Here is a 56,573-nt window from a genome sequence, read left to right on the forward strand (position 1 = left end):
GAGTACTCCGACAGGCAGAGGGTGAAGTCGCTGCCGCCACCGGTCTCGGTGTACTCGGCGTACTTGGTGCGGTCGCAGCCCGAGTCGTCGCTCTTCTTGTCCTCGACCTTGTACGCGGCTTTGGAGTTGCTGCAGTCCACGACCTCGAGCTCCGGGTCCGTGGCGCTGTCCGGGTTGCCGATGCTCATGCAGTCGCCGACCTTGGCGGCCTGGGCGTCGTCCCGGCTCGCCAGGTAGCCGGCGCCGGCGACTATGAGGGCGATGACGACGATCCCGACGCGCAGGTACTTCTTGAAGCCACGCTTCGGCTGCTGGGGCGGGACCGGGGTGTACGGCGCGGCCGGCTGCTGCGGGTGGCCCTGCGGCGGCTGCTGACCGTACGGGTTCCCCTGGGGCGGCTGCCCTTGAGCGAACGGGTTCTGGCCCTGGGGCGGCGGAGTGGTCACTTGGGGGTCCCCCTTGAACGTAGGAGCGCGTGGCGCGAAATAAGACGCACGTAAGCTACCGGCCGCCACTGACAACTCTGTAGTCCAAAGGGGCTCTGTGGCATTGATGTGACACTTACTGCAGTTCAAAGCGGACCATAGCCGCAGCAACTGCCCCGTAGATAACGGCGACCGTGACCACCAGCGGGACTGAGCGGCCGTCAGGAGGCAGCATCAGGGCGGCCACCGCGGCGGCGCCGACGAAGGCGACGTTGAACAGGACGTCGTACACGGCGAAGATCCGGCCACGGAAGCCGTCGTCGACGGACGACTGGACCACGGTGTCCGTGGCGATCTTCGCGCCCTGGGTGGTCAGGCCCAGGACGAAGGCCGCGATCAGTATGGGGACTTCGGCGAACGGCAGGCCGAGCGCCGGCTCCAGAACCGCCGCGGATGCGGCACAGGCGGTGATCCAGCCGATGGGCCCGAGTCGGCCGGCCACCGCCGGGGTCAGCACGGCCGCGGCGAAGAAACCCGCTCCGGAGATCCCCACGGCCAGGCCGAGTAGGGCGAGCCCGTCGTCGTCCGGGCCGGACGACCAGGCGTACCGGCAGAGCATCAGCACCATGACCGTCAGGGCGCCGTAGCAGAACCGCATCAGCGTCATCGCGGTCAGCGCCCAGACGGCCTCCCGTCGTGCGGGCTCGGCGAGATGCCGTACGCCCGCCGTCAGGCCGCGCGCCGTGCCGACCAGTGCCGCCTTCAGCCGTGGCTGTACCAACTCCTGGTCGGGGCCGAGCAGTTCAGGTGCCAGGCGCAGCGAGGCGAGCGCGGAGCACACGTAGAGCGCCGCTCCGACGAGGATGACCACCGCATCGGAGTCCGAGGCGACGAGGCGTACGACGAAGGCGAGACCGCCGCCGACGGTCGCGGCCAGCGTTCCGGCCGTGGGCGACAGGGAGTTGGCCATCACCAGGCGGTCGGGGTCGACGACGCGGGGCAGCGCGGCGGACAGGCCCGCCAGGACGAAACGGTTGACCGCGGTGACACAGAGCGCGGACGCGTAGAAGAGCCAGTCCGGCACACCGCTCAGCATCAGGACGGCCGTCAGGGAGGCCAGCAGCGCCCGCAGGAGGTTCCCGTACAGAAAGACCTGCCGGCGTCGCCAGCGGTCCAGCAGGACGCCCGCGAACGGGCCGACGAGGGAGTACGGGAGCAGCAGGACCGCCATCGCGGAGGCGATCGCGGCCGCCGATGTCTGCCTCTCCGGCGAGAAGACGACGTACGTGGCGAGTGCGACCTGATAGACCCCGTCAGCGCCCTGCGACAGCAGCCGTACGGCGAGCAGGCGCCGGAAGTTCCGGAAGCGCAGGAGTACGCGCAGGTCACGTACGACAGCCATGGGACACAGCCTCACATACGGGGAGGGTCCCCGGGCGCACGACCCGGGGACCCTCAACAGAGCTCAGCGCAAGGACGCTCGGCGCGCGGCGCTGTGTCTCGCCGGCGCACCGAGCTGTGTCGCGCTAGCGCTCGACCTCGCCCTTGATGAACCTCTCGACGTTGTCGTAGGCCTCGTCGTCGAAGTACTGGACCGGCGGGGACTTCATGAAGTAGCTCGACGCGGAGAGGATCGGACCGCCGATACCGCGGTCCTTGGCGATCTTCGCGGCGCGCAGGGCGTCGATGATGACACCCGCCGAGTTCGGGGAGTCCCAGACCTCGAGCTTGTACTCCAGGTTCAGCGGGACGTCGCCGAAGGCACGGCCCTCGAGGCGGACGTACGCCCACTTGCGGTCGTCGAGCCAGGCGACGTAGTCGGACGGGCCGATGTGGACGTTGTCGGCGCCCATGTCGCGGTCGCGGATCTGCGAGGTGACGGACTGCGTCTTCGAGATCTTCTTGGACTCGAGGCGGTCGCGCTCCAGCATGTTCTTGAAGTCCATGTTGCCGCCGACGTTGAGCTGCATGGTGCGCTCGAGACGGACACCGCGGTCCTCGAACAGCTTCGCCATCACACGGTGCGTGATGGTGGCGCCGACCTGCGACTTGATGTCGTCGCCGACGATCGGGACGCCCGCCTCGGTGAACTTGTCCGCCCACTCCTTGGTACCGGCGATGAAGACCGGCAGGGCGTTGACGAAGGCGACCTTGGCGTCGATGGCGCACTGGGCGTAGAACTTCGCCGCGTCCTCGGAACCGACGGGCAGGTAGCAGACGAGGACGTCGACCTGCTTGTCCTTGAGGATCTGGACCACGTCGACCGGGGTCTCGGCGGACTCCTCGATGGTCTCGCGGTAGTACTTCCCGAGGCCGTCGAGGGTGTGGCCGCGCTGGACCGTGACGCCCTTGTTCGGGACGTCGCAGATCTTGATGGTGTTGTTCTCGCTGGCCCCGATGGCGTCCGAGAGGTCGAGGCCGACCTTCTTCGCGTCGACGTCGAAGGCGGCGACGAACTCGACGTCACCCACGTGGTAGTCGCCGAACTGGACGTGCATCAGACCCGGCACCTTGGACGCCGGGTCGGCGTCCTTGTAGTACTCGACGCCCTGCACCAGCGAGGCGGCGCAGTTGCCCACGCCGACGATGGCTACGCGAACCGAACCCATTCCGGTTGCTCCCTGTGTGTACTCGGTGAAGTCCTGAGCGGACTTCACATGGCAGTGTCATCGGACGGATCCGGCCCGGGAGTGTCCCCGGGCCGGGGCAGGCCGCCCGACTCCCCAGATGTGCTGTCCTGCTGAGCGGCGCCGTCGGATCCGGGACGCCGCTGGTCCCGTCCGGCCCGCTCGCTCTCGATGAGCTCGTTCAGCCAGCGCACTTCGCGCTCCACGGACTCCATTCCGTGGCGCTGGAGCTCAAGGGTGTAGTCGTCGAGGCGCTCCCGGGTGCGCGCCAGAGAGGCACGCATCTTCTCCAGGCGCTCCTCGAGACGGCTGCGGCGGCCTTCGAGGACCCGCATCCGTACGTCCCGCGACGTCTGGCCGAAGAAGGCGAAGCGAGCAGCGAAGTGCTCGTCCTCGTACGCGTCGGGACCCGTCTGTGAGAGCAGGTCCTCGAAGTGCTCCTTACCTTCCGCCGTCAACCGATAGACGATCTTGGCGCGGCGCCCTGAGAGTGGCGCCGCGAGGGCGTCCTCGGGGGTGTTCCCCGATTCCTCGATCAACCAGCCGTTGGCGACCAGCGTCTTGAGGCAGGGGTAGAGCGTTCCGTAGCTGAACGCACGGAACACACCCAGTGACGTATTGAGGCGTTTGCGCAGCTCATAGCCGTGCATCGGGGACTCGCGGAGCAGGCCGAGAACAGCGAACTCGAGGATCCCGGAACGCCGGCTCATCGTCGCCTCCTCTCTGCCGCGGTCTTGCCGTGACGGTCTTTATGCCGAGCTGATGTATCGACTCGATACATCAGCACGATAGATCGGTCCTCTGTCTGCGACAAGAGGGGGCACGGTGAACGGCGTCACATCACAGATTCTCAGGAAGCAAGTTGCCTGTTTTGGGGTGAACTTCGGCCTAGGCGGGTTTTGACGGTGCGTAGTCTGTGCGCCATGCAAACCACCGGGAACCGAGTGACGCCTGGGGACGTCCTCGTCCTCGGTGCAGTACGGGTGAATGCAAGAACGACCGCATCCGTACTTCGGGGGGACCGGAAACCAGCCGCCGTTTCCAGGCGCGCTCAGGTGCGCCTGCCCGAGGAGTAATCGTTCGATGAGCGAGCACCGTCGCAAATCGCCGCAGCCGCAGGGCGGCGGACGTGCCGCGGCCCGACGCGGCCAGACAGGGTCGTCCTCTGGCCGCCGTGCGGCACCGCGTGGCGCCACCGGGTCTCCTTCCGCCTCGTACGACTCGGGGGGTGAGGAGCGCCCGTTCGGTAGCCGTGCCGAGGCCCGGCGGGCGGCGCAGAGAAGCAGCAGCGGCGGAGGCAGGCGCAGAGCCGCCGACGGCGCGGGACACGGCGGCCACGGTGGTGGCGGCCGCCGCGGTGGTCCCGGCGGGCCGAACGGGCCTGGGCGGGGCCGAGGGCGTGGGTCCATGCCCGAGAGGAACCGGATCATCGACTATCCGCGCGCGGGCAAGTACGGCTGGGCGCGTTGGGTGCCCTCGTGGAAGCTTGTGACGGGTACGTTCATCGCCTTCTGCGGCAGCATGATGGCCGTGGCCGGTATCGCGTACGCCATGGTGGGCGTGCCGGACATCGCGGCGGCCGCGAAGGCGCAGAACAACGTCTACTACTGGTCCAACGGCAAGCCGATGGTGTCCACCGGCGGTGAGACCAACCGCCAGAACATCAAGTACGAGCAGATTCCCAAGTCGATGCGGTACGCCGTCATGTCGGCCGAGAACAAGACGTTCGAGACCGACAAGGGCATCGACCCCATGGGCATCGGCCGAGCCCTCTTCAACATGGCCAGGGGTGGCGACACGCAGGGCGGCTCGACCATCACGCAGCAGTACGTGAAGAACGCGATGCTCAACGACCAGTCGCAGACGCTCTCCCGGAAGTTCAAGGAACTGCTCGTCTCCATCAAGGTGGGCCGCAGCGAGCCCAAGGAGAAGGTCATGGCGGGGTATCTGAACACCGCCTACTACGGCCGCTCGTCCTACGGCCTCCAGGCGGCCGCGCGTTCATACTTCGGCAAGGACGCGACCAGCCTGAACGCGAGCGAGTGCGCCCTCCTCGCAACCGTGCTGAAGGGCGCCACGTACTACGACCCCGCGGGGCAGACGGAGATCGACCCGGCCGCCACGCGCGAGGCCAACACGGAGAGGGCCACGAAGCGCTGGAGCTGGATCCTCACCGAGATGGTCAAGGACGGGCATCTGTCGGCCACGGAACGGTCCAAGTACACAAAGCTGCCCAAGCTCCAGAACCCGCGGTCCAGCGATGAGCTGGGCGGTCAGATCGGCTACCTCGTCGACCTGGCCAAGGGCTACGTCATCAACAACACCGAGATCACCGAAGAGCAGCTCCGGCAGGGCGGCTACGAGATCCACACGACCTTCGACAAGAAGAAGGTCGAGGACCTCGAGAAGGCCGTGAAGAAGGTCCGCGAGGAGAACATCAACGAGAAGAAGCGTCCGAAGACGGACAAGTACGTCCAGTTCGGCGGGGCCTCCGTGAACCCGGAGAACGGCGCCATCGAGGCCATCTACGGCGGTGAGGACGCCACCAAGCACTTCACCAACAACGCCGACGAGACCGGTGCCGCGGTCGGTTCGACGTTCAAGCCGTTCGTCTTGGCGGCCGCGATGCAGGACGGCAAGCGCAACCCCGATCTCGGGGAGTCCCAGGCGCAGGACGAGCGCACCAAGGTGTCGCCAGACAGCTTCTACAGCGGCAAGAACAGGCTCAAGATCCGGGAATACGACGGTGACGTCTGGAAGAACGACAAGGGCAAGGAGTGGCTCCAGGCCAATGACGACGACGAGTCGTACGGCAGTCCGCCGAACTACCGGATTGATCTACGTGAGGCCATGAAGGTCTCGGCGAACTCCGCCTTCGTGCAGCTCGGCATGGACGTCGGTCTGGACAAGGTGAAGCAGGCAGCCGAAAACGCCGGCCTCAGGGAGAGCAGTCTGACGGGTACCACCTTCCCGTCCTTCTCCATCGGTATTTCCGACCCCAGCACGATCCGGATGGCCGGCTCGTACGCGACGTTCGCGGCCAGCGGTGAACAGAACGACCCGTTCTCGGTCAAGGAGGTCAAATACGAAGGGGACATGGTGTTCAAGCACAAGTCCCAGCCCAAGTCGGCCTTCACGGAGAAGGTTGCCGACAACGTCACCGACGTCCTGAAGACCGTCGTCGAGGAGGGAACTGGTACCTCGGCGCAGCTGGACGATCGTGAGGTGGCCGGCAAGACCGGTACGACGGACGGTAACAAGTCCGCCTGGTTCGTCGGGTACACGCCGCAGCTCTCGACCGCGATCAGCATGTACCGCATGGACGACGACGAGACCAAGAAGCGCGAGTTCCTGGAGATGTACGGCACGGGTGGCCAGAAGACGATTCACGGCGCCTCGTTCCCGGCCGAGATCTGGCACGACTACATGGAGCAGGCGCTCAAGGGCGAGAAGCCCATCGACTTCCCCGAGGCCACGCCCATCGGTGAAGTGGTCAATGACGTTCCGAGCCCGAGCGTGATCCCCACGCCCACCGAGTCCGAAGAGGAACCGGTTGAGCCCACGCCGACGCCCAGTGAGCCCCAGGCCTCTCCCTCGCCCTCGGTGAGTGAGACCTGCAACAACCCGTTCGACCCCAACTGCGTCGACACGGGCGGTACTGACACGGGCGGAACGGACAACGGCGGTACAGACGGAGGGGTGACCGCCTCGCCAACGGAATCCGACGACAGCGGAAATTCCAGAGGCAACGGCAACGGCGGCCTCTTCGGAGGATCGACCGGGTAGCCGCCTCCGCGGGTGTTTCACGTGAAACATCCACAGTGGATGTTTCACGTGAAACGAGGGCCGTCGCACCGACTCGGTGCGACGGCCCTCGGCGTATTCCTAGACGCGTACGGCAGGATGTGCGGCATGCCCAGTGCAGAAACGACGCGAACGAGCGTGCACGAGCCAGATCTGGTGCGGCCGACCAAGGAGGACCCGGTCGCCACGACCGGCAGTGAACTGTTCGGCGGTCCTCTCGGACGCCGCGCGCTGCTCGGGACGTCCTGGTGGACCCCCGTACGCGTCATCGCGCTCGTCGCGATCGGCATGTTCGCCCTCGGCATGGTGCAGAAGCTGCCCTGCTACGACGGAGCCTGGTTCTTCGGGGCCAGCTCGCAGTACACGCATGCCTGCTACTCGGACATCCCGCACCTCTACCAGGGGCGGGGCTTCGCCGACGGGCTCGTGCCGTACTTCGACAAGCTCGAGGGCGACATGGAGTACCTCGAGTACCCGGTCCTGACCGGCGTGTTCATGGAGGTCGCTGCCTGGCTGACACCGGGGAGCGGCAGCATCCAGGACCAGGAGCAGGTCTACTGGATGGTCAACGCCGGGATGCTGATGGTGTGCGCTGCCGTCATCGCGGTCTGCGTGACCCGCACCCACCGGCGGCGGCCCTGGGACGGCCTGCTGATCGCTCTGGCGCCCGCCGTCGCGCTGACCGCCACCATCAACTGGGACCTGCTGGCCGTCGCTCTGACGGCCGCCGCGATGCTGATGTGGTCGCGGGGCCGCACCCTCGCTTTCGGCGTCCTGCTGGGGCTCGCAACGGCCGCCAAGCTCTATCCCGTCCTGCTGCTCGGGCCGCTGTTCGTGCTGTGCTGGCGTGCCGGCAAGTGGCGGGAGTTCGGCACCGCCCTGCTCGGTGCCGCGGGCTCCTGGCTGATCGTGAACCTTCCGGTCATGCTGCTCGCGCCCGAGGGCTGGTCGAAGTTCTACACGTTCAGCCAGGAGCGCGGCGTCGACTTCGGCTCCTTCTGGCTGATCCTGTCCCAGCGCATGGAGAGCCCGCTCGCCACCGACACCGTCAATGCGTTCGCCACGGTGCTCATGCTGATCTCCTGTGTGGGCGTCGCGGCACTCGCGCTGACCGCTCCGCGCAGGCCGCGCTTCGCCCAGCTGGCGTTTCTGATCGTCGCGGCCTTCATCCTCACCAACAAGGTCTACTCACCGCAGTACGTGTTGTGGCTGGTCCCCCTCGCCGCGCTGGCCCGCCCGAAATGGCGGGACTTCCTGATCTGGCAGGCCTGCGAGGTCGCGTACTTCCTCGGGATCTGGATGTACCTCGCGTACACGACCAGCGGCGACGCCCACAAGGGACTGCCCGAAGAGGGGTATCAACTGGCCATCGCCGTCCACCTGTTGGGGACGCTGTACCTGTGCGCCGTGATCGTGCGCGACATCTTCATGCCGGAGCGGGACGTGGTGCGCCGCTCCGGTGACGACGATCCGTCGGGCGGTGTCCTGGACGGCGCGGAGGACGTCTTCGTCCTGGGCGCCGCGGCCCATCCGCCCCGGCACGCGGCGCACTTCGACGGGCCGTACGTGGAGTGGGGCAGCGGCGGCGAATCGCAGCGGAGGAGTTCGCCCTGAGCGAACAGGGCATGGGCGAGTCATGCAGAAGGCCGTACCCGGATTCGCGGGTACGGCCTTCTGCATGACTGCGGGGACTTGGTGTCCCCTTGGTCAGCGCTCCACGATGCGGTCGAACTGTGTGGTGGTGTGCCGCAGATGGGCCACCAGCTCCTCGCCGACCTTCGGCTCCGGGGCGTCCGACGGCACGAAGAGGATCGAGACCTGCATGTGCGGGGGCTCCGCGAACCAGCGCTGCTTGCCGCCCCAGACGAACGGCGAGAGGTTCCGGTTGACCGTGGCGAGGCCGGCCCGGGCGACGCCCTTGGCGCGCGGCATGACGCCGTGCAGGGCCTTCGGAGCCTCAAGGCCCACCCCGTGCGACGTCCCGCCCGCCACGACCACCAGCCAGCCGTCCGATGCGACCTTCTGCTGGCGGTAGCCGAAGCGGTCGCCCTTGGAGACGGGCGTGACGTCCAGGACGGCTCCGCGGTACTCCGTCGCCTCGTGGTCGCCCAGCCACAGCCGGGTGCCGATGCGGGCGCGGAAGTGTGTCTGCGGGAACTGCTGCTGCAGCCGGGCGAGCTCCTCGGCCTTGAGGTGGCTGACGAACATGGTGTGCAGCGGCAGCCGGGCCGCGCGCAGCCGGTCCATCCAGCCGATGACCTCCTCGACGGCGTCCGAGCCGTCGGTGCGGTCCAGCGGCAGGTGGATCGCGAAGCCCTCGAGCCGCACGTTCTCTATGGCGGCGTGGAGCTGGGGCAGATCGCGCTCGCTCACACCGTGCCGCTTCATGGAGGACATGACCTCGATGACGACGCGGGCGCCCACGAGGCCGTAGACCCCGTCGACCGACGACACGGAGCGGATGACCCGGTCGGGCAGCGGCACGGGCTCCTCGCCCCGTCTGAACGGCGTCAGCACCAACAGGTCGCCGCCGAACCAGTCCTTGATCCGCGCGGCCTCGTACGTCGTGCCGACGGCCAGGACGTCGGAGCCCATGCGGGTGGCCTCGTCCGCGAGCCGCTCGTGGCCGAAGCCGTAGCCGTTGCCCTTGCAGACGGGGACGAGCCCTGGGAACCGCTCGGACACGTGCTTGTGGTGCGCCCGCCAGCGCGCGGTGTCGACGTAGAGGGTGAGCGCCATGGCCGGACCTGGAACCTTTCTCGTGGCTGCGGTGTATCAGAGGTATGAAGGCGAATTCTGGTGCGTCAGCGGCGCGACATGTAGATGTCGAGCGCCTTGTGGAGCAGCTTGTTGAGTGGGAAGTCCCACTCGCCGAGGTATTCGGCGGCCTGCCCGCCGGTGCCCACCTTGAACTGGATGAGGCCGAAGAGGTGGTCGGTCTCATCCAGCGAGTCGGAGATGCCGCGCAGGTCGTAGACGGTGGCGCCGAGCGCGTAGGCATCGCGCAGCATCCGCCACTGCATCGCGTTCGAGGGCCGGACCTCACGCCCGATGTTGTCGGAGGCGCCGTAGGAGTACCAGACGTGCCCACCGACGACCAGCATCGTCGCGGCGGACAGGTTCACCCCGTCGTGCCGGGCGAAGTACAGCCGCATGCGGTTGGGGTCCTCGGTGTTGAGGGCCGTCCACATACGCTGGAAATACGAGAGCGGGCGGGGCCGGAAGTGGTCGCGCACAGCGGTGATCTCGTAGAGGCGCTGCCACTCCTCCAAGTCGTGGTAGCCGCCCTGGACGACCTCGACGCCGGCCTTCTCGGCCTTCTTGATGTTGCGCCGCCACAGCTGGTTGAAGCCCTTGTGGACGTCCTCCAACGACCGGTTGGCAAGCGGCACCTGGTAGACGTAGCGGGGCTGTACGTCGCCGAAGCCGGCTCCGCCGTCCTCGCCCTGCTGCCAGCCCATGCGGCGCAGCCGGTCGGCGACCTCGAAGGCGCGCGGCTCGATGAAGTCGGCCTCGATGTCGCGCAGGCGCTTCACGTCCGGGTCCTGGATGCCCTTCTTGATCGAAGCGGCCTCCCAGCGCCGGATGATCACCGGAGGACCCATCTTCACGGAGAAGGCGCCCTGCTGCTTGAGGTGCGCGAGCATCGGATCCAGCCATTCGGTCAGATTCGGCGCGAACCAGTTGATGACCGGGCCCTCGGGCAAATAGGCGAGGTAGCGCTTGATCTTGGGCAACTGCCGGTACAGCACAAGACCCGCGCCGACCATCTCGCCGGTCCTGTCGTCGAACCATCCGAGGTTCTCGGAGCGCCACTCCGCCTTGACGTCGGCCCATGCCGGGACCTGCATGTGACTAGCCGCGGGCAGACTCTGGATGTACGCCAGATGCTGCTCTCGGCTGATGGTCCTCAGGGTCAGACTCATTCGGGGCGCTCCTCGGGCTGGTGTGTCCCCATGGGTACAGGGGCTCCGGCTCTCGCGCCGAAGCCTACTGCGCCCTGCGAGCGCCCCGTCTGGCCGTATGGAACCTTGGCCCCGGCCGATACGCGGCCGGGGCGCCTGGAGGTGTTGTCCGGCCATGGGGCCGGGAGTTGGGAAAGCCGCGGGCCGACGGCTCCCGTGGACCCAAGCGGCGGTCAGCCGATGACGCCGCCGAAGAGCCCGCCGTGCGCCATGCCGAGGAGGAAGCCGACGCCCGCGGCACCGAGACCCAGGATCAGCCCGAAGCGTTCCCTGGTCGTCACGGAGACGAACTGCCCGGCGGCCCCGGTGAGGATGCCCACCAGCCCCGTCCATGAGCTGAGCAGATGGAGGTGGTGGAACATCGCCGTGGTGAAGGAGACCGCTCCGAGCACCAGCGTCACGGCGAGCAGGGTGTCCTGGAGCGGATGGGGCTTGTGGTCGGTGGCGAGCAGGGAACCGACGGTGTTGGGTCGCAATGCCTGTGCCATGGGGCACCTCCTGCGGAAGGCGGCGCATCGTAGCGCCATACACACCCGATGTGTACAGATTGACGGTCCCCGGCCCCCGATTTCAACCGGAAGCCGGTGTGCGGGTAGTCTGTACCGTCTGCACCGGTGTCTGCCCAGGCCACGACACGATCCCCCGCTCAGTTCGCTGATCGGCGGGCCCGATTGTCAGTGGCGGCCGATACCGTTGCGTACGCATCACAACCCTCCTGCCACGGAACGACCGTGGCCGTTGAGTCCAAAGGAGGTGGGTTCCACATGCGTCACTACGAGGTGATGGTCATCCTCGACCCCGATCTCGAGGAGCGCGCTGTCTCTCCGCTGATCGAGAACTTCCTCTCCGTCGTCCGCGAGGGCAACGGAAAGGTCGAGAAGGTCGACACCTGGGGCCGTCGTCGTCTCGCGTACGAGATCAAGAAGAAGCCCGAGGGCATCTACTCGGTCATCGACCTGCAGGCCGAGCCTGCGGTCGTCAAGGAGCTCGACCGCCAGATGAACCTGAACGAGTCGGTCCTCCGGACCAAGGTCCTCCGTCCCGAGACCCACTGAGCTTTCCGCTCAGCTGATCTCGGACAACGAGTAGCAGCACAAGCAGCCAGCAGCAAACCCGCCGAGAGGTTCCCCCAATGGCAGGCGAGACCGTCATCACGGTCGTCGGCAATCTTGTCGACGACCCCGAGCTGCGCTTCACCCCTTCCGGTGCGGCGGTCGCGAAGTTCCGCGTCGCGTCCACTCCCCGCACCTTCGACCGTCAGACCAATGAGTGGAAGGACGGCGAGAGCCTGTTCCTGACCTGCTCGGTCTGGCGTCAGGCGGCGGAGAACGTCGCCGAGTCGCTCCAGCGAGGCATGCGCGTCATCGTGCAGGGCCGGCTGAAGCAGCGGTCCTACGAGGACCGTGAGGGCGTCAAGCGCACGGTCTACGAGCTGGACGTCGAGGAAGTCGGCGCCAGCCTGAAGAACGCCACGGCCAAGGTCACCAAGACCACCGGTCGAGGCGGCCAGGGCGGTTACGGCGGCGGTGGCGGCGGCCAGCAGGGCGGCGGCTGGGGCGGAGGCCCCGGCGGCGGTCAGCAGCAGGGCGGCGGCGCTCCCGCCGACGACCCCTGGGCGACCAGCGCTCCTGCCGGCGGCGGCCAGCAGGGCGGCGGCGGTGGCTGGGGCGGAAGCTCCGGCGGCTCCGGCGGCTCTGGTGGTTCTGGCGGCGGCTACTCGGACGAGCCCCCCTTCTAGCCCCAGGGCTGAGGGTGGGCCGTACCCACACTTCTTGATCACACAGGAGAAACACCCATGGCGAAGCCGCCTGTGCGCAAGCCGAAGAAGAAGGTCTGCGCTTTCTGCAAGGACAAGGTCACGTACGTGGACTACAAGGACACGAACATGCTGCGGAAGTTCATTTCCGACCGCGGCAAGATCCGTGCCCGCCGCGTGACCGGCAACTGCACGCAGCACCAGCGTGACGTCGCCACGGCCGTGAAGAACAGCCGTGAGATGGCGCTGCTGCCCTACACCTCCACCGCGCGATAAGGGAAGGGTGACCGACACATGAAGATCATCCTCACCCACGAGGTCTCCGGCCTCGGTGCCGCGGGCGACGTCGTCGACGTCAAGGACGGTTACGCTCGCAACTACCTGATCCCGCGGAACTTCGCGATCCGCTGGACCAAGGGCGGCGAGAAGGACGTCGAGCAGATCCGTCGTGCTCGCAAGATCCACGAGATCGCGACCATCGAGCAGGCCAACGAGATCAAGGCCCGCCTCGAAGGCGTCAAGGTCCGCCTGGCCGTCCGCTCCGGCGACGCCGGTCGTCTCTTCGGTTCCGTCACCCCGGCCGACATCGCCTCGGCGATCAAGGCTTCCGGTGGCCCCGAGGTCGACAAGCGCCGCATCGAGCTGGGCTCGCCCATCAAGACGCTGGGCGCCCACGAGACGTCCGTGCGTCTGCACCCCGAGGTTGCCGCCAAGGTCAACATCGAGGTCGTCGCGGCCTGACCGCTGCGCTCGGCATAGCTGAGAGAAGGGCCGCACCCGCTGGGGTGCGGCCCTTCTTCGTTTCACGTGAAACGGGCAGCACACGGTGTTTCACGTGAAACAGTCAGCGCGTGGCGCCCGTGACGATCCAGCGGCCCGAGCGGGAGCGGATCCACAGGGTCAGCATCCGCATGGTCATCATCAGGGTCATCGCTCCCCAGAGCGCGGTCAGCCCGCCGCCGAACACAGGCACAAGCAGCGCCACCGGAGCGAAGACCGCAAGAGTGAGCAGCATGGCCCACGCGAGATACGGGCCGTCCCCCGCGCCCATCAGTACGCCGTCCAGGACGAAGACGATGCCGCAGATCGGCTGGGAGAGCGCCACGATGAGCAGGGCGGGCAGCGCAGTGTCCTGGACAACCGAGTCGCTGGTGAAGAGCGGGAGAAACAGGGTGCGGCTGACGATCACCAGCCCGCCGAGCACAACGCCGACGGCGATGCCCCACTCCACCATGCGGCGGCAGGCCTCACGGGCTCCCTGGGCGTCGCCCGCGCCGAGATAACGGCCGATGATGGCTTGTCCCGCGATGGCGATGGCGTCGAGGGCGAAGGCGAGCAGGCTCCACAGGGACAGGATGATCTGATGCGCGGCGACGTCTGTGTCTCCGAGGCGGGCGGCGACGGCGGTGGCGGTCATCAGGATCGCGCGCAACGAGAGGGTGCGAACCAGCAGTGGTGCGCCGGCCTGAGCGCTCGCGCGTATGCCTGCCTTGTCGGGCCGCAAGGACGCCCCGTGCTTCCGTGCTCCGCGGACGACCACGAAGAGGTACACCGCGGCCATGCCGCACTGGGCGATGACGGTGCCCCAGGCGGAGCCGGCGATGCCGAGGTCCGCGCCGTAGACGAGACCCACGTTGAGTGCGCCGTTGGCGACGAAGCCCGCGATGGCGACGTAGAGCGGTGTCTTCGTGTCCTGCAGGCCACGCAGGACACCGGTGGCGGCGAGGACGACGAGCATCGCGGGGATGCCGAGCGCCGAGATGCGCAGATAGGTGATGGCGTAGGGAGCGGCGGTGTCCGATGCGCCGAAGAGCTCCACCAGACCGGGTGCGGTGGGCAGGACGATGGCGATGACGGCGGCGCCGAGCAGCAGGGCGAGCCAGATGCCGTCCATGCCCTGCCGGATCGCGGCCTGGAGGTCGCCCGCGCCGACCCGCCGGGCGACGGCGGCCGTGGTGGCGTACGCGAGGAAGACGAAGATGCTGACGGCTGTGGCGAGGAGGGCCGAGGCGACACCGAGACCGGCGAGTTGCGCGGTGCCGAGATGGCCGACGATGGCGGTGTCGGCCATCAGGAAGAGAGGCTCGGCGATGAGTGCGCCGAAAGCCGGAACGGCCAGCGCGACGATCTCTCGGTCGTGCCGACGCCGGGCGGCCTTGGGTGCCGCGGGAGCCTGTGTCATGGGCATCAATCTAATCTTCCACAGGTAAGAGATGCAACCTAGTAGAGACCCTTACTGGCAATCTTGTGTGGTGTGTTGCCCCGCGCCATTCGCGGCGATCTTGACCCGGCTGGGAAAGTTTTTCTTCTGCACAGCCGGTGGACGGGATATAAGCAGGTCAGAGCGGGTGTGGAAAAGGGGCTGAGTGCTTGTTCACAGGCCTGTCCACCGGGTCGTGCACAGGTTTTGCCGGGTTCTCCACAGCATCGGGGCCGTCGTCCACATGGCCTGTGGATAACCAGATTGGCTGACGGTGCCCGCGGGCCTACCGTGGTGCGGCGCCCGCTCCCTCCTCCGTCCTCGGAAACCTCGCAAAACCGACGCGTCAGAACCGGAGTTGGGCATCTCATTTGTCAGTGTCGTGCCGTAGGAATTGAGGGGCACGGCGAGATCCGCGCTGCGGACGGGAGGAGGTGGCCCGGTGAGTATTTCCGAGCCCTTGGACGATCCGTGGGCCGACAGCGGTCCCAGTGATCGTCTGCCCGCCTCCCGCCAGCGCCGCGACGGTGGCCGGGGCCGAGACGACCAGCACGACCGCGGTCCGGACGGCGGTGCCTGGGACGGCGGAGGTTCGTCCTTCGAGCGCGTGCCGCCGCAGGACCTGGACGCCGAACAGTCCGTCCTCGGCGGCATGCTGCTCTCGAAGGACGCCATCGCCGACGTCGTCGAGGTGCTCAAGGGTCACGACTTCTACCGGCCTGCCCACGAGACCATCTACAGCGCGATCCTCGACCTCTACGCGAAGGGCGAGCCGGCCGACCCGATCACGATCGCCGCCGAGCTCACCAAGCGCGGCGAGATCACGAAGGTCGGCGGCGCGTCGTATCTGCACACTCTGGTCCAGACGGTTCCGACGGCGGCGAACGCCGAGTACTACGCGGAGATCGTCCACGAGCGCGCGGTGCTGCGTCGCCTGGTCGAGGCTGGTACACGCATCACGCAGATGGGTTACGCGGCCGACGGCGACGTGGACGAGATCGTCAACAGCGCCCAGGCCGAGATCTACGCGGTCACCGAGCAGCGCACCACTGAGGACTATCTGCCGCTCGGCGACATCATGGAGGGCGCGCTCGACGAGATCGAGGCGATCGGCTCGCGGTCGGGGGAGATGACCGGTGTGCCAACCGGCTTCACCGACCTCGACCAGCTCACCAATGGCCTGCACCCGGGCCAGATGATCATCATCGCGGCCCGTCCCGCCATGGGTAAGTCGACGCTGGCGCTGGACTTCGCACGGACCTGCTCGATCAAACACAACATGCCGAGCGTGATCTTCTCGCTCGAAATGGGCCGCAACGAGATCGCGATGCGTCTGCTGTCCGCGGAGGCGCGCGTGGCCCTGCACCACATGCGGTCCGGCACGATGACCGACGAGGACTGGACCCGGCTTGCGCGCCGGATGCCGGACGTCTCAGCCGCCCCGCTCTACATCGACGACTCCCCGAACCTGTCGATGATGGAGATCCGCGCCAAGTGCCGCCGCCTCAAACAGCGCAGCGACCTGAAGCTGGTCGTCATCGACTATCTCCAGCTGATGCAGTCGGGCGGCTCCAAGCGGTCCGAGAGCCGGCAGCAGGAAGTCTCCGACATGTCGCGAAACCTGAAGCTGCTGGCCAAGGAGCTGGAGCTGCCGGTGATCGCGCTGTCCCAGCTGAACCGTGGCCCCGAGCAGCGCACGGACAAGAAGCCCATGGTCTCCGACCTGCGTGAATCCGGGTCCATCGAGCAGGACGCGGACATGGTGATCCTCTTGCACCGCGAGGACGCGTACGAGAAGGAGTCGCCGCGCGCGGGCGAGGCGGACATCATCGTGGGCAAGCACCGTAACGGCCCGACGGCCACGATCACGGTCGCCTTCCAGGGCCACTACTCACGCTTCGTGGACATGGCACAGACCTGAGCCGTCCGGGCACAAATGCGCTCGACGTGGGACGTCGGGGCAGGTGGACTTGGGCCATGACGACGACACCTGTGGAAGAGCTGCTTCCCACCACGCGCCGGGCCCTGCTGCACCGAATCGCCACCGCTCAGGCCGAAGGGCGGGCGCCGTCGCTGGTGGCGGCGGTCGTCCGGGATGGGGAGACGGTGTGGCACGGGTCCCGCACCTCGGTGGACGGGCACGGGCCGGACGAGAACGTGCAGTACCGGATCGGTTCGATCACCAAGACATTCACCGCCGTCCTGGTACTGCGGCTGCGCGACGAGGGCGTGCTGGACCTGGGTGATCCGCTGGAGAAGCACCTTCCGGGCACTGGTGCGGGGGAGGCGACGATCGCCGAACTCCTGGCGCACACGGGCGGTTTGGCGGCCGAGTCACCCGCCCCTTGGTGGGAGCGCACCCCAGGATCGCTGCGCCCCGAGCTCGTCGACGTGCTGGGTGAGCAGCCTCACCGGCATCCCGTCGGACGACGGTTCCACTACTCGAACCCCGGCTATACGTTGCTGGGCGCGCTGGTCGAGGAGCTGAGGGGCGCCGCATGGGAGGAGGTCCTGCGGAGCGAGGTGCTCGAACCGCTTGGGCTGCACCGTACGGGCGCGCAGCCTCGGGCACCGCACGCGGGCGGCTGGGCCGTACATCCCTGGGCTGACGTGATGCTGCCGGAGCCCGTCGAGGACCTGGGCCGGATGGCTCCGGCCGGTCAACTCTGGTCCACCACAGGTGATTTGGCGCGCTTCGCTGCCTTCCTGGCCAAGGGCGACGACCGAGTGCTGAGCGCGGAGTCGGTACGCGAGATGCGTACGCCCGCCGCGCCGGCCGAAATCGAAGACGTGGCGTCCGGCAGCGCCTACGGCCTCGGCCTGCAGATCCAGCACCGGGACGGGCGGACCCTAGTGGGGCACGGTGGCTCTCTTCCGGGCTTCCTCGCCGGTCTCATGATCAGTGTGGAGGACGACTTGGCCGCCGTCGTGCTCACCAACTGCACTTCCGGCCCGCTGGTGTCGACGGTTGCCGCCGATCTCGTACGCCTCGTCGCCGAGGCCGAGCCCCGGATGCCCGAGCCGTGGCGGCCGTTGCCCGAAGTGGACCGGTCCGTACTGGAATTGGCGGGGCCGTGGTACTGGGGGACGCACGCTTTCGCGCTGCGTCTCACTGTCAACGGGGGTGTCTCGCTCGGGCCCCTGGTCGGCAACGGGCGGCGCTCGCGCTTCCGGGCCAATGGAGACGGGACCTGGACGGGACTCGACGGCTACTACGCGGGCGAGCTCCTGAAGGCCGTACAGCGTCCCGACGGGTCGGTGAGCCACCTGGACCTCGGGTCGTTCGTGTTCACGCGGCAGCCGTACGAGGAGGGGGCTCCGGTGCCGGGTGGGGTGGATCCCGAGGGGTGGCGCGGGATCCGATAGCCGCGCCCCGGCGATTGGCGCCATGGGCGACGAGAGCATGTACGGCGGGAGGAGTCCTGTTTCACGTGAAACAGGACTCCTCCCGCCGTACCGGGGTGTACAGATCTGCTGTCGCCAGGGGGCGTCTCAGAGCTGCAGTTTGAACCCCACGTGCGATGCCGTGAAGCCGAGTCGTTCGTAGAACCGATGGGCATCGGTGCGGGTGACGTCGGAGGTCAATTGCACCAACTGGCAGCCCTTGCTCCGGGACCGGTCGACGGCCCACTCGATGAACCGCGTACCGAGACCGCTCCCGCGCTCGTCGGCATGGACACGTACGCCTTCAATGATCGAGCGGGTCGCCCCCTTGCGTGACAGCCCGGGGATGATCGTGAGCTGCAGTGTGCCGACGACGCGGCCCTCGCGCACAGCGACCACCAGGTGCTGGTTCGGATCCCGGCTCAGGCGCTCCAGGGCGGTCAGATACGGCGTCAGGTCGTCCGGGGACTCACGCTGGGCGCCCAGTGGATCGTCGGCGAGCATGGCGACGATGGCGGGGACGTCCTCCGCGACGGCCGGGCGTATCTCAAGATCTCCCATGGCGGCAGCTTATGCAGCCATCCCCGACGCAGAACCCTCCCTCGGCAGACGCCTCTGACGCAGAACACTCCCTCGGCGGACACGTCCTACACGGGCGTGGGTACGCTCGCCGACTCCACGACGCGGACCAGCGGCGCCAGTTCGGGGTTCTTGGCCGCTTCGTCGAGCGCCTCGCGCAGGGCGGCGTCGTTGGAGGGCCGGGCCTCCTCGAGAAGCGTGAGTCCCGCCTCGCTGACGTTCGTGTAGATGCCGCGGCGGTCGGTCGGGCACAGATAGCGCGACAGCAGCCCCCGGTCCTCGAGACGGGTCACCAGACGCGTGGTGGCGCTCTGGCTGAGGACCACCGCGTCGGCGACCTGCTTCATCTGCAGATGGCCGCCGTCGCCGTCGTGCTGGCGGCTGAGGACGTCGAGCAGGGAGTACTCGCGCACGCTCAGGCCGTGCTTGCTCTGCAAGGCCCGTTCGATGTGCGCCTCGATCCTCCCGTGCAGCAGAGAGAGGGCGCACCAGCCCTGGGCGAGGGCGGTGAGCGCGGGGTCCGTCGCTGTCATGGCGTTTTCCTCCGTCCCGGAGCGGCTGAGACCAGGGTAGAGCACAATCGCAATAGCCTGCGTTTGCATGTAGCCCGCGTCTGCAACTATTGTGAACGCACGTAAAGCGCTCCTGCAATCTTCTGGGAAGGCTCTCCCCATGCCTCTCGCGCTACTGGCCCTCGCGATCGGGGCCTTCGGAATCGGAACCACCGAGTTCGTGATCATGGGCTTGCTGCCCGAGGTCGCGGGTGACTTCGGTGTCTCCATCCCCACGGCCGGGTTCCTCGTGACCGGCTACGCGCTCGGCGTCATGTTCGGCGCCCCGCTCATGACCGTCCTCGGCACCAAGGTGTCCCGCAAGCGGATGCTGATGCTGCTGATGGGACTGTTCATCGTCGGCAACCTGCTGTCCGCCGTTGCTCCCGCCTTCTCCGTGATGCTGATCGGGCGTGTGGTCGCCTCACTCGCGCACGGAGCCTTCTTCGGCATCGGCTCGGTCGTCGCCGCGGACCTGGTCGCGCCCGACAAGAAGGCCGGCGCCATCGCGATGATGTTCACGGGACTGACCGTCGCCAACGTCGTCGGCGTACCGCTGGGCACCCTCATCGGACAGTCGGTCGGCTGGCGTGTCACCTTCGCCGGCGTCGCCGTCCTGGGCGTCATCGGCTTGGCGGGCATCGCCAAGCTCGTCCCCGACATGCCCAGGCCGGAAGGCGTGCGCCTGCGCCACGAGCTGGCCGCGTTCAAGAACGTCCAAGTGCTGCTCGCCATGGCGATGACCGTCCTCGGCTTCGGCGGGGTCTTCGCAGCGATCACCTACATCGCGCCGATGATGACGAACGTCGCCGGCTTCGCCGAGGGGTCGGTCACCTGGCTCCTCGTCCTCTTCGGCCTCGGCATGGTCGGCGGCAACCTCGTCGGCGGCAGGTTCGCCGACCGCGCCCTGATGCCGATGCTGTACGTCTCTCTGGGCGCCCTCGCGGTCGTACTCGCCCTGTTCACGCTGACCGCGCACAACAAGATCGCGGCAGCCGTGACCATCACGCTGATCGGTGCCCTCGGGTTCGCCACCGTGCCGCCGCTCCAGAAGCGGGTGCTCGACCAGGCGCACGGCGCCCCGACGCTCGCCTCTGCCGTGAACATCGGCGCCTTCAACCTCGGCAACGCCCTCTCTGCCTGGCTCGGCGGTCTCGTGATCGCGGCAGGCCTGGGCTACACCGCCCCCAACTGGGTCGGTGCCGTTCTCGCCGCCGCTGCCCTGGTGCTCGCCGTGCTCTCGGCCGCCCTGGAGCGCCGGACCGACGCCTCGGACACGACCGACGACGTCGGCTTGGTCGTCGCCGGGGCGGAGCCCGCGAAGTCCACGAAGTCCGTGGCGCAGAAGGCCGCTGTCCAGCACTGACGCGCTTCCTGGACCGCATAGGGCCCGGAACAGGGCCCGGACATGGTCAGCCGTGGGGCCAGGGCCGTCCCCGCGTCCGACCGCACTCTCGACAGCCACTACCTTCCCCACAGCACCACCCACAAGGAGAAACTCCCTCATGAGCACCACCACCGTCGCCCCGCTGACCATCGAGGACGCCGAGGCTCTTGTCACGGCCGCTCGTCGTGCGGCCGAAGCAGCCGACGCGACCGTCAGCGTCACTGTCCTCGACGCGGGCGGCCACCTGCTCGCCTTCCGGCGTGACGACCGTGCCGTACTGATCTCCGGTGAGACCAGCACCCGCAAGGCCTACACGACGCTGCAACTGGACACCCCCACCGCCGACCTCGTCGACGCCGTCCAGCCCGGCGGCCTCTTCCACACCCTGCCCACCGCGCTCGACCGCCCGCTGCTCTTCATCGCGGGCGGTGTCCCGGTCCACCGCGACGGCCGCCTGGTCGGCGCCATCGGAGTCGGCGGCGGGGCGCCGGAGCAGGACCACGCCTTCGCCACCGCCGCGGTGAAGGCCCTCGCGTAGGAGCACCCGAAAGCGCAGGAGCACCCGGAGACACCGAAACGCCTGCCCCGCCCGGGGCAGGCGTTTCCTGTTGGCCGCTCAGCTCACCCTCCGGCCGGCGGGCTCACCTCGCCCGCTCAGCCCGCCGCCACCGTGAGCGGAGCGAACCGCCGCGTCCAGTCGCCCGGCAATTCAGCGATGCCGTACGTCATGACCGCGTTGAAACTCGTGGAGGCGAGACCGCGTTCCTTCACCCACACCAGCAATTCCTCGTGGCGTACGTCGATGTCCGTACGCAGCACGCGGTCGGTGCGGGTGGCCAGTGAGGTGATAAGCGCCTTCGCCGTCTCGGTGTCCCGGGCGATCAGCGGGCCCACGACATGGTTGTCCATGTTGGGCCAGGCGGCCCCGTAGCCAATGATCCGGCCGTCCTCCTCGGCGACGCGCAACTGGTCGGCGAAGGCGGGCAGACGCGTGATCACGGGCGTGCGGTCGGTGCCGAAGACCTCCTCGTCGAGCCGGAGGATCGCGGTGAGGTCCTCGGCTGTGGCCGCACGCGTGGCTACCGCGGGCTCAGGGCTGCCGGAGACGAAGCGGCCGCGGACCATCTCGGCCCGTCCGGTGGTCTTGAAGCCCAGCTCCTCGTAGAGGGGGCGCCCGTACGGCGTCGCGTGCAAGGTCAGTGGGGTGGTGCCGAGCTCGGCGACGACATGCCGCATCAGTCGGCGTCCGACGCCCTGGCGCGCGTGCCGCTCGGCGACCAGCACCATGCCGATCGCCGCGAGATCGGGGCGGCCCCGAGGCCCGTACGTGGTCACGATGCAGGCGGTGACGAGGCCGCCGTCGGGGTCGTCGATGCCGTAACCCGTGCCGGCCGTAAGGAGCAGACCCCACTTGTGCTCCTCGCGGGGCCAGCCCCGGTTCTCGGACAGGTCGGCACAGGCAGAGAGGTCGCGAGGCGTCAGACGACGGATGGGCAGGGAGGTGGGTGAAGGAGTCGACACGCAGGTCAGGCTGTCTGACGGGCGCGCTCGACGTCCACCGATTTGCGGGCAGCCGTACGGATCCTTTGCCCGCGTCGGGTCAGTCCCCACGGCTTGAGGATCGAGATCACCGTCATGAAGAGATACGCGGACAGCGAGACGATCGGCCCGAACAGTACGTCACCGGCGTCGGGCAGTGGTCCGCCCGCCGAAACCGCGGTGACGGCGGAGCCGACTCCGGGGCGCAGCGCGAAGACAGTTGCCGTGGTCGTGGCCAGGGTCAGCCAGAACTTCGTATAGACCCAGCGGTGCCTCGCCAGCCCCCACTGCGTGCCCAGGGACAGCACCAGGCCGCTCAGGAGCGTGAGGAAGGCGAGGGGGAGCAGGAGCCAGTCGGCGAAGAGCTTCATGGCGCGGACGGAGGCCTCCACGGTCACCGCGGATCCGGTGGTGGTCGCGGTGATCCCCAGCGCGAGCAGCCCGAGCGTGAGCCCGAGCCAGCTTGCGGAGGCGGCTACATGGACGACGAGGGTGGCCCGGCGTGCGGGGCGGCGTAGTTTCACGTGAAACACCGTGCCGGGCGCGAGCGGTGAGGACGTCTGACAGCGGGAGTAACCCCACGTACTAGCCTCGGCGTACATGGCGAGACTTCATCTCTTCGATCTGGACGGGACGTTGCTGCACGGCACGTCGGCGCCCGTGGAGATCTCCCGGCAGCTCGGACGGGAAGCCGAGACCGTGGAGCTCGACGAGGCGCTCGGTGCGGGGCTCATAGGCCCGCCGGAGTACGCGACGCGGGTGCACGCTCTCTGGGTCGACCTCACCGAGGCGCATGTGGCGACGGCCTTCACGAGTGCGCCGTGGCTGTCGGGCATCCAGGACGTCTGGGCGGAGATCAGGGGGAGCGGCGACTACTGCGCCGTCGTCTCGCTCTCACCCTCGTTCTTCGTGGAGCGGCTGACGGGGTGGGGTGCCCATGCGACGTACGGATCACGCTTCCCCGCGGTGCCGTTCACGGAGCCGGTGGATCCGGCGGGGATTCTGAGCGCGGCGGCCAAGGTCCGGATCGCGGACCGGCTCTGTTTGGAGTTCGGGGTGGGGCGGGACGATTGTGTCGCGTACGGCGACTCGATGTCGGACAGGGACCTGTTCGGGGTGGTTCCGCTATCCGTCGCGGTCAATGCGGACCAGCATCTCGCGGGCCTTGCCACCCACTCCTACGTAGGGCGGGATCTTCGGGATGCCTATGAATTGGTTCGTCCCGCCCGGTAATTGAAGGAATTGATGGTCCGGTGCCCTACCAATTCCCGGTGCAAGGAAGAGGGGACTTGTGCGTCGGACGGTGACCGGTATGGTCGACTCCGGTTCGTGTCCGGTGTGATGTTCGCGCATCCCGCCAGGGCGAACGCAGGGCAATGCAGCCTAACGGGACGGAGAGATCGAAGACACGCATTTCCGGTTACGCGACCGGGGTGTTGGCGCGCGGTGGGATGCTGCGATGGCGGTAGTGCGGCCAATGTCACACTCTCGGCTTCCTTGTCCGTAGGGTGCCGGATTCCGGGGTTCGATGTGGACGCATTGACCGACGGGGCGGAACGGGGAAAAGCAAGCAGTCTGCGGGGGAAAGCAGGCATCTTCCGACCGAGGAAGTGCGCAGACCGACCGAAAGATGTTCGAGGCGAGGCACACCATGGACGCTCCGACCACCACGTCGGCCGACAACGGCACTTCAGGGGGTAACGGCGGGGGCGGCTGGTTCACGCCGCACAAGCCGCCGGAGCCGCCCGCGGGCGGCGACCAAGAGACGGCCGAGGGTCACCGACTCGCAGCGCTGCGCCCTGTCGGCAGGTCGGCGACGGGCGACCGGGACGCGACCCGCCAACGCATATCTCCGGCCGCGGAGACCGACTCGGACGCCGACCGAGCCGACACCGACTCCCCTGATACGAGTGGCCGCCATGCGCGCTCCACCGACACCGACACCGACACCGACACCGCACACGGGGCCACTGCCGACGCCATGACCGCCCCTGTGGGCAGCCCCGACGCCAGTTCCCCACCTGGCGCCCCGACCAAGGCACCGGCGGTGGCTCACGAGCCGATACCCACCCCGCCGCCTCTGACCGGACCTCCCGCTGCACCCGAGCCGGACCCCGCGCCCCGCGTCCCCGACCAGCGGTCCGTCCACACCTCCGCCCCCGCGGCCCCCTCCGTCCCCGCCCCTTCCAGGCCGGCCTCCCCCGACGCCGTCCTCATCCGTCGCACCATGGCCGAGGCGGGCCCTGTGGCCGACAAGGTCACTTCGTACTTCTATGCGCTGCTCTTCGTGCGCCACCCGGAACTGCGCTCTCTGTTCCCCGCCGCGATGGACACACAGCGCGACCGGCTGCTCAAGGCGCTGATGACCGCGGCCGAGCACATCGACAACACCGAGATCCTGGTCGCGTATCTGAAGAACCTGGGACGCGGACACCGCAAGTACGGCACGCGACCCGAGCACTACCCGGCCGTCGGCGAGTGTCTGATCGGCTCGCTCAGCCGGTTCGCCGCGGCTATCTGGGACGAGGAGACCGAGGCCGCCTGGGTCCGGGCGTACACGACCATCTCGCAGGTCATGATCGACGCCGCCGCCGCGGACGAACTGCGCGCCCCGGCCTGGTGGTACGCCGAGGTGATCTCGCACGACCTCAGGACCCCGGACGTCGCCGTCATCACCGTCCGCCCGGACCAGCCGTACGCCTTCCTCGCCGGGCAGTACACGAGCCTGGAGACCCCTTGGTGGCCGCGGATCTGGCGGCACTACTCGTTCGCCTCGGCCCCCCGCTCCGACGGACTGCTCTCGTTCCACGTGAAGGCGGTTCCGGCGGGCTGGGTCTCCAACGCGCTGGTGCACCGGGCCCGCCCCGGCGACATCATCCGGCTCGGCCCCCCGGCCGGCTCGATGACCGTCGACCACACCACCGACAGCGGTCTGCTCTGCCTGGGCGGTGGCACCGGCATAGCGCCCATAAAGGCTCTGGTCGAGGATGTCGCGGAGCACGGTGAGCGGCGCCCGGTCGACGTCTTCTACGGAGCCCGCACCGATCACGACCTGTACGACATCGACACCATGCTCCGGCTCCAGCAGAGCCACCCCTGGCTCGCCGTGCGCCCGATAGTCGACCAGCAGGCGCACCTCCAGCTTCCCGACGCCGTACGCGAGTACGGGCCGTGGAACGAGTACGACGCCTACCTCTCGGGCCCGCCCGGCATGATCCGCAGCGGAGTGGACGCGCTCAGAGACATCGGCATCCCGTCGGAACGGATCCGGCACGACGCGGTGGAGGAACTCGTGGTGGCCGGGGACTGACCCGAACCGACGACCGCGCAGGCAGGGGACTCGTCTCGGGCCACGCAGGCTGGGGTCCGACGCCAGGCACGCACACCCCGGCCCTTGAAGAGCCGGGCGTCAGCCCAGATCGGGCGCGTGCATCGCCCGTACGCCCTCGATGTTCCCGTCCAGATAGTGCCGGAGCGACAGCGGTACGAGATGGACGGAGGCGATGCCCACCCGTGTGAAGGGGATACGGACGATCTCGTACTCGCCGGTGGGCTCCTCGATCTCGGGGCCATGGCGCAGCGAGGGGTCCATGGATTCCAGGCGGCAGACGAAGAAGTGCTGCACCTTCACACCGGTCGCGCCGCCGTCCTCGCCGATGTGCTCGACGGTGTCGACGAAGCAGGGCACCACATCGGTGATCTTGGCGCCGAGTTCCTCGTGCACTTCACGATGGAGCGCGTCGACGACGGTCGTGTCCTCCGGCTCGACCCCGCCGCCGGGCGTCAGCCAGTAGGGATCGACGCCGGGCTTGGTCCGCTTGATCAGGATCAAGTCGTCGCCGTCCAGGAGGACGGCCCGGGCGGTGCGCTTGACCACGGGTCGGACGGTCATGGGAGAAATGTGGCCCGGTTGGTTCCACGTGAAACATCGCCCTCTTGACGAGGTGAAGCATTGCCGTCATGACCAGTCCGTGGCGGCGCGCAACAGCCACTCGTGCGCCCGCGCGATATGCGGCATGGCCAGCGTTCCGGTTCGTACCACCAGGAAGTACGTACGAAGCGGAGGCACCGCGGGGTCGATCAGTTCCACCACGTCGCCCCGCTCCAGAGCCGGAGCGCACAGATAGCGCGGCAACACCGCGAGCCCCGCGCCGGTGGTGGCGCAGGCGAGGACCGCACGCAGATCGGGGACGATGACGGTGCCCGAAGCGGCGGGGCGGGAGTCGAAGACGGAAGCCCAGTAGCGGGCGACGAAGGGCAGCGACTCGTGCACTTCCACCACGGGAAAGTTTTCCAGCGGGGGCGCACCCTTGTGGGGAAGCTTGCCGCAGCCGACGCGGTCGGCCCAGCGCGGGGCAGCGACCAGGACGTGCTCCTCGTCGCAGAGCGGAGTCGCGGTGAGCAGGGCGCCACGCGGGCGGGCCGTACTGATGGCCAGATCGTGATGCCCCGCGGAAAGCCCTTCCAGTGTCTCCTCGGCGTTGCCGAAGGAGGCGCGGAGTGCGAAGCCCTGGCCGTCGTCCCCGGTCAGCTCGGTGAGCGCGGGCAGAGCGCGTTCAGCGGTGAACTCGGGCGGCCCGGCGAGGTGGAGGGTGCGTATGGAGGAGGCCTCGTCGAGGCCGGTCTCGGCGATCTCCACGAGGGCGTCGAGATGCGGAGCTGCCTTGTGGGCGAGTTCGTCGCCGATGGTCGTGGGGGTCACGCCGCGGGCCTGGCGCAGGAAGAGGGGGCGCCCCAGCTGCTGTTCCAGGGTGCGGATCTGGGAGGTGACGGCCGGCTGCGAGAGGCCGAGCAGGGCAGCCGCGCGAGTGAAGGAGCCGGCCCGGTGCACGGTCACGAAGGTCCGCAGCAAGGCCAGATCCATGGCGTCCCTCCCCTCCCCAGCTCCCCGGAAGCCCTCAACTATAAATAAGTCGATAGGTCTCTGTCGCTACGGTGATTGGACACTGACACAGAGTCAACTAGCCTTGGTCGCGCGGTTCTTCGCGCGCAGAACCGGGGCGGTCCGAGCCACGAGGGGGGAGGCTCGGACCGCCCGTTGTACGTAGCAGGGCTACTGAACCGGTCGCTCAGAGAGCGTTTACTACTGCGCCGACTCGTCGAGCGCGCGCAGCACATCCGCCACCAGATCCTCCGGATCCTCGGCACCGACCGAGAAGCGGATGAATCCCTCCGGGACCGCGTCGCCGCCCCAGCGACCGCGCCGCTCGGCCGTCGACCGCACCCCGCCGAAACTCGTCGCGTCGTCGACGAGGCGCAGCGCGTCGAGAAAACGGTCGGCACGCGCGCGCGTGGGCAGTGTGAACGACACCACACACCCGAAGCGCCGCATCTGCTGCGAGGCGATCTTGTACGAGGGGTCGCCGGGCAGCCCCGGGTAGCGCACCCGGGTCTCCTCGGGCCAGTCGCGCAGGGTCTCGGCGATCACCAGCGCGTTGGCATTCTGCCGTTCGACACGCAGCTGGAGCGTGGCGAGGGAACGGTGCGCGAGCCACGCCTCCATGGGCCCCGGAATCGCTCCGACGATCTTGCGCCAGCGCCGCACCGAGGCCATCGCCGAGGCATCGCCGCCGGCGACGTACCCCAGAAGAAGGTCGCCGTGCCCGGTGAGCTGCTTGGTGCCGCTGGCCACGGAGAAGTCGGCCCCCAGCTCCAGCGGGCGCTGCCCGAGCGGGGTCGCCAGGGTGTTGTCGACGGCGACCAGGCAGCCACGCGCGTGTGCCGCCTCGACGAGCCGCCGCACATCACACACGTCGAGCCCCGGGTTCGACGGGGTCTCGATCCACAGCAGCTTCGCCCCGTCGAGGACGTCCAGTTGGGCGTCGCCACGGGTTGGCGCCGTGCGCACCTCGATTCCGTACGCCTCCAGCTGTGCGCGTACGAGTGGCAGCACCTGGTAGCCGTCGCTGGGCAGTACGACCGTGTCGCCGGCACGCAGCTGCGAGAAGACGACCGCTGAGATAGCGGCCATGCCGGAGGCGAAGACGAGCGTCTCGACGCCGTCGCGCCCCGGCGCCTCCAGCTCGCCGATGGCGCGTTCCAGATGGGTCCAGGTCGGGTTCTCGTCGCGGCCGTAGGTGTACGGGCCCGTGGGGTCGCCCGGCAGATGGAAATGGGCGGCGAAGACCGGCCCCGGGAGGGTCGGCTCGTGCTTGACGGGCTCCGGCAGACCGGCCCGCACCGCGCGCGTACCGTCACCGGCTCCCGTAACGGAATCTGTCATGCCGCCCGTCCCTTCACGTGCTCCCGCACCGCGGCGAGCAGGCCGGGGCTCGCCGCCTCCACCATCTCAAGGCACTCCTCGAAGCCGTCCAGACCCCCGTAGTAGGGATCCGGAACGTCGAGGTCGTGGCCCGCGACAGGGTCGTACGAGCGCAGCAGACGGACCTTCTCCGAGTCCTCCGGAGTGAGGGCGAGGCGGCGCAGGGCCTTCAGGTGGCCGGCGTCGAGGGCTATGACGAGGTCGAGCCGGGAGAACCAGTCGGCCCGGAACTGCCGGGCCGCATGGCTGCTCTCGTAGCCATGCGTCTCAAGGACGGAGACGGTGCGCGGATCGGCGCCGTCGCCTTCGTGCCAGCCGCCTGTACCGGCACTGTCCACCTCGACCAGGCCGTCGAGTCCGGCTTCCGTCACACGCGCGCGGAAGACGGATTCGGCCATCGGGGAGCGGCAGATGTTGCCGGTACAGACGAAGCACACGCGATAGGGCATCAGGGTCGCTCAGTCCTTGTCGGGGAGGACGACGTTCAGCGCCCAGGAGACGATCGAGATGATCAGGCCGCCGAGGACGGCAGTCCAGAAGCCCTCGACGTGGAAGCTCAGGTCGAGTTTGTCCGCCAGCCACGAGGTGAGCAGCAGCATCAGGGCGTTGACCACCAGGGTGATCAGGCCGAGCGTGAGGATGAACAGCGGGAAGGTGAGCACCTTCACGACCGGCTTGACCAGGAAGTTCACCAGTCCGAAGACCAGCGCGACGAGCAGCAGTGTGCCGATCTTCTTGCCCGTGCCGTCACCGGTCAGGGTGATCTTGTCGAGCAGCCACACGGCGACTGCCAGAGCGCCCGCGTTGGCGATCGTCTTGACTACGAAATTCTTCATGTGTCTGATCGTGGCAGAAGAGATCGGTTACGAGCAGTGGGGCAAGGGCGGACAAGAGCGATGAAGGCATTCCGGCTGGACGAACTGGAGGCGGAGCGCGCCGCCAACGACGGCGCGTACCTCCAGTTCCTGCGTGAGAAGAACATGTCGGTCGGCCTGTACGCGCTGGACGCGGGCGAGCAGGACCCGCAACAGCCCCACAGCCAGGACGAGGTGTACTTCGTCGTGAGCGGCCGTGCGGCGATCACCGTCGGCATGGAGACGACCCAGGTGGCGCGCGGCAGCGTCGTGTACGTGCCCGCTGGGGTGGCCCACAAGTTTCACCACATCAGCGAGGATCTGCGGATTCTGGTGATCTTCTCTCCGCCGGAGAGCTGACGTCCGCCTCAGGGTTCCCTAGGGGGACGTTCAGGGGAGGACAAGGGGTGCGAGGCCCCCGTCGGCACCCCTGCCGCGCCTAGCATCGAGGGCAGGACATTCGAGACCCGTCACCATTCGGCGACGGGCAGAGACAGCACTCGGAAACGGGCAGAGAGACAAGGAACAAGGGCGATGCGAGAGATCTTCGCGGGGATGCCGTGGTGGGTTAAGTGGGTCGCGGTGCCGGTCATCGCCCTGGTCGTGTTCGGTGGCCTGATAGCGAGCGTCGTCGGTTTCGTGATTGGACTGCTCTTCAAGCTGCTGGTCTTCGTGGCACTGGTCGGCGGACTGATCTACGTCGTACGGAAGTTCATGTCGAGCTCCTCTTCGAGGAGCGACTGGTAGGCGGCGGGCGAGGGGGACGGGTGCTCCGGCGGGCCTCGGCCGCGGCGGGAACCGGCAAACCCGCCGCTGGTGGGCCTGGCCCGCGGTCGGGCGACGGCCAAGGTCAACCGGCGACCCTCCGGTCGGCAACCGGCCGCCGGTAACAGGAATCAACGGTTCCCTCGGGCGAGGGAAGTTTTCGCCACAGGCCGTCTGCGAGCGGTGGCAGACGGTTAAAGTCCGGAACTCGACGCGGGGATGATCCCCGCGCGCGGCGCTCTGATCCCTCCCGTGTTACCCCCGCACGGGAGGCCCCCCTCGCGCTTCGGGAGTGACCCTTGGCCACGGTTGACACCGCATCCGCAGGACCGCACGTCCCCTCCTCCGAGCCACATCCCACGACTCTCATCGGATCCGTGCAGCGTGCGATGCGCCTCCTGGAGTCCGTGGCGCGCCATGAGCACGGCGCGCCCGCGAAACAGCTGGCCCGCGAGGCCGGGCTCGCTCTCCCCACGGCGTACCACCTGCTGCGCACCCTGGCGCACGAGGGCTATCTGCGCCGGGAGAAAGGGCTGTTCTTCCTCGGTGAGGCTGCCGAGCGGCTGAGCAGCAGCGGTGCCCAGCAGAAACGTCGCAGCGCGGTCGCCGACGCGCTGGCCCACTGGCGCGATTCGATCGGTGTGCCCGTGTATTACGCGGTCTACCGCGACGGCGAGATCGAGGTCCAGTGCGTAGCCGACACCCCGGGTAATCCGGCGGTCGAGGAATGGGCCGACTTCCGCGAGACGGGCCACGCGCACGCGATCGGCCAGTGCCTGCTGTCCCAGCTCGACGAGGAGGCCCGCCGGGACCACCTCGACCGCTACCCCGCGCAGTCCATCACTCCATACACGGTGCGTGACGACCGAACCCTGCTGAGGCGCCTCGAATCGACGAGACGCATGCAGCCTGTGCTCGAGCGTCAGGAATACGCGCTGGGCACGATGTGCGCCGCGATTCCGATCACCGCGGGTACCACGGCCGCCACGATCGCACTTTCCCTGCCGGCCCACCATGTCGACCGACTGCTGCCGACGGCACGGCGGTTGCAGAGCGAGATCGGCAGGCTGCTGGGGACACTTTCGCTCTCTATCAGCATCTGAAAACTCACTCCTTGTGATCTGGTGTGTACGTTCAGCAAGATGCCAGCAGTGTCAGGGGGATCATTCCTGGCCAGTCGACGGCAAACGGCGGGGTAGGCGATGCGCGAGTCGGTAGTACAGGCAGAGGTCATGATGAGCTTCCTCGTCTCGGAGGAGCTCTCCTTCCGCATTCCGGTGGAGCTGCGCTACGAGACCTGTGATCCGTATGCCGTCCGCCTGACCTTCCACCTGCCCGGTGATGCCCCGGTGACCTGGGCCTTCGGCCGGGAGCTGCTGGTCGACGGGGTGGGCCGGGCGTGCGGGCAAGGAGATGTGCACATCGCCCCCGCCGACACCGAGGGATTCGGCGATGTGCTGATCCGGCTTCAGGTGGGCGGCGACCAGGCGCTGTTCCGCTGCGGTACGGCGCCACTCTTGGCGTTCCTGGACCGCACGGACAGGATGGTGCCGCTGGGGCAGGAGCGATCCCTCGCCGACTTCGACACGCACCTCGACGAGGCCCTGGACCGCATTCTGGCGGAGGAGCAGAGCGCGGGATGAAGCGGTAGGGGGCCGGGGGGCGGCGTAACGCTTCTCCATAACCGGCCTCGGTGACAGGCCGGTGTCAGTGCTTACGGCGGCGGCCGCTCCCGCCGCGCAGCGGTGCCCTGGTGCCCGGCTGGGGCTGCGGCTGCTGCTCCGCCGACGCCGGGGAGCCCGGGCGGTCCGCCGAGACCACCACCGCCGCCAGAGCCGTGGTGACCGGCACCGAGGCGACCAGCCCGATCGAGCCGACAAGCGTGCGAACGATCTCCTCGGCGACCAACTCGCTGTTGGCCACCGTCCCCACGCTGCTCTGCGCGATGGAGAAGAGGAGCAGCAGAGGCAGCGCGGCGCCCGCGTAGGCGAGGACGAGCGTGTTGACCACGGACGCGATGTGGTCGCGGCCGATGCGGATGCCCGCGCGGTACAGCCCGCGCCAGCCCATCGTCGGATTGGCCTCGTGCAGTTCCCAGACCGCCGACGTCTGGGTCACCGTGACGTCGTCGAGCACACCGAGCGAACCGATGATGACGCCCGCGAGCAGCAGGCCGCTCATGTCGATGGACGGGTACAGCCCGTGGATCAGACCGGTGTTGTCGTCCGTGTTGCCGGTCAGCGCGGCCCAGTCGATGAACAGCGAGCCGAGCAGCCCGATCAGCAGGAGGGAGAGCAGTGTGCCGAGCACCGCCACCGAGGTACGGGCTGAGAGCCCATGGCACATGTAGAGGGCGATCAGCATGATGGCGCTCGCCCCGACCACCGCCACAACCAGCGGATTCGAGCCCTGCAGGATCGCAGGCAGGATGAAGAAGGTCAGGATGAGGAAGCTGATGGCCAGAGAGATCAGCGCCATGAGGCCACGCATCCGGCCCACCACGACCACGGCGAGGGCGAAGATGCCGGCGAGCAGTGCCATCGGGAGCCTGCGGTTCACGTCGGTGACCGAGTACTGGAGCTCCTTGGGGGCGTCGGGCGCGTACGCCACGATCACCTCCTGGCCCTGCTCCAACTGGCGCGAGGAGTCCGGCTGGACGATCTCCGTGAAGGTACGGCCCTTGTCCTTGCCGGTGTCGACGCGGACTGTTGCCTTCTTGCAGGTGCCGGACTCCTGTTGCTGCGCCGACGAGCCCTCGGCGGTCGACGTGTCGCCGGTCGGGGGCACTCCCGAGGCGTTCACCGACTTGCAGTCGACCTCGTCGACCTTGGTCACCGTGGCCTGCTGGGTCTGCCGGTCGAAGCCGACACCGGTGCGCTCGTGTCCGGGAGCGCCGCCGGGCCAGAGCACCACCAGACCGACGACGACCGCCGCGGCGAAGGGGATCAGTACGGCCGCGATGACCTTGCGCAGGTGCATCGAGACGGGTGCGGCGGGTCCGTGACTGTGCGAGTGGCCGTGCCCGCCATCGCCCGGTCCATCACCGCCACTGCCACCGCCACCGCCGCCGGGCCGGCCACCTCCGCCGCCCGGCCCGGGGCCGCCCGGTCCGTGTCCAGGTCCGCCTCCGTGCCCATGGCTGTCGTGGCCGTGTCCGTGTGGGGGTTCGGACGGCGGGAGTGGGGGCTGTTGCATCGTGGTCACCGACCGATCATCGCAAGAACAGTGGGGGCCCACTGTTCACCGCGCCACATCTGACGCTAGCGTGGAGGCACCTTTGCACACGCGGGAGCTCGGAGCACCGGGCTGAGAGGGCGCTGACCTCCGCCTCCGCGATGTTTCACGTGGAACATCGATGGACGGAAAAAAGCTGCGTCGACCGCCGAACCTGTTACCGGGTAATGCCGGCGTAGGGAGTAGGTCTCATGACCAACAAGGACGTACGCACGCCTGCCTCCAGCCTGACGGACGGGGTGGACGCTCCGGCCGGAAACGGTGGGGTGACTGCTTCGCCCGAAATCGGTGGGGTGGCTGCCTCGGCCGAGAACGGCGAGGCTGGGAAGTCCATCGGCTGGCACAAGGCATATGTCGAGGGTTCGCGCCCCGACCTGCGGGTGCCGGTCCGGCAGGTGCACCTCACCAACGGGCAGTCGGTCACCCTGTACGACACCTCCGGCCCGTACACCGATCCGACCGTCGACACCGATGTACGCAGGGGCCTGGCGCCGCTGCGCGGGAACTGGATCATCGCCCGCGGCGACACCGAGGAGTACGCGGGCCGTCCCGTCCGCCCCGAGGACGACGGGATCAAGCACACTTCACCGCGCGGCGGACTGCGCAATCTCGACGCGGTCTTCCCGGGGCGTCCGCGCCAGCCCCGGCGTAGCCGTGACGGACAGGCGGTGACGCAACTCGCGTACGCCCGGCGGGGCGAGGTCACGCCGGAGATGGAGTACGTGGCCATCCGGGAGAACCTTTCGCCCGAGGTCGTACGCGAGGAGATCGCGGCGGGGCGGGCGGTCCTGCCGGCCAACGTCAACCACCCGGAGATCGAGCCGATGATCATCGGCAAGCGGTTCCTGGTGAAGGTCAACGCCAACATCGGCAACTCCGCGGTGACCTCCTCCATCGAGGAGGAGGTCGAGAAGATGACCTGGGCGACCCGCTGGGGCGCCGACACGGTCATGGACCTGTCCACCGGCCGCAACATCCACACCACGCGGGAGTGGGTGCTGCGGAACTCCCCCGTCCCCATCGGCACGGTGCCCCTCTACCAGGCGCTGGAGAAGGTCGACGGGCGTGCCGAGGAGCTGACCTGGGAGATCTACAAGGACACGGTCATCGAGCAGGCCGAGCAGGGCGTGGACTACATGACCGTCCACGCGGGCGTGCGCCTGCCGTACGTGCCGCTCACCGCGAACCGCAAGACCGGCATCGTGTCGCGCGGTGGCTCGATCATGGCGGCGTGGTGCCTGGCGCACCACAAGGAGTCGTTCCTGTACGAGAACTTCGAGGAGCTCTGCGAGATCCTCGCCGCGTACGACGTCACGTACTCGCTCGGCGACGGGTTGCGTCCCGGTTCGATCGCGGACGCCAACGACGCCGCGCAGTTCGCGGAGCTGAGGACGCTCGGGGAACTCAACACGATCGCGAAGCGTTTCAACGTTCAGACCATGATCGAGGGCCCGGGACATGTCCCGATGCACAAGATCAAGGAGAACATCGACCTTCAGCAGGAGATCTGTGATGAAGCTCCGTTCTATACGCTCGGCCCGCTGACGACGGACGTCGCGCCGGCGTACGACCACATCACTTCCGGCATCGGTGCCGCGATGATCGCCTGGTGGGGCACGGCCATGCTCTGCTACGTCACGCCCAAGGAACACTTGGGCCTGCCCAACCGTGACGACGTCAAGACGGGCGTCATCACCTACAAGATCGCGGCCCATGCAGCGGACCTCGCCAAGGGACACCCGGGCGCACAGGAGTGGGACGACGCCTTGTCGGACGCCCGCTTCGAGTTCCGCTGGGAGGACCAGTTCAACCTGGCCCTCGACCCGGACACGGCCCGAGAGTTCCACGACGAGACCCTCCCGGCCGAGCCGGCCAAGACGGCACACTTCTGCTCCATGTGCGGGCCGAAGTTCTGTTCGATGAAGATCTCCCAGGACATCCGTCGCGAACACGGCGGCTCGCAGGTGGAGATCGAGGAGGGCATGGCGCAGAAGTCCAAGGAGTTCGCGGCGAGTGGGAATCGGGTGTATCTGCCGTTGGCCGATTGATCGTTCGGGACGATTCTGTGGCGTCGTGCTGATCGGCAGGTTATGAGGTCGGCGCCGCTCCGGGCTCCGGTCCGCGGCTTCATGGTCGCGGCCCGGGGCGCCCGTGCGGTTCGTTGCTCCGGTCGGAGTCGGGCCCGATGGTCAAGGACGACTCGGCGGCACTCGCTGCGGACGGTTGCACCTGTGCACCTGCGTCGGTCCTCGTTCCACAGGGCAATCCGTCCGGTCCCGGCCTGATCGCTCGGGCCCGGGTGGACCTGCACCACGCCGTGAACGCTGCCGGTCCGGTCCTGCGCCACTCCTTGAACCCGGCCGGGCTTACCCACTGCTCGTGCCCGGTCGGGCCTCACTCCCCCCGCTCGCGCCCGGCAGGGGGCTTACTCCGGCTGGTGCTCCGGGCCCCCGAAGTCCGGGCTGCTGAAGTCCGGGCTCGAGAAGCTGGGGCGGGGGCCCGCTGCCGGGCCGCCGTCGGGGCTGCTGAAACCAGGGCGGTTGTAGCCGAGTTGGGGGATTCGGCTGGTCGCTGCCGGAGGCTTCGTACGGCCGAAGGCTGCCGTGCCGGGGTCGGCGAGGGCCTCCCTGAGGAACGGCATGATGCCGCGCTCCAGGAGGGCGTCGCGCCAGGCTTCCCTGGCCCGGATCACCTCTTCGCTGCGTTCGCCGTGCGCGCCGGCCTGGAGCGAGCTGGAGCCGTTGCGCAGGGCGGTGAGCAGGAGGCCGACCGCTGCCATCAGGATCGTGACCGCCATGATCGCGCCGAAGACCCACCCGGTGGTGAGGAGGGTCTGGGCGATACCCGGCTCGGGGTCGAGCATCTTCAGGATGTAGCCGACGAGCAGGAAGATCGCCGCGGCCGTGCCGGCGAGGACGGGGGCGAGCACCGCGACGACGGCGGCGGCACCCGCCCCGGCGGTCTCGGCGACCTCGCCCATGGTGGTGGCGAGCCCCACCGCGCCCGTGGCCGGATCCGTCGAACCGGTGGACCCTTCGCGGACAGGAGGGGTGGACGGCGCCGGCTGGCGCAGTTCCTCGCGGACCTTCACATAGTGCTGGTACTCGGTCGCCGCGGCCGCCGTGATGAGAGCGGTGGCGTTGAGCGCCATCGTGCGCAGCTGTTCGGGGTTGAGCCGCTGACCGACAGCGGCGAGTTCCGGACGGTGTGGTGCGGAGCGCAGCGCCTCATCGAGGATCCGCTCGTACTCTTGGCGGTCCTCGCTCAGCAGGTGCTGCGGAACGCTGTTCATGTGCATCCCCCGATGCTCCGTAGGGCTTGGGACTCGGCATGCTGACGAGCCGTCGGGCAGAAACGGAGGGGAGCCTGCTACGGATAAGCCGATGGTAGAGCGGTGACGGCACGCGGTGACAGGGGGTTTCCAGAAATTGCCCCTGGGCAGCCCCTGTTCTTCCGTGGGAGGACGCCTTCCCGTTGAACGCTCAGCTATCCAGGGGAAGTTGCTGGACCAGTAGCTTTCCGGCCATGGTCACGCCGCCGTCCATCGCGATGGCGAGCCCGTCTGCGTACACATGCGGTCCCTCGACCAGGGGACCCGAGGAATCCTCGCCGTCCTCCGAGCCGACCTCGCCCAGGAGGTAGGGAATGGGGCTGTGACCATGGACGATGCGTGAACCGCCGTACATGTCCAGCAAGGAGCGCACCGCCTGCGCGCCCCCGTCGTCGCGGAACGCGAAGCGCTTGGTGAACTTGCGGAAGAGGTCCCAGCATTCGTCCGCGTCATTGCGCGTGAGCGTTTCGCGGACGGTGTCGTTGACCGCTTCGATGGAGTCGCCGTAGTCGAGATAGGCCGTGGTGTCGGAGTGCACCAGGAGGTGCCCGTCCGCCACCTCCATGGCGTCGAGGCGGGCCATCCACTGCAGATGATGGTCCTGGAGGCGCTCCATGTCGGTCTTCTGACCGCCGTTGAGCAGCCAGGCGGCCTGGAAGGTGGCCGTCCCCGCCCCGGAGTTGACGGGGGTGTCCCCGAACCGCTTGGCCCCTAGCAGCAGCAGCTCGTGGTTGCCCATCAGCGCCTTGCAGTAGCCACCGGCCGCGGCGGCCTCCGCGGACAGCCGCATCACGAGGTCGATGACGCCGATGCCGTCGGGCCCGCGGTCGGTGAAGTCCCCGAGGAACCACAGCCGCGAGGTCCCCGCCGACCAGCTGCCGTCGATGTCGATGAGCCCCTTCTCGCGCAGCGCGGCGACGAGCTCGTCGAGATATCCGTGCACATCGCCCACGACGTACAGCGGCCCCGGCCCGTCGGCGGGCTGCGGGACCGGTACGGCTTCGGGGTCGACCGTCACCTGAACAGTGTCGCCACGGTTGATCACGGGCAGATCGCGCTGCGTCGGCGTGTAGCCCTCCGGCTCCGCGGCCGGTCTGGCGCCCTCGCCGGGAGGCGTCTGCCCCGCATAGGGACCGGGCTGGGCGTACGGATCAGGAACCTCGGCATACGGCTCGGGAGCCTCGGCATACGGATCGGCGGTCTGGTCGTACACCTCGCCGGACCGCGCGTACGGGCCGGGGGACTGCGCGTACGGACCGGCCTCGTGGACGTACGCCGGCACGCGGAAGTCGCGCACCGTCGGCGTCCGCATCTCGGGTCCCTGACCGGCCCCCTGAGTCATCGACCCCTCCACCACCATCGCGCCGCATCTGCACCGCGTCGGACTGCCTGGTCGCAGCGGCCCGCGGTGTCGTCCGCCCATCATAGGAATGCGGATCGCGCCATGTGATGACCCAGGGGTGGTGAATCGGAGCAGAACCCCAGTTCACCGTGGTTTTCTCCCGAATTGGGAGGTGCTTTCCGCGCTGTAGGTCATCCGGAGGTCATCCCTCCTCCGGAGACCTGGGCGGGTTGACGGTTGTCCGAGGCGGCCGTCGTTCGGAGGACGTACGGACGATCAGCTCGGTCGGTATCACCTGCTCGACCGGTTGGTCCGATTCGACCCCCTCGATCGCGTCGATGAGGAGCTGGACGACGGCCGTGCCGATGCGACGCGGTTTGAGCGAGAGTGTCGTGACGGGCGGCTCGGTGTTGGCGTAGACGGTGGACTCGCTGCAGCACACGAGAAGCAGATCGTCCGGTACGCGCAGTCCGTAGCGGCGGGCCGCCGCGAGGAGATCGGTGCCGTTCGGGTCGAACAGCCCGTACACGGCGTCGGGCCGGTCCGGCCGGGCGAGCAGCCGGTCGGCTGCGACGGCCCCCGCGCACGGATCGTGCGCGGGATAGGCCTCGTACACCGGATCCTGGCCCACGCGCTCGCACCAACGCAGGTACGCGGTCGTCGACAGATGTGTGTACGTGTCCGTGGTCGTCCCCGTCAGCAGGCCGATCCTGCGGGCCCCGGCGTCGGCCAGGTGGTCGAGGATGCCCAGGACCGCGGCCTCGTGGTCGTTGTCCACCCAGGCGGTCACCGGCAGCGAGCCGGCCGGGCGGCCGTCGGAGACGACCGGTAAGCCCTGGCGGACCAGTTCGCTGACGACCGGGTCGTGGTCGGAGGGGTCGATGACGACCGTCCCGTCCAGGGCCACGTTCGACCACACGTCGTGGCGCGAGGTCGCGGGGAGGATGACCAGGGCATAGCCCCGGGCGAGCGCGGCCGAGGTGGCGGCTCTGGCCATCTCCGCGAAGTACGCGAACTCCGTGAAGGTGAAAGGTTCATCCCCGTAGGTCGTCACAGTCAGGCCGATGAGGCCGGACTTTCCGGTACGGAGCGTTCGGGCCGCGGCGGAGGGGCGATAGCCCAGCCGGTCGGCGACCTCGCGGACATGGCGTCGGGTGGCGTCCGGGAGCCGCCCCTTGCCGTTGAGCGCGTCGGACACCGTCGTAATCGAGACTCCGGCGGCCGCGGCCACGTCTCTGATGCCCGCCCGGCCCGGCCGGCTTCCTCGGCGGGAGGTCTCCGACCGGCTCACCTGGTGCTTCCCTGCTGCTGTCATGGCGAGCCGATAGTAGGGCTCATGCGATGGGGTAGTGCGGACGCATATGCACGCGTTGACAGGCACGTTTCTGCATGGTCATAAGCGGTCAACTCCCTTGGAAAGTAAGGTAGTTGACCGCTTCAATGGCAGTACGTCACTTGTCGGCGCGCATAGGCCTGCCAAATGGGTCATGTTTCGAAGAGGTCTCAACTCACCTTCACGAGGGATGCGCGCCACGGCGCGAGCCACCGGCGCGGACTCAGAGGGGTGGCGCGCCCCCTCTTTCGTACGCCTTCGTGCGCTGATGCCCGGTAGTGCGTACGCGGTCTGTCCCGGGCCATACGCAGCGGAGCCGAATCCTCTTAAAGTGAGGAGTATTGGTTGCCGGTGGTGGTCATGAGCCGGAGACGGTCACGAGGAGGACTGCGGTGAGCGAGACGAGCCCCAAGCTGCGTGCCGAGCTGGAGGGTATCCCCACGTACAAGCCGGGGAAGCCCGCCGCGGCCGCGGCCGGTCCGATGGCGTACAAGCTGTCCTCCAACGAGAATCCGTATCCGCCGCTGCCCGGCGTGATGGAGCGCGTGGTCGCGGCGGTCGGGTCCTTCAACCGCTACCCGGACATGGCGTGTACGGGGCTGATGAGCGAGCTGGCGGACCGGTTCGGGGTGCCGCTCGAGCATCTGGCCACGGGCACCGGTTCGGTCGGTGTCGCCCAGCAGCTGCTGCAGGCGACCGCGGGGCCGGGCGACGAGGTGATCTACGCCTGGCGGTCCTTCGAGGCGTACCCGATCATCACGCAGATCAGCGGGGCGACATCGGTACGGGTGCCGCTGACTCCGGGGGATGTGCACGATCTCGACGCGATGGCGGACGCGATCACCGACCGGACGCGGCTGATCTTCGTCTGCAACCCCAACAACCCCACGGGTACGGCGGTGCGCCGGGCCGAGCTGGAACGATTCCTCGACCGAGTGCCGAGCGATGTCCTCGTGGTCCTCGACGAGGCGTACCGGGAGTTCGTACGTGACGTCGAGGTGCCGGACGGCGTGGAGTTCTACCGGCAGCGGCCGAACGTGTGCGTGCTGCGTACGTTCTCCAAGGCGTACGGACTCGCCGGGCTGCGGGTCGGCTTCGCGATCGCCCGGGAGCCGGTGGCGGCGGCGCTGCGCAAGACGGCGGTGCCCTTCGGCGTGAGCCAGCTCGCGCAGGACGCTGCGGTCGCCTCGCTGCGGGCCGAGGACGAGTTGCTCGGCCGCGTCGGTTCGCTGGTGTGCGAGCGGAACCGTGTGGTCGAGGCGCTGCGCGGGCAGGGCTGGACGGTGCCGGATACTCAGGCGAACTTCGTGTGGCTGCGGCTGGGTGAGCGCACGCTCGATTTCGCCTCCGTGTGCGAGGGGGCCGGGGTTGTCGTGCGGCCGTTCGTCGGCGAGGGGGTCCGGGTGACAGTCGGCGAGACCGAGGCGAACGACATCTTCCTGAAGGTGACTGAGGGGTTCCGCAAGGAGCTCTAGTCGGTCGGCGGGGTGCTGGGGCCGGCGGATTCCTGGGGCCTGGGCGGTCGGTGAGGTGCCGGGCGCCGGCCCGGGCGTGTGCCTGCCCGGCTCGGCACCCCCTCCTTGCCACTCCCTCCTTGGCCAGGCACTTCGCGCCAGAGGCCAACCGGTCCACGCTTAGGGACCCCCCGCCGGTCAACCCTCGAACGGCCATGCGTCATAATTGCTTGTGAATGTGAACGCGTTCACAAGCGTGTCCCGGTTGCTCCCGTGATGTCTGTGACGAGCGGGGCAAACTGCCGCTGTACCACGGCGATGTAAGGAGACTGACGACGTGGAATTGGCTTTGGCGCCGGAGACTCTGGCGCGCTGGCAGTTCGGTATCACCACCGTCTACCACTTCCTGTTCGTCCCGCTCACGATCTCGCTCGCCGCGCTCACCGCGGGCCTCCAGACCGCCTGGGTGCGCACGGAGAAGGAGAAGTACCTCAAAGCGACGAAGTTCTGGGGCAAGCTCTTCCTGATCAACATCGCGATGGGCGTCGTCACGGGCATCGTGCAGGAGTTCCAGTTCGGTATGAACTGGTCCGACTACTCGCGATTCGTCGGTGACGTCTTCGGTGCCCCGCTGGCCTTCGAGGCACTGATCGCCTTCTTCTTCGAGTCCACCTTCATCGGCCTGTGGATCTTCGGCTGGGACAAGCTGCCGAAGAAGATCCACCTCGCCTGCATGTGGATGGTCTCGATCGGCACGATCCTGTCGGCGTACTTCATCCTCGCGGCCAACTCGTGGATGCAGCACCCCGTCGGCTACCGGATCAACGAGGAGAAGGGCCGCGCCGAACTCACCGACTTCTGGCAGGTCCTGACCCAGAACACCGCGCTCGCCCAGGCCTTCCACACCCTCTCCGCGGCCTTCCTGACGGGCGGTGCCTTCATGGTCGGCATCGCCGCCTTCCACCTGACGCGCAAGAAGCACATCCCCGTGATGAAGACCTCACTGCGGCTCGGCCTGGTCACTGTCGTCATGGGCGGCATGCTCACCGCGCTCAGCGGTGACACGCTCGGCAAGATCATGTACGAGCAGCAGCCGATGAAGATGGCCGCGGCTGAGGCGCTGTGGGACGGCGAGGCCCCTGCTCCCTTCTCCGTCTTCGCCTACGGGGACGTCGACGCCGGTCACAACAAGGTCGCCATAGAGATTCCGGGACTGCTGTCCTTCCTGGCCAAGGACGACTTCAGCTCGTACGTCCCCGGTATCAACGACGTCAACAAGGCCGAGCAGGAGAGGTTCGGGCCCGGCGACTACCGGCCCAACATCCCCGTCGCCTACTGGGGCTTCCGCTGGATGATCGGCTTCGGCATGACGTCGTTCGCCATCGGTCTGGTCGGACTCTGGCTGACCAGGAAGAAGTTCTTGCTGCCGCAGCATCTGCGGGTGGGGGACGACGAGGTACCGCATCTCGTGCTGCTCCCCAAGAAGGCGCTCGGCCCGACGCTCACCAAGTGGTACTGGCGCATCGCGATCCTGACCCTGGGCTTCCCGCTGATCGCCAACTCCTGGGGCTGGATCTTCACCGAGATGGGCCGCCAGCCGTGGGTCGTCTACGGCGTGCTCCAGACGCGTGACGCGGTCTCCCCCGGCGTCTCGCAGGGCGAGGTCCTCACCTCGATGATCGTCTTCACGACGCTCTACGCGATCCTCGCCGTCGTCGAGGTCAAGCTGCTCGTGAAGTACGTCAAGGCCGGACCGCCCGAGCTCACCGAGGCCGACCTCAATCCGCCCACGAAGATCGGCGGCGATCCCCGTGACGCCGACAAGCCGATGGCCTTCTCGTACTAGGCCCAGGGAGCTGAGTCATGGAACTTCACGACGTCTGGTTCGTCCTCATCGCCGTCCTGTGGACGGGCTACTTCTTCCTGGAGGGCTTCGACTTCGGGATCGGTGTCCTCACCAAGCTGCTGGCCCGGAACCGGACCGAGAAGCGGGTGCTGATCAACACCATCGGGCCGGTCTGGGACGGCAACGAGGTGTGGCTGCTCTCGGCGGGCGGCGCTACCTTCGCCGCCTTCCCCGAGTGGTACGCCACCCTCTTCTCCGGCTTCTACCTGCCGCTGCTGCTCATCCTGGTCTGCCTGATCGTGCGCGGTGTCGCCTTCGAGTACCGGGCGAAGCGGCCCGAGGAGCAGTGGCAGCGCAACTGGGAGAACGCGATCTTCTGGACCTCGTTGCTCCCGGCGTTCCTCTGGGGCGTGGCCTTCGGCAACATCGTCCGGGGTGTGAAGATCGACCAGGACATGGAGTACGTGGGCAACCTATGGGACCTGCTCAACCCGTACGCGCTCCTGGGTGGTCTGGTGACGCTGACGCTGTTCACCTTCCACGGGGCGGTGTTCGCGGCGCTCAAGACCCTCGGTGACATCCGGGAACGGGCGCGGAAGCTGGCGCTCGGGCTCGGTCTGGTGACGGCGGTGCTCGCGCTGATCTTCCTGCTCTGGACCCAGGTCGACAACGGCGACGGCCAGAGCATGGTCGCGCTGGTCGTGGCGGTGGTCGCGCTGGTCGCGGCGATCGGGGCGAACCAGGCGGGACGCGAGGGCTGGGCGTTCGCACTGTCGGGCCTCACCATCGTGGCCGCCGTTGCGATGCTCTTCCTGTCGCTCTTCCCGAACGTCATGCCGTCCTCGCTCAATGACGACTGGAGCCTGACGGTCACCAACGCCTCATCGAGCCCGTACACGCTGAAGATCATGACCTGGTGTGCGGTGATCGCGACGCCGGTGGTGATGCTCTACCAGGGCTGGACTTATTGGGTGTTCCGCAAGCGGATCGGTACGCAGCACATCGCCGAGGCCGCGCACTGATGAATCCAAGGGCCTGTTTCACGTGAAACAGGCCCAATGAGAAGAGGGTGTGTTTCACGTGAAACACGCCTGCTTGACCCCGAGGGTGTGTTTCACGTGAAACCGATCGACCCGCGACTGCTGCGATACGCCCGGGCCACCCGCCTCTTCCTGATGGCGGTCGTCGGCCTGGGAGTTGTGGGGGCGGGGCTGGTCATCGCCCAGGCGATGCTCATCGCCGAAGTGGTGGTCGGCGCCTTCCAGCACGAGCTGGCGGTCGCCGAACTCCGCACGCCGCTCCTGCTGTTGGTGGCGGTCGCGGGCGGTCGGGCGTTTGTCTCATGGCTCACCGAACTCGCCGCGCACCGGGCGAGCGCGGCGGTCAAGTCGGAGCTGCGGGGGCGTTTGCTGGAGCGTGCCGGCGCGTTGGGGCCGGGATGGCTGAGCGGGCAGCGGACGGGATCGCTGGTCGCTCTGGCCACGCGCGGGGTCGATGCTCTGGACGACTACTTCTCGCGCTATCTGCCGCAGTTGGGGCTCGCGGTGGTCGTGCCAGTGGCCGTACTCGCGCGGATCGTCACCGAGGACTGGGTGTCGGCGGCGATCATCGTCGGCACGCTGCCGCTCATCCCGGTCTTCATGATGCTCATCGGCTGGGTCACCCAGTCACAGATGGACCGTCAGTGGCGGCTGCTGTCGCGGCTTTCGGGGCACTTCCTGGACGTGGTCGCGGGGCTGCCCACGCTCAAGGTGTTCGGGCGGGCCAAGGCGCAGGCCGAGTCGATCCGGCAGATCACCGGGGAGTACCGGCAGGCGACCATGCGGACCCTGCGGATCGCCTTCATCTCCTCCTTCGCGCTGGAGTTGCTCGCCACGATCTCGGTCGCCCTGGTCGCGGTGACCATCGGGATGCGGCTCGTCCACGGCGAGATGGCTCTGTACGACGGTCTGGTCGTCCTCGTCCTTGCGCCCGAGGCGTATCTGCCGTTGCGGCAGGTGGGGGCGCAGTACCACGCGGCGGCGGAAGGGCTGTCCGCCGCCGAGGAGATCTTCTCGGTCCTGGAGACGCCGGTGCCGACGTCCGGGACAGATGCTGTGCCGTCCTCCGGGGCCCTGCGCTTCGAGGGCGTGACGGTCCGGTATCCCGGGCGGTCCGCCGACGCGGTGTCGGACGTGTCCTTCGCGGTCGAGTCCGGGGAGACGGTGGCACTCGTCGGACCCAGCGGGGTGGGCAAGTCGACGCTCCTGAATGTGCTGTTGGGGTTCGTGGAACCCACGTCGGGGAGGGTGAGCGTCGGGGGAGTCGATCTCGCCGAGGTCGCCCTGGAGGAGTGGCACGCGCGGGTCGCGTGGGTGCCGCAGAGGCCCCACCTGTACGCCGGGTCCGTCGCCGAGAACGTACGGCTGGCGCGGCCGGACGCGGACGACTCGGCGGTGCGCCGGGCGCTGTCCGATGCCGGAGCCCTCGAGTTCGTGGATGCGCTGCCCGGCGGGATGCGGACGGTGCTCGGTGAGGACGGTGCCGGGCTGTCCGCCGGGCAGCGTCAACGGCTCGCCCTCGCACGGGCGTTCCTCGCGGACCGGCCGGTTCTGCTGCTCGACGAGCCGACGGCTTCACTGGACGGGGCGACCGAGGCCGAGGTCGTGGAGGCGGTCCGGCGCCTGGCGGTGGGGCGGACCGTGCTGCTCGTCGTACACCGGCCGGCCCTGTTGGACGTGGCGGACCGGGTGGTGCGGCTGAAACCGGAAGCACCCGTCGCGGTGGACGGTTCCGTGCGCTCTCGCAGCGCGGAGGCGCGTCGCGCCGATGTGTTGGCGTCTGTGCCCGCGGCTGGTGTGTCGGCGGCGGTGCCCGCGCCCGGCGAGGAGGCGCCTCTGCTCCCAGAGGTGCGGGAGGGAGTGCTCGCGCGCGTACGCGCCATGGCCGGGCCTTGGCACGGTCGGCTGGCGCTGGCCCTTCTGCTCGGCAGTCTCGCGCTCGGGAGTGCCGTCGGGCTCATGGCCACCTCTGGCTGGCTGATCTCCAGAGCCTCGCAGCAGCCGCCCGTGCTGTATCTGATGGTCGCCGTGACGGCCACGCGCGCGTTCGGGATCGGGCGGGCCGTCTTCCGGTACGCCGAGCGGCTGGTGTCCCACGACGCCGTGCTGCGGATGCTCGCCGACACCCGGGTCGCCGTGTACCGGCGCCTCGAACGGCTCGCGCCCGCGGGGCTGCGTAGCGCTCGCCGCGGTGACCTGCTCTCGCGGCTCGTCACCGATGTCGACGCGTTGCAGGACTACTGGCTGCGCTGGCTGCTGCCCGCCGCGGCCGCCGCCGTCGTGTCGGCCGGCTCCGTCGGGTTCACGGCCTGGCTCCTGCCCGAGGCCGGGGCCGCCCTCGCCGTCGGGCTGCTGGCCGCCGGGGTGGGCGTCCCGCTGGTGACCGGCGCAGTCGCACGCCGGGCGGAGCGTCGGCTGGCCCCCGCGCGTGGTGTGCTGGCGACCCAGGTGGCCGATCTCCTCACGGGGACGGCCGAGTTGACGGTCGCGGGTGCGCTGCCGGCGCGTACCGCCGAGGCACGGCGGGCCGACGGTGAGCTCACGCGTATCGCCTCGCGCGCGGCCACCGCCACCGCGCTCGGCGACGGGCTCACAGCGCTCGTCTCCGGGCTCACCGTCGCGGCCACCGCGCTGGTCGGTGCCCAGGCGGTCGTCGACGGGCGCCTGAGCGGCGTGGCGATGGCCGTCGTCGTCCTCACCCCGCTCGCCGCCTTCGAGGCCGTCCTGGGGCTGCCGCTCGCCGTCCAGTACCGGCAGCGGGTGCGCAAGAGCGCGGAGCGCGTGTACGAGGTCCTGGACGCGCCCGAGCCCGTACGCGAACCGGAGCGGCAGCTGGAGGCGCCCGAGTCGCCGTTCCCCGTCGTGGTGAGGGGGCTGGCCGCTCGTCATGCCGGGCAGGAGCGGGACGCGCTCTCCGGAGTGGATCTGACGCTCGAACAGGGGCGGCGGATCGCCGTCGTCGGGCCGTCCGGGTCCGGCAAGACGACTCTCGCGCAGGTGCTGCTGCGGTTCCTGGACGCGGGGGCGGGGGCGTACACGCTGGGAGGCGTGGACGCGTACGGCATGGACAGTGACGACGTACGGCGGCTGGTGGGGCTGTGTGCGCAGGACGCGCACCTCTTCGACAGCTCTGTGCGGGAGAACCTGCTGCTCGCTCGGAAGGACGCGACGGACAGTGAGCTGCGGGATGTGCTGGGGCGGGTTCGGTTGCTCGAGTGGGTCGACGGTCTGCCTGACGGGCTCGACACGTTGATCGGGGAGCATGGGGCTCGGCTGTCCGGGGGGCAGAGGCAGCGGGTGGCGTTGGCGCGTGCGTTGCTTGCCGACTTTCCTGTGCTTGTTCTTGATGAGCCTGCGGAGCACCTCGATCTGGCGACTGCCGATGCGCTCACCGCTGATCTGTTGGCTGCGACTGCGGGACGGACGACGTTGCTGATCACGCATCGGCTGGCGGGGCTGGAAGCCGTGGACGAGGTGATCGTGCTGGATGACGGGCGTGTGGTGCAGCGGGGGGTGTACGGGGAGCTGGTGCATGTGGAGGGGCCGCTGCGGGGGATGCTTGAGCGAGAGAGTCAGGCGGAGATGTTGGCCGTTTCGCGGTGAGCGCGCTGTGTGTGGGGGCGACGAGCTGTCGTGAGCGGTCGGCCCGGCTGAGTCCGACTTTCCTGGGCAAATGGGACTAACTAGGCTCGGTGCATGTCAGTCGTAGCGGCCTCCGGCGCCGACCCGAATCCCGATGACGTGCCGCGGTTGTTGGAAGCGATGCGGTCGGTGGGGGGTGGGCTGGAGCTGCGGTCCACGCTGGAGCGGATCTGTGGGACCGCGGCGGAACTGGCGGGCGCGCGGTATGCGGCGATCGGGGTGTTGGCGGAGGGCGGGGACGGGCTCGCCGAGTTCGTCTATCAGGGAGTCGACGGGGAGACGGCCCGGCTGATCGGGCGGTTGCCGGACGGGCGCAAGGGTCTGCTGGGGGCGTTGATCCACGAGACCGGGCCCGTGCGGCTCGCGGAGCTGGGCGAGGATCCGCGCTCGTGCGGGTTTCCGGAGCACCATCCGGCGATGCGCGGCTTCCTGGGGGTGCCCATCCATGTCCGGGGGGAGATCTTCGGAAATCTCTATCTGGCCGAGAAGCGCGACGGTGGGCCGTTCGACGACCACGACCTCGGCATGGTGCTCGTACTGGCCAGGGAGGCGGGCATCGCCATCGGGAACGCGCGCCTGTACGAGTCGGCCGAGCAGCGTGAGCGCTGGATCGACGGATCCGTGGCCGTCACGACCGCGCTGCTGTCCGGAGGGGACGCCGACGAGGCCCTCCAAGTGGTCGCGGAACAGGCCCGCAGGCTCTCGGACTCGGCGGCCGGACTCGTGCTGCTGCCCGCGGCCGAGGGCGGCCTGGAGATCGTCGCCGTCGCGTCCGAGCGGCCGTCGAAGGCATTGGGGCTGGTCGTACCGCCGGAGAGCGGGGTTGCGGGCGAACTGCTAGCGGGAGATGCCGTGTTCGTCGAGGACGCGGCCGCCGACCCGCGCATGCCCAGCGATCTCGCCCGCGGTTACGGGCCGACGATGCTCCTTCCCCTGCAGAGCGACGGCCGGGTCCTTGGGACCCTCGTCATGGCGCGTGCGGGCGGCGCGCGTCCGTTCACGGGGCGCGAGCGCACCCTGGCGACGCGGTTCGCCTCGCAGGCCGCCCTGGCGCTGGTGATGGCCGAGGCACAGCGCGACCGGGAGCGGCTCGCCGTCTACGAGGACCGCGACAGGATCGCCCGTGACCTGCACGACCTCGTCATCCAGCGGCTGTTCACCACCGGGATGATGCTGGAGAGCGCGCAGCGGCGCTCCACCGTGCCCGAGGTGCGGCAGGGCGTAGGCAAGGCCGTCGATGAACTCGACGTCACCATCCAGGAGATCCGCACCGCCATCTTCGCTCTTCAGCAAGGACCGACAGAGGTGTCAACAGGGTTGCGGACGCGCGTGCTGCGCGAGATCAACATGGCCGCCGTACCGCTCGGCTTCAAGCCGTCGCACCACTTCGCCGGCCCCGTCGACACGGTGGTCGGCGAACTCACCGCCAAGAACCTCATCGCGGCCCTCCGCGAGGCCCTGTCCAACGCCTTCCGGCACGCGGGAGCGTCCCGTATCGATGTCACCGTGGACGCGACCGTGCAACTGCCGGACGGGCGTCCCGGCGTACGGCTGACCGTCTCGGACGACGGCGTCGGCATCCCCGAAGGGGGGCGGCGCAGCGGACTGAAGAACCTGCAGCGGCGGGCGGAGTCGCTGGGCGGGGACAGCTGGTACGGGCCCCGGGTCGGGGAGGGCGGCGGCGGTGCGTCGGTGGTGTGGGAGGCGCCTTACTAGCCGTACTGGTGTCCGTGGTGAAGGCACTCGGGCGAGAACGGCCGGTATGGACAGTCAGACAAGGTGCCCTGCCGAAGTGCTTCGTTCCCGGCCCCTGTTCGGCCCAGTGGAGTGGTCCATCCGTGACAACCGGTCCCCCAGGTGTACGACTTGAACAGGACCGGAGCCGCCCCGCGCGACACGATCCGTGTCATGCGCTCACCTCGCCGTCATCCCCTGCTCGTCCCGGTGCTGCTGTGCGCGTTGGCCGTTCTGGCGGCCCAGCCCACGGCGGCCACGGGAGAGGCCGAGGGCTCGGGCGGCGTCAGCGCCGAGGTGGTGCGGCTGTACGAGGAGGCGTCCCTGGCGACGCAGCAGTACGAGGCGGGGCGCCTGGAGGCCGAGGCGCAGCGGGGCCGGGCACAGCGCCTGGAGCGGCTTCTCGAGCGTGAGCGGGAGGACATCGCCGTGCTGAACGAGGACCTCGGCCGGATCGCGCGCGCCCAGTACCGCAGCGGCGGCGGGCTCCCGCACACCGCGCAGCTGATGCTCGCGGACAGTCCCGAAGAGCTGATGCGCGGTCAGCGTGCCGTCTGGCAGGCAGATCTCGCCGTCAACAACGCCATCGCCAAGAGCCGCCGGGCCGAGGCACGGCTCGCCGCCGACGAGGCGAAGGCGGCCTCGGCCTGGCAGGCGCTGGAGCGGCACAACGGTGAACTAGCCGAGATCAAGCGGGGGATCGAGCAGAAGCTCGAAGAAGCCCAGTGGACGCTCCAGGGACAGGCGGACGCCTCGGTCGCCGCCGGCGCCTGCCGGGGCGCCGTCCGGCTCGACCAGCCGCGAACGGGCTTCACACAGCCGTGGGTCGCGCCGGTGGAGACGTACGAACTCTCCGCGGGCTTCGGCAGCGGAGGCGAGCGCTGGGCGAACCGGCACACCGGCCAGGACTTCGCGGTGGACATCGGCACACCGGTGCGGTCGGTGGGCGAGGGGCGGGTGGTGAAGGTGTCGTGCGGCGGCCCGTTCGGCATCGAGGTCGTGGTGGGGCATCCCGGGGGCTACTACACGCAGTACGCCCACCTTTCCGCGGTCACCGTCGACCAGGGGGAGCGAGTGGCCGCGGGGCAGTGGGTCGGCCAGTCGGGCACGACCGGCAACTCGACCGGGCCGCATCTGCACTTCGAGGTGCGTCTGACGCCACAGCTCGGGTCGGGGGTCGATCCGCAGGAGTGGCTGGCCGAGCGCGGGGTCCAGCTCTGAAAAGGTGTCCAGGAGAGTGCCGGTAAGGGGCAGGCTCCAGGCGCACGCCTGTTACGGATGCTCCTTATTGCCGACGTTCTCCCCGAGCATGCACCGCTGGCCGCGCTCCGCGAGCATCAACTGCGAGCCGCACTCCCAGAGCATCGACTGCGAGCCGCGCTCCGCGAGCATCAAGTGCTAGCCGCGCTCCGCGAGTATCCGCTCGATCACGACCGCCACCCCGTCCTCGTTGTTGGCGACCGTACGCCCGGAGGCTGCCGCGATCACGTCGGGGTGCGCGTTGCCCATCGCGTACGACGTGCCCGCCCAGGTGAGCATCTCCACGTCGTTCGGCATGTCCCCGAAGGCGATGACCTCCTCGTGCGAGATGCCGCGCTCGGCGCAGCACAGCGCGAGCGTGCTGGCCTTGGAGACGCCGGGGCCGCTGATCTCCAGGAGGGCGCTGGGGCTGGAGCGGGTCACGTTGGCGCGGTCGCCGATGGCCAGGCGGGCGACGGTGAGGAAGTCGTCCGGGGAGATCTCGTGGTGGTACGCGAGGATCTTGAGCACCGGCTCGTCGGCACCCGGGGCGTCCGGCGCCAGCAGCTTCTCGGCGGGCGCGAGGGTGTCGGGGATCTCCATGTGCAGCTTCGGATATGCCGGCTCCTGGTAGAAGCCGAAGGTCTGCTCGATGGCGAACACGGTTCCCGGCGCGGCATCGCGGAGCAGCCGGACTGCATCAAGCGCGTTCTCCCGCGCCAGCTCCCGGATCTTGACGAAGCGGTGGGCGCCGGGGCCGCCGTGCAGGTCGACCACGGCGGCGCCGTTTCCGCAGATGGCAAGCCCGTGACCGTGGACGTGGTCGCTGACGACGTCCATCCAGCGGGCCGGGCGTCCAGTCACGAAGAAGACCTCGATGCCGGCCTCCTCGGCGGCGGCCAGGGCGGCGACCGTGCGCGGTGAGACGGACTTGTCGTCGCGCAGCAGGGTGCCGTCGAGATCCGTGGCAATCAGCCGGGGCGGGAGAGTGGAGGCCGGGGTCCCGGGCCGTCGGGTCTCTGAGGTCACGCCGCCCATTCTCCCGCATATGCGCGCACGGGCGTGCGGCGGTCCGCACACTTGAGTGACGTATGTCCTCACCTGCGCCTTTGTGCATTCCGCAGCTGTCGTGCGATTGCCCCTCGAAGGACCGCGGGAGCGGCTGTCGGGGCGGCCGCCGAGGCAGTCCCGGACAGAGCCTCAGCCGAGCTGCCCGACCGCCTCCATCGCGATGTGCTCGAAGACCTTCTCGTCCGCCGCGAAGTCCGAGTCCGGGACGGGCCAGTGGATCACGATGTCCGTGAAGCCAAGCTCCATGTGCCGGCCCGCGAAGTCGACGAACGCGTCGAGGGACTCCAGCGGACGGCCGCGGTCCGGGGTGAAGCCGGTGAGCAGGATCTTGTCGAGTTCGTTCACGTCGCGGCCGACCGCTTCGCACGCGGTGGCCAGCTTCTCGGCCTGTCCGCGAATGGCTTGAACCGACTGTTCGGGAGTGCCCGTCTCGAAGAGTTTCGGGTCGCCTGTCGTCACCCACGCCTGCCCGTGCCGGGCGGCGAGCTTCAGCCCGCGCGGCCCGGTGGCGGCGACCGCGAAGGGCAGCCGGGGGCGCTGGACGCAGCCGGGGATGTTGTAGGCCTCGCGCGCCGAGTAGAACGCGCCGTCGTACGACACGGAGTCCTCGGTGAGCAGCCGGTCGAGCAGTGGTACGAACTCGCCGAAGCGGTCGGCCCGCTCGCGCGGCGTCCACGGCTCCTCGCCGCTCTTCAGCAGCGTCGTGGCGTCGAAGCCGGAGCCGCCCGCGCCGATGCCCAGCGTGATTCGGCCACCGGAGATGTCGTCGAGCGAGATCAGCTCTTTGGCGAGGGTCACCGGGTGCCGGAAGTTCGGGGAGGTCACCAGCGTGCCGAGGCGCAGACGGTCGGTGGCGCCCGCGGCGGCGGTCAGCGTCGGAACGGCGCCGTACCACGGACCCTCGCGGAACGTCCGCCACGCCAGATGGTCGTACGTGAAGGCGGTGTCGAACCCGAGCTGCTCGGCGCGCTGCCATGCGCGGCGCCCTCCCTCGTGCCAGCGGAGGTAGGGCAGGATCACAGTGCTCAGGCGCAGACTCATGTCTCAGAGCCTAAGCGCACTCGCGGGGCGCTCCCGAACGGCCGGTCGGCGAGGCCCGGGCCCGGGCAGTCGATGAGGGCAACGGCCCCGAAGCGGTCAGTGCGAGGCGGGAAACCGGAGGTAGCGCGGGGGTACGGCGGCCGTGAGCCAGACGCCGTTGGCGCTGACCCGGAAGACATGGCCGTCGCGGTACATGGCGGCGGCGTCCACGGAGAGCACGACGGAGCGCCCGCGGCGGGCGCCGACGCGGGTCGCGGTCTCGCGGTCGGGCGAGAGGTGCACGTCGTGCCGGTTCATGGACCTGAGGCCCTCGGCGCGGATCGCGTCCAGGTAGCGGGCGACGGTCCCGTGGTAGAGGTACGCGGGCGGCGTCGCCGGCGGCAGGCCGAGATCGACGTCGACGGAGTGGCCCTGGCTGGCCCGGATCCGGGTGCCCTCGATCGCGAAGCGCCGCTTGTCGTTGTGGGCGACCACGTGGTCGAGCTCGTCCCGGCTGAACCGGAAGCCGTGCGCCGCCGCCGCGGCCATCAGCGTCTCGATCTCGACCCAGCCGCCCTCGTCGAGCGTCAGCCCGATCCGCTCGGGCTGATGCCGCAGATGCTTCGAGAGGTACTTCGACACCTTCACGGTGCGTCTTTCGTCCATGCCGCCAGAGTGCCTGGCGAGACGCTGATCACGCAGTTGATTTTGTCTCGGAGGTTTGATCCACAGCCAAATGCGTTATCCACAGGGCCAGTTGAAGCTTCTGTGGACAACGCAGGGGTAATTTACGACGATTCATCAAGTATGGCGGCCTTGGTGTGATTTGCGGCGAGTGTGTCCAAGGCCCGTGCCCGAACCTCGCGTTCAGCCGCAACGGCGATGAACTCGGCCGCGTGTTCCGCGCCGACGAGACCTTCCACAGCCTCCATTGTCGAGGCGGGGACGACCACGGACCGCGTCTCCTCGGAAGGCGCCGCGGAGCGTTCTGCGCCGAGATGCCGACGCAAGTGCCGGTTGGCGAACAGCCGCATGGCCCGGGCGAGTTCGGCGTCCACCGTCTGCCGTGCGAGCGGCCGCAGCCGTCGTACGAGTGCGGCCGCCTCGGCGGCGTCGGCGTCGGTCGGCGGATGCTCGCCGAGATAGCGTGCGAAGACGTGCTCGGTCGTGAACTCCAGGAAGCGCGCGGCGATGTGCTCCACCTGGCCACGCAACTCCCGCAGATGGCCTGATATCGCCGACAACGGGACGCCCGCCTCGTACAACTCGGCCGCCACAGCCAGCTCTTGGGGGCTCGGCACGAGGAACGTGTCCTCGTGCCCCGGAACGCGTTCGAGCACCCCGAGCTCGACGGCGTCGGCCACCGCCGCGTCGTCCGGATTGCCACCGAAGCGCTCGTCGAGCTCGGTCCGCGAGATTCGGACCGCCTCCTCGTCCGTCCACGGCCCGTCGACCTCCGCGACCAGGCCGAGCACTCCGCCGAGGCCCCGGCCCGCGTCCCAGGCCTCCAGGAGCTCCTTGATGGAGGCCAGCGTGTAGCCGCGGTCGAGCAGGTCGGCGATCTGCCGCAGCCGGGCCAGATGCGCGTCCGAGTACACGTTGGCGCGGCCGCGCCGCTCCGGGCGGGGGAGCAGCCCGCGGTCCTGGTAGGCGCGGATCGTCCGGACCGTGGCACCGCTGTGGTGCGCCAGGTCCTCGATCCGGTACGCGACGCCGGCCGGCTCGTCGTTCACAGTCCCTGCCTTCCCGAGTGCTTACGCGAGCGCCGCCCTGCCGATCGCACCTGCCGCCGTACGCGCCGCCGGTGACTGCGCCAGATACTCGACCGCTCTGCGCATCGACCCCTCCCGCGACGGATGGTACGAGCGCCGCAGATAGCGCGGGACGGCCGAGCCGAGCTCCTTCCATGTGGGCAGGAGCCCCTTGCGTACCGCACTGTTGTGCGCTGCGAGCGAGTAGCGCGGCCGGCCCGCCAGCTGCGGATCGTGGCGTATGAGGTAGGCCGCGCCCCACGCCCACATGTACAGCATCACGGGAGCCGTGACCGCCATGCCCACGACCCGGCGTGCGTACCGGGGCAGGCCCTCGCCGCCGCAGTGCTGGTACATGTCGAAGGCGACCGCGCGGTGCTCCACCTCCTCCGCGCCGTGCCAGCGCAGCAGGTCGAGCATGACCTCGTCGGCCCCCGCGTGGTCGAGGCCCTCGGCGGCCAGCACCCAGTCGCCCAGCACCGCCGTGAACTGTTCGATCGCCGCGATCACCGAGAGCCGGAAGCGCAGCCACTCCCGCGCCGGTATCGGTATCCCCGGGGGAGGCTGTTCGCCCAGCAGCTTCTCGAAGAGGTAGTCGACGTACTTGGTGTAGTCCGCCGTGTCCAGCCGCTGCGCCGCCAGATGCTCCAGCACGTACGAGTGCTGCACGCTGTGCGTCGCCTCCTGCCCCATGAACCCCTTGACGTCCTTGAGGAGTTCGGCGTCGGTGACCAGTGGCAGGCCCTCCTTGAAGACCTTCACGAACCACCGCTCCCCCGCCGGCAGCAACAGGTGCAGCACGTTGATGACGTGGGTCGCGGTCGGCTCGTCCGGTATCCAGTGGAGCGGGGTGTTCTCCCAGTCGAAGGACACCCGCCGGGGCGCGATGGGGTAGTGCTCTCCGGTTCCTGCCGGCTCCTCCGCGCTCGCAGAAGCGGCTCCTTCCGTGGTCACAGCGGTGGCTCCATCCGTGCGATCGCGCGCAGCGCCCTGGGCGTGAAGCGGGACATGAGGCGGCCGCCGCGTGCCTCCGCCGTCACCGGCACCACGGCCTGGTTGCGCACGACCGCGCGCAGCACGGCGTCGGCGACCTTCTCCGGCGGATAGTTGCGCAGCCCGTACAGTCGCGCGGACTTCTTCTGGCGCCGCTTCTCCTCGTCGGCGTCGACTCCTGTGAAGCGCGCGGTCGACGTGATGCCGGTGTTGATGAATCCCGGGCAGATCGCCGAGACCCCGATGCCCTGGCCCGCCAACTCGGCGCGCAGGCACTCGCTGAGCATCAGCACCGCCGCCTTCGAGGTGCTGTAGGCGGGCAGCGCCTTGGACGGGAGATACGCGGCCGCCGACGCGGTGTTGACGATGTGGCCGCCCTGTCCCCGCTCGGTCATCTGTTTCCCGAAGAGCCGGCAGCCGTGGATCACACCCCACAGGTTGACGTCGAGGACATTCCGCCAATCCTCCGTGGTGGTGTCGAAGAAGGAGCCGGACAGCCCGATCCCGGCGTTGTTCACCAGCACGTCGACCACCCCGTACTCGGCGGCGACCTTCTCGGCGAGCTTCTCCATGGCCTGCTCGTCGGAGACGTCGACCGTCTCGGCCCAGGCCTCGGGGGCGCCGATCAGGCGGGACAGCTCCGCGGTGCGGGCCGCGCTCTCCGCGTCCCGGTCGACGGCCACCACGCGCGCGCCGGCCTCGGCGAACGCGAAGGCGGTGGCGCGTCCGATGCCGCTGCCCGCACCGGTGACCAGCACGAGCTGCCCGCCGAAGCGGTCGGCGTACGGCCCGTCGGTCACCGGTGTGGGCCTCCCGCCTTCGACGGCGGTCACGAACTCGGTGATCCAGGCGGTCAGTTGGTCGGGCCGGGTGCGCGGGATCCAGTGCTTGGCCGGGAGGGTGCGGCGCACCAGTTGCGGGGCCCACCGCTCCAGTTCGTCGCAGAGCTTCTCCGACAGGAAGGTGTCGCCCAGGGGCGTGACGAGTTGCACGGGCGCGTGTGCGTACGCGTCGGTGCGCGGTCGACGCAGCCGCGCCCGTACGTTGTCCCGGTACAGCCACGCGCCGTGTGCCGCGTCCGTGGGCAGTGACGGGGTCGGATAGTCGCCCGCGGGGACCTTTTCGAGCCGCCGCAGGATCTTCGGCCACTGTGTGCCGAGGGGGCCGCGCCAGGCGAGTTCGGGCAGGACCGGCGTGTGCAGCAGGTACACGTACCAGGACTTGGCGCCCTGCCCCAGTAGTTGGCCGACCCTGCGGGGCGTCGGGTGGGACACGCGCTTCTTGATCCAGTGGCCGAAGTGGTCGAGGGACGGCCCGGACATCGACGTGAAGGACGCGATCCGCCCCTCGGTGCGCTTGACCGTGGTGAACTCCCAGGCCTGCACCGAGCCCCAGTCGTGCCCCACCAGGTGCACCGGCCGGTCCGGGCTGACCGCGTCCGCGAC

General features: G+C 68.8%; 51 protein-coding genes (1 of these 51 running past the window's edge). 23 read left to right on the forward strand and 28 right to left on the reverse strand.

All coding sequences use genetic code 11. The features are described 5' to 3' along the window. From GAS53_RS10820 to GAS53_RS10835, 4 genes are all read right to left on the reverse strand, one after another. Positions 1-446 (reverse strand): LppU/SCO3897 family protein (locus GAS53_RS10820; RefSeq protein WP_151477328.1); only part of this gene is annotated, 446 nt, incomplete at its 3' end. Positions 447-561: 115 nt separating this feature from the next. After that, positions 562-1,827: an MFS transporter gene (locus tag GAS53_RS10825; RefSeq protein ID WP_151477267.1), complete on the reverse strand. Its 1,266-nt coding sequence runs from the start codon at positions 1,825-1,827 to the stop codon at positions 562-564. Between the two features lie 124 nt (positions 1,828-1,951). Next, positions 1,952-3,034: an inositol-3-phosphate synthase gene (locus GAS53_RS10830; protein ID WP_151477268.1), complete on the reverse strand. Its 1,083-nt coding sequence runs from the start codon at positions 3,032-3,034 to the stop codon at positions 1,952-1,954. 44 nt (positions 3,035-3,078) lie between these two features. After that, positions 3,079-3,762 (reverse strand): PadR family transcriptional regulator, encoded by a 684-nt coding sequence (locus tag GAS53_RS10835; RefSeq protein WP_151477269.1) that lies wholly within the window; start codon positions 3,760-3,762, stop codon positions 3,079-3,081. A 373-nt stretch (positions 3,763-4,135) separates the two neighbouring features. On the opposite strand from GAS53_RS10835, the gene GAS53_RS10840 reads away from it, so the two are divergent. Then, positions 4,136-6,838: a transglycosylase domain-containing protein gene (locus GAS53_RS10840; protein ID WP_151477270.1), complete on the forward strand. Its 2,703-nt coding sequence runs from the start codon at positions 4,136-4,138 to the stop codon at positions 6,836-6,838. A 126-nt stretch (positions 6,839-6,964) separates the two neighbouring features. Next, positions 6,965-8,470: a glycosyltransferase family 87 protein gene (locus GAS53_RS10845; protein ID WP_151477271.1), complete on the forward strand. Its 1,506-nt coding sequence runs from the start codon at positions 6,965-6,967 to the stop codon at positions 8,468-8,470. Between the two features lie 93 nt (positions 8,471-8,563). Here GAS53_RS10845 and GAS53_RS10850 read toward each other — a convergent pair whose 3' ends face one another. The 3 genes from GAS53_RS10850 to GAS53_RS10860 all read right to left on the reverse strand — a co-directional run bounded on the left by GAS53_RS10850 (position 8,564) and on the right by GAS53_RS10860 (position 11,309). Continuing rightward, positions 8,564-9,595 (reverse strand): alanine racemase, encoded by a 1,032-nt coding sequence (locus GAS53_RS10850; protein WP_151477272.1) that lies wholly within the window; start codon positions 9,593-9,595, stop codon positions 8,564-8,566. Positions 9,596-9,660: 65 nt separating this feature from the next. Next, the gene (gene femX, locus GAS53_RS10855; protein WP_151477273.1) at positions 9,661-10,782 is read right to left on the reverse strand and encodes a peptidoglycan bridge formation glycyltransferase FemX; all 1,122 of its coding nucleotides are present in this window, start codon (positions 10,780-10,782) and stop codon (positions 9,661-9,663) included. Between the two features lie 212 nt (positions 10,783-10,994). Further along, on the reverse strand, positions 10,995-11,309 hold the full coding sequence (locus GAS53_RS10860; protein WP_151477274.1) for a hypothetical protein: 315 nt from the start codon (positions 11,307-11,309) through the stop codon (positions 10,995-10,997). A gap of 276 nt (positions 11,310-11,585) precedes the next feature. Between GAS53_RS10860 and rpsF the strand changes: the two genes are divergently transcribed. From rpsF to rplI, 4 genes are all read left to right on the forward strand, one after another. Next, positions 11,586-11,876: a 30S ribosomal protein S6 gene (gene rpsF / locus GAS53_RS10865; RefSeq protein ID WP_004950685.1), complete on the forward strand. Its 291-nt coding sequence runs from the start codon at positions 11,586-11,588 to the stop codon at positions 11,874-11,876. A gap of 77 nt (positions 11,877-11,953) precedes the next feature. Beyond that, a complete protein-coding gene (locus GAS53_RS10870; protein WP_151477275.1) occupies positions 11,954-12,559 on the forward strand; it encodes a single-stranded DNA-binding protein in 606 nt (201 codons plus the stop codon). A 57-nt stretch (positions 12,560-12,616) separates the two neighbouring features. Then, positions 12,617-12,853, forward strand: coding sequence for a 30S ribosomal protein S18 (gene rpsR / locus GAS53_RS10875; RefSeq protein WP_003949403.1), 237 nt, complete (start codon positions 12,617-12,619; stop codon positions 12,851-12,853). An 18-nt stretch (positions 12,854-12,871) separates the two neighbouring features. Continuing rightward, entirely contained in the window at positions 12,872-13,318 is a 447-nt protein-coding gene (gene rplI, locus GAS53_RS10880) for a 50S ribosomal protein L9 (RefSeq protein ID WP_054236454.1), read from the forward strand. A gap of 103 nt (positions 13,319-13,421) precedes the next feature. Here rplI and GAS53_RS10885 read toward each other — a convergent pair whose 3' ends face one another. Beyond that, positions 13,422-14,765 carry an MATE family efflux transporter gene (locus GAS53_RS10885; RefSeq protein ID WP_192583057.1) on the reverse strand — a complete coding sequence of 448 codons (1,344 nt, stop codon included), beginning with the start codon at positions 14,763-14,765 and terminating at the stop codon, positions 13,422-13,424. Between the two features lie 454 nt (positions 14,766-15,219). On the opposite strand from GAS53_RS10885, the gene dnaB reads away from it, so the two are divergent. Further along, positions 15,220-16,698 carry a replicative DNA helicase gene (gene dnaB / locus GAS53_RS10890; RefSeq protein WP_151477277.1) on the forward strand — a complete coding sequence of 493 codons (1,479 nt, stop codon included), beginning with the start codon at positions 15,220-15,222 and terminating at the stop codon, positions 16,696-16,698. A gap of 56 nt (positions 16,699-16,754) precedes the next feature. Beyond that, positions 16,755-18,143: a serine hydrolase domain-containing protein gene (locus GAS53_RS10895; RefSeq protein WP_151477278.1), complete on the forward strand. Its 1,389-nt coding sequence runs from the start codon at positions 16,755-16,757 to the stop codon at positions 18,141-18,143. A 126-nt stretch (positions 18,144-18,269) separates the two neighbouring features. On the opposite strand, the gene GAS53_RS10900 is transcribed toward GAS53_RS10895, so the two are convergent. Together GAS53_RS10900 and GAS53_RS10905 are read right to left on the reverse strand one after the other, a co-directional pair. Continuing rightward, entirely contained in the window at positions 18,270-18,722 is a 453-nt protein-coding gene (locus GAS53_RS10900) for a GNAT family N-acetyltransferase (protein WP_151477279.1), read from the reverse strand. A gap of 86 nt (positions 18,723-18,808) precedes the next feature. Then, positions 18,809-19,273: a MarR family winged helix-turn-helix transcriptional regulator gene (locus GAS53_RS10905; protein WP_151477280.1), complete on the reverse strand. Its 465-nt coding sequence runs from the start codon at positions 19,271-19,273 to the stop codon at positions 18,809-18,811. A gap of 139 nt (positions 19,274-19,412) precedes the next feature. Here GAS53_RS10905 and GAS53_RS10910 point away from each other — a divergent pair, with 139 nt between their 5' ends. After that, a complete protein-coding gene (locus tag GAS53_RS10910) occupies positions 19,413-20,657 on the forward strand; it encodes an MFS transporter (RefSeq protein ID WP_151477281.1) in 1,245 nt (414 codons plus the stop codon). 139 nt (positions 20,658-20,796) lie between these two features. Continuing rightward, a complete protein-coding gene (locus tag GAS53_RS10915; RefSeq protein WP_151477282.1) occupies positions 20,797-21,216 on the forward strand; it encodes a GlcG/HbpS family heme-binding protein in 420 nt (139 codons plus the stop codon). A gap of 116 nt (positions 21,217-21,332) precedes the next feature. Here GAS53_RS10915 and GAS53_RS10920 read toward each other — a convergent pair whose 3' ends face one another. Together GAS53_RS10920 and GAS53_RS10925 are read right to left on the reverse strand one after the other, a co-directional pair. Next, positions 21,333-22,199, reverse strand: coding sequence for a GNAT family N-acetyltransferase (locus tag GAS53_RS10920; RefSeq protein ID WP_151477283.1), 867 nt, complete (start codon positions 22,197-22,199; stop codon positions 21,333-21,335). 5 nt (positions 22,200-22,204) lie between these two features. Further along, positions 22,205-22,741 carry a DUF2269 domain-containing protein gene (locus tag GAS53_RS10925; protein WP_151477284.1) on the reverse strand — a complete coding sequence of 179 codons (537 nt, stop codon included), beginning with the start codon at positions 22,739-22,741 and terminating at the stop codon, positions 22,205-22,207. 76 nt (positions 22,742-22,817) lie between these two features. Between GAS53_RS10925 and GAS53_RS10930 the strand changes: the two genes are divergently transcribed. After that, positions 22,818-23,450 carry an HAD family hydrolase gene (locus GAS53_RS10930; RefSeq protein ID WP_151477285.1) on the forward strand — a complete coding sequence of 211 codons (633 nt, stop codon included), beginning with the start codon at positions 22,818-22,820 and terminating at the stop codon, positions 23,448-23,450. Between the two features lie 418 nt (positions 23,451-23,868). Beyond that, a complete protein-coding gene (locus GAS53_RS10935; protein ID WP_225858854.1) occupies positions 23,869-25,527 on the forward strand; it encodes a globin domain-containing protein in 1,659 nt (552 codons plus the stop codon). A gap of 99 nt (positions 25,528-25,626) precedes the next feature. Here GAS53_RS10935 and GAS53_RS10940 read toward each other — a convergent pair whose 3' ends face one another. The 5 genes from GAS53_RS10940 to GAS53_RS10960 all read right to left on the reverse strand — a co-directional run bounded on the left by GAS53_RS10940 (position 25,627) and on the right by GAS53_RS10960 (position 29,315). Then, positions 25,627-26,109, reverse strand: coding sequence for an NUDIX domain-containing protein (locus tag GAS53_RS10940; RefSeq protein ID WP_151477287.1), 483 nt, complete (start codon positions 26,107-26,109; stop codon positions 25,627-25,629). A 66-nt stretch (positions 26,110-26,175) separates the two neighbouring features. Beyond that, on the reverse strand, positions 26,176-27,081 hold the full coding sequence (locus GAS53_RS10945; RefSeq protein WP_151477288.1) for a LysR family transcriptional regulator: 906 nt from the start codon (positions 27,079-27,081) through the stop codon (positions 26,176-26,178). Between the two features lie 219 nt (positions 27,082-27,300). Further along, a complete protein-coding gene (locus GAS53_RS10950) occupies positions 27,301-28,440 on the reverse strand; it encodes a cystathionine gamma-lyase (protein WP_151477289.1) in 1,140 nt (379 codons plus the stop codon). Beyond that, on the reverse strand, positions 28,437-28,928 hold the full coding sequence (locus GAS53_RS10955; protein WP_151477290.1) for a low molecular weight protein-tyrosine-phosphatase: 492 nt from the start codon (positions 28,926-28,928) through the stop codon (positions 28,437-28,439). Before GAS53_RS10955 ends, GAS53_RS10950 begins: the two co-directional genes overlap by 4 nt. A gap of 9 nt (positions 28,929-28,937) precedes the next feature. Then, positions 28,938-29,315 carry a phage holin family protein gene (locus tag GAS53_RS10960; protein ID WP_151477291.1) on the reverse strand — a complete coding sequence of 126 codons (378 nt, stop codon included), beginning with the start codon at positions 29,313-29,315 and terminating at the stop codon, positions 28,938-28,940. Between the two features lie 60 nt (positions 29,316-29,375). Between GAS53_RS10960 and GAS53_RS10965 the strand changes: the two genes are divergently transcribed. From GAS53_RS10965 to GAS53_RS10980, 4 genes are all read left to right on the forward strand, one after another. Further along, positions 29,376-29,693, forward strand: coding sequence for a cupin domain-containing protein (locus tag GAS53_RS10965; protein WP_151477292.1), 318 nt, complete (start codon positions 29,376-29,378; stop codon positions 29,691-29,693). Positions 29,694-29,867: 174 nt separating this feature from the next. Then, the gene (locus GAS53_RS10970; RefSeq protein WP_151477293.1) at positions 29,868-30,080 is read left to right on the forward strand and encodes a DUF5326 family protein; all 213 of its coding nucleotides are present in this window, start codon (positions 29,868-29,870) and stop codon (positions 30,078-30,080) included. Positions 30,081-30,475: 395 nt separating this feature from the next. Further along, positions 30,476-31,201 (forward strand): IclR family transcriptional regulator, encoded by a 726-nt coding sequence (locus GAS53_RS10975; protein ID WP_151477294.1) that lies wholly within the window; start codon positions 30,476-30,478, stop codon positions 31,199-31,201. Between the two features lie 99 nt (positions 31,202-31,300). Beyond that, a complete protein-coding gene (locus GAS53_RS10980) occupies positions 31,301-31,741 on the forward strand; it encodes an SsgA family sporulation/cell division regulator (RefSeq protein ID WP_151477295.1) in 441 nt (146 codons plus the stop codon). A gap of 64 nt (positions 31,742-31,805) precedes the next feature. Here GAS53_RS10980 and GAS53_RS10985 read toward each other — a convergent pair whose 3' ends face one another. Then, on the reverse strand, positions 31,806-33,302 hold the full coding sequence (locus tag GAS53_RS10985) for a YibE/F family protein (protein WP_192583058.1): 1,497 nt from the start codon (positions 33,300-33,302) through the stop codon (positions 31,806-31,808). A 221-nt stretch (positions 33,303-33,523) separates the two neighbouring features. On the opposite strand from GAS53_RS10985, the gene thiC reads away from it, so the two are divergent. After that, positions 33,524-35,380 (forward strand): phosphomethylpyrimidine synthase ThiC, encoded by a 1,857-nt coding sequence (thiC, locus tag GAS53_RS10990; protein ID WP_151477296.1) that lies wholly within the window; start codon positions 33,524-33,526, stop codon positions 35,378-35,380. 377 nt (positions 35,381-35,757) lie between these two features. Here thiC and GAS53_RS10995 read toward each other — a convergent pair whose 3' ends face one another. The 3 genes from GAS53_RS10995 to GAS53_RS11005 form a co-directional block, all read right to left on the reverse strand. Then, positions 35,758-36,630 (reverse strand): hypothetical protein, encoded by an 873-nt coding sequence (locus GAS53_RS10995; protein WP_151477297.1) that lies wholly within the window; start codon positions 36,628-36,630, stop codon positions 35,758-35,760. A 184-nt stretch (positions 36,631-36,814) separates the two neighbouring features. After that, positions 36,815-38,020: a metallophosphoesterase gene (locus tag GAS53_RS11000; RefSeq protein WP_263974127.1), complete on the reverse strand. Its 1,206-nt coding sequence runs from the start codon at positions 38,018-38,020 to the stop codon at positions 36,815-36,817. 187 nt (positions 38,021-38,207) lie between these two features. Then, on the reverse strand, positions 38,208-39,320 hold the full coding sequence (locus GAS53_RS11005; protein WP_151477299.1) for a LacI family DNA-binding transcriptional regulator: 1,113 nt from the start codon (positions 39,318-39,320) through the stop codon (positions 38,208-38,210). Between the two features lie 410 nt (positions 39,321-39,730). Here GAS53_RS11005 and hisC point away from each other — a divergent pair, with 410 nt between their 5' ends. The 6 genes from hisC (at position 39,731) to GAS53_RS11035 (ending at position 50,275) form a co-directional block, all read left to right on the forward strand. Next, positions 39,731-40,813, forward strand: coding sequence for a histidinol-phosphate transaminase (gene hisC, locus GAS53_RS11010; RefSeq protein WP_151477300.1), 1,083 nt, complete (start codon positions 39,731-39,733; stop codon positions 40,811-40,813). 316 nt (positions 40,814-41,129) lie between these two features. Continuing rightward, a complete protein-coding gene (locus GAS53_RS11015) occupies positions 41,130-42,638 on the forward strand; it encodes a cytochrome ubiquinol oxidase subunit I (RefSeq protein ID WP_151477301.1) in 1,509 nt (502 codons plus the stop codon). A gap of 17 nt (positions 42,639-42,655) precedes the next feature. Further along, positions 42,656-43,660 carry a cytochrome d ubiquinol oxidase subunit II gene (gene cydB, locus GAS53_RS11020; protein ID WP_151477302.1) on the forward strand — a complete coding sequence of 335 codons (1,005 nt, stop codon included), beginning with the start codon at positions 42,656-42,658 and terminating at the stop codon, positions 43,658-43,660. 96 nt (positions 43,661-43,756) lie between these two features. Further along, entirely contained in the window at positions 43,757-47,281 is a 3,525-nt protein-coding gene (gene cydD / locus GAS53_RS11025) for a thiol reductant ABC exporter subunit CydD (protein WP_151477303.1), read from the forward strand. Positions 47,282-47,374: 93 nt separating this feature from the next. After that, on the forward strand, positions 47,375-49,036 hold the full coding sequence (locus tag GAS53_RS11030; protein ID WP_151477304.1) for a GAF domain-containing sensor histidine kinase: 1,662 nt from the start codon (positions 47,375-47,377) through the stop codon (positions 49,034-49,036). A gap of 192 nt (positions 49,037-49,228) precedes the next feature. After that, positions 49,229-50,275: a M23 family metallopeptidase gene (locus GAS53_RS11035; protein WP_151477330.1), complete on the forward strand. Its 1,047-nt coding sequence runs from the start codon at positions 49,229-49,231 to the stop codon at positions 50,273-50,275. A 51-nt stretch (positions 50,276-50,326) separates the two neighbouring features. Here GAS53_RS11035 and GAS53_RS57580 read toward each other — a convergent pair whose 3' ends face one another. From GAS53_RS57580 to GAS53_RS11065, 7 genes are all read right to left on the reverse strand, one after another. Then, complete coding sequence (locus tag GAS53_RS57580) at positions 50,327-50,449, reverse strand: hypothetical protein (protein ID WP_263974125.1); 123 nt, start codon at positions 50,447-50,449, stop codon at positions 50,327-50,329. A gap of 3 nt (positions 50,450-50,452) precedes the next feature. Next, positions 50,453-51,322, reverse strand: coding sequence for a Cof-type HAD-IIB family hydrolase (locus GAS53_RS11040; protein ID WP_151477305.1), 870 nt, complete (start codon positions 51,320-51,322; stop codon positions 50,453-50,455). A gap of 171 nt (positions 51,323-51,493) precedes the next feature. Further along, positions 51,494-52,405, reverse strand: a complete 912-nt coding sequence (locus GAS53_RS11045) for an LLM class flavin-dependent oxidoreductase (protein WP_151477306.1) — start codon at positions 52,403-52,405, stop codon at positions 51,494-51,496. Between the two features lie 96 nt (positions 52,406-52,501). Next, positions 52,502-53,050, reverse strand: coding sequence for an RNA 2'-phosphotransferase (locus tag GAS53_RS11050; protein WP_151477307.1), 549 nt, complete (start codon positions 53,048-53,050; stop codon positions 52,502-52,504). 122 nt (positions 53,051-53,172) lie between these two features. Further along, positions 53,173-54,117 carry a MerR family transcriptional regulator gene (locus GAS53_RS11055; protein WP_151477308.1) on the reverse strand — a complete coding sequence of 315 codons (945 nt, stop codon included), beginning with the start codon at positions 54,115-54,117 and terminating at the stop codon, positions 53,173-53,175. A 21-nt stretch (positions 54,118-54,138) separates the two neighbouring features. Further along, complete coding sequence (locus GAS53_RS11060; RefSeq protein ID WP_151477309.1) at positions 54,139-55,089, reverse strand: metal-dependent hydrolase; 951 nt, start codon at positions 55,087-55,089, stop codon at positions 54,139-54,141. Beyond that, positions 55,086-56,573 carry the 3' portion of an SDR family oxidoreductase gene (locus GAS53_RS11065; RefSeq protein ID WP_192583059.1) on the reverse strand. 267 nt of this gene lie beyond the right edge of the window, so the window shows 1,488 of its 1,755 coding nt (coding positions 268-1,755); its start codon lies beyond the right edge, outside the window; its stop codon occupies positions 55,086-55,088. Before GAS53_RS11065 ends, GAS53_RS11060 begins: the two co-directional genes overlap by 4 nt.

Source organism: Streptomyces albicerus, from assembly GCF_008905045.1.
Classification (GTDB): domain Bacteria; phylum Actinomycetota; class Actinomycetes; order Streptomycetales; family Streptomycetaceae; genus Streptomyces; species Streptomyces albicerus.

What these genes read in the sequence shown, in the direction of transcription:
- GAS53_RS10950 (WP_151477289.1), bottom strand. Translation starts at nt 28,440, where the DNA reads ATGACAGATTCCGTTACGGGAGCCGGTGACGGTACGCGCGCGGTGCGG.
- GAS53_RS10835 (WP_151477269.1), bottom strand. Translation starts at nt 3,762, where the DNA reads ATGAGCCGGCGTTCCGGGATCCTCGAGTTCGCTGTTCTCGGCCTGCTC.
- GAS53_RS10905 (WP_151477280.1), bottom strand. Translation starts at nt 19,273, where the DNA reads ATGACAGCGACGGACCCCGCGCTCACCGCCCTCGCCCAGGGCTGGTGC.
- GAS53_RS10895 (WP_151477278.1), top strand. Translation starts at nt 16,755, where the DNA reads ATGACGACGACACCTGTGGAAGAGCTGCTTCCCACCACGCGCCGGGCC.
- GAS53_RS10940 (WP_151477287.1), bottom strand. Translation starts at nt 26,109, where the DNA reads ATGACCGTCCGACCCGTGGTCAAGCGCACCGCCCGGGCCGTCCTCCTG.
- GAS53_RS11005 (WP_151477299.1), bottom strand. Translation starts at nt 39,320, where the DNA reads ATGACAGCAGCAGGGAAGCACCAGGTGAGCCGGTCGGAGACCTCCCGC.
- GAS53_RS10960 (WP_151477291.1), bottom strand. Translation starts at nt 29,315, where the DNA reads ATGAAGAATTTCGTAGTCAAGACGATCGCCAACGCGGGCGCTCTGGCA.
- GAS53_RS10830 (WP_151477268.1), bottom strand. Translation starts at nt 3,034, where the DNA reads ATGGGTTCGGTTCGCGTAGCCATCGTCGGCGTGGGCAACTGCGCCGCC.
- GAS53_RS10955 (WP_151477290.1), bottom strand. Translation starts at nt 28,928, where the DNA reads ATGCCCTATCGCGTGTGCTTCGTCTGTACCGGCAACATCTGCCGCTCC.
- GAS53_RS10850 (WP_151477272.1), bottom strand. Translation starts at nt 9,595, where the DNA reads ATGGCGCTCACCCTCTACGTCGACACCGCGCGCTGGCGGGCGCACCAC.
- GAS53_RS11050 (WP_151477307.1), bottom strand. Translation starts at nt 53,050, where the DNA reads ATGGACGAAAGACGCACCGTGAAGGTGTCGAAGTACCTCTCGAAGCAT.
- GAS53_RS10860 (WP_151477274.1), bottom strand. Translation starts at nt 11,309, where the DNA reads ATGGCACAGGCATTGCGACCCAACACCGTCGGTTCCCTGCTCGCCACC.
- GAS53_RS10910 (WP_151477281.1), top strand. Translation starts at nt 19,413, where the DNA reads ATGCCTCTCGCGCTACTGGCCCTCGCGATCGGGGCCTTCGGAATCGGA.
- GAS53_RS11045 (WP_151477306.1), bottom strand. Translation starts at nt 52,405, where the DNA reads ATGAGTCTGCGCCTGAGCACTGTGATCCTGCCCTACCTCCGCTGGCAC.
- rpsR (WP_003949403.1), top strand. Translation starts at nt 12,617, where the DNA reads ATGGCGAAGCCGCCTGTGCGCAAGCCGAAGAAGAAGGTCTGCGCTTTC.
- GAS53_RS10995 (WP_151477297.1), bottom strand. Translation starts at nt 36,630, where the DNA reads ATGCACATGAACAGCGTTCCGCAGCACCTGCTGAGCGAGGACCGCCAA.
- GAS53_RS11035 (WP_151477330.1), top strand. Translation starts at nt 49,229, where the DNA reads ATGCGCTCACCTCGCCGTCATCCCCTGCTCGTCCCGGTGCTGCTGTGC.
- GAS53_RS10845 (WP_151477271.1), top strand. Translation starts at nt 6,965, where the DNA reads ATGCCCAGTGCAGAAACGACGCGAACGAGCGTGCACGAGCCAGATCTG.
- GAS53_RS10930 (WP_151477285.1), top strand. Translation starts at nt 22,818, where the DNA reads ATGGCGAGACTTCATCTCTTCGATCTGGACGGGACGTTGCTGCACGGC.
- GAS53_RS10965 (WP_151477292.1), top strand. Translation starts at nt 29,376, where the DNA reads ATGAAGGCATTCCGGCTGGACGAACTGGAGGCGGAGCGCGCCGCCAAC.
- GAS53_RS10825 (WP_151477267.1), bottom strand. Translation starts at nt 1,827, where the DNA reads ATGGCTGTCGTACGTGACCTGCGCGTACTCCTGCGCTTCCGGAACTTC.
- GAS53_RS10900 (WP_151477279.1), bottom strand. Translation starts at nt 18,722, where the DNA reads ATGGGAGATCTTGAGATACGCCCGGCCGTCGCGGAGGACGTCCCCGCC.
- femX (WP_151477273.1), bottom strand. Translation starts at nt 10,782, where the DNA reads ATGAGTCTGACCCTGAGGACCATCAGCCGAGAGCAGCATCTGGCGTAC.
- GAS53_RS10935 (WP_225858854.1), top strand. Translation starts at nt 23,869, where the DNA reads ATGGACGCTCCGACCACCACGTCGGCCGACAACGGCACTTCAGGGGGT.
- thiC (WP_151477296.1), top strand. Translation starts at nt 33,524, where the DNA reads ATGACCAACAAGGACGTACGCACGCCTGCCTCCAGCCTGACGGACGGG.
- GAS53_RS10980 (WP_151477295.1), top strand. Translation starts at nt 31,301, where the DNA reads ATGCGCGAGTCGGTAGTACAGGCAGAGGTCATGATGAGCTTCCTCGTC.
- GAS53_RS10840 (WP_151477270.1), top strand. Translation starts at nt 4,136, where the DNA reads ATGAGCGAGCACCGTCGCAAATCGCCGCAGCCGCAGGGCGGCGGACGT.
- rplI (WP_054236454.1), top strand. Translation starts at nt 12,872, where the DNA reads ATGAAGATCATCCTCACCCACGAGGTCTCCGGCCTCGGTGCCGCGGGC.
- GAS53_RS10970 (WP_151477293.1), top strand. Translation starts at nt 29,868, where the DNA reads ATGCGAGAGATCTTCGCGGGGATGCCGTGGTGGGTTAAGTGGGTCGCG.
- GAS53_RS10945 (WP_151477288.1), bottom strand. Translation starts at nt 27,081, where the DNA reads ATGGATCTGGCCTTGCTGCGGACCTTCGTGACCGTGCACCGGGCCGGC.
- cydB (WP_151477302.1), top strand. Translation starts at nt 42,656, where the DNA reads ATGGAACTTCACGACGTCTGGTTCGTCCTCATCGCCGTCCTGTGGACG.
- GAS53_RS10915 (WP_151477282.1), top strand. Translation starts at nt 20,797, where the DNA reads ATGAGCACCACCACCGTCGCCCCGCTGACCATCGAGGACGCCGAGGCT.
- rpsF (WP_004950685.1), top strand. Translation starts at nt 11,586, where the DNA reads ATGCGTCACTACGAGGTGATGGTCATCCTCGACCCCGATCTCGAGGAG.
- GAS53_RS10870 (WP_151477275.1), top strand. Translation starts at nt 11,954, where the DNA reads ATGGCAGGCGAGACCGTCATCACGGTCGTCGGCAATCTTGTCGACGAC.
- GAS53_RS11030 (WP_151477304.1), top strand. Translation starts at nt 47,375, where the DNA reads ATGTCAGTCGTAGCGGCCTCCGGCGCCGACCCGAATCCCGATGACGTG.
- GAS53_RS10885 (WP_192583057.1), bottom strand. Translation starts at nt 14,765, where the DNA reads ATGCCCATGACACAGGCTCCCGCGGCACCCAAGGCCGCCCGGCGTCGG.